48 protein-coding genes (1 of these 48 cut by a window edge) are annotated in these 57,671 nt (G+C 61.5%); 16 read left to right on the top strand and 32 right to left on the bottom strand.

The genetic code is table 11. The features are described 5' to 3' along the window. From EC919_RS12880 to cbiE, 10 genes are all read right to left on the bottom strand, one after another. Positions 1-3,203, bottom strand: partial view of a dermonecrotic toxin domain-containing protein gene (locus EC919_RS12880; RefSeq protein ID WP_347876981.1) — the 5' portion only. The gene continues 268 nt to the left of window position 1, outside the view; the window shows 3,203 of its 3,471 coding nt (coding positions 1-3,203); its start codon is at positions 3,201-3,203; its stop codon lies beyond the left edge, outside the window. A 264-nt stretch (positions 3,204-3,467) separates the two neighbouring features. Then, positions 3,468-4,841 carry a PepSY-associated TM helix domain-containing protein gene (locus EC919_RS12875; RefSeq protein WP_133774449.1) on the bottom strand — a complete coding sequence of 458 codons (1,374 nt, stop codon included), beginning with the start codon at positions 4,839-4,841 and terminating at the stop codon, positions 3,468-3,470. A gap of 86 nt (positions 4,842-4,927) precedes the next feature. Continuing rightward, positions 4,928-5,410, bottom strand: a complete 483-nt coding sequence (locus tag EC919_RS12870; protein ID WP_243842254.1) for a DUF2946 domain-containing protein — start codon at positions 5,408-5,410, stop codon at positions 4,928-4,930. Positions 5,411-5,435: 25 nt separating this feature from the next. Then, complete coding sequence (locus EC919_RS12865) at positions 5,436-5,912, bottom strand: copper chaperone PCu(A)C (RefSeq protein WP_133774445.1); 477 nt, start codon at positions 5,910-5,912, stop codon at positions 5,436-5,438. 49 nt (positions 5,913-5,961) lie between these two features. After that, positions 5,962-6,387, bottom strand: coding sequence for a DUF2946 domain-containing protein (locus EC919_RS12860; protein ID WP_133774444.1), 426 nt, complete (start codon positions 6,385-6,387; stop codon positions 5,962-5,964). Positions 6,388-6,475: 88 nt separating this feature from the next. Further along, positions 6,476-6,772 carry an addiction module antidote protein gene (locus EC919_RS12855; RefSeq protein WP_133774442.1) on the bottom strand — a complete coding sequence of 99 codons (297 nt, stop codon included), beginning with the start codon at positions 6,770-6,772 and terminating at the stop codon, positions 6,476-6,478. 2 nt (positions 6,773-6,774) lie between these two features. Continuing rightward, entirely contained in the window at positions 6,775-7,077 is a 303-nt protein-coding gene (locus tag EC919_RS12850) for a type II toxin-antitoxin system RelE/ParE family toxin (RefSeq protein WP_133774440.1), read from the bottom strand. Positions 7,078-7,185: 108 nt separating this feature from the next. Further along, a complete protein-coding gene (locus EC919_RS12845; RefSeq protein WP_133774840.1) occupies positions 7,186-7,908 on the bottom strand; it encodes a cobalt-precorrin-6A reductase in 723 nt (240 codons plus the stop codon). An 11-nt stretch (positions 7,909-7,919) separates the two neighbouring features. Then, positions 7,920-9,017 carry a cobalt-precorrin-5B (C(1))-methyltransferase gene (locus EC919_RS12840; RefSeq protein WP_133774438.1) on the bottom strand — a complete coding sequence of 366 codons (1,098 nt, stop codon included), beginning with the start codon at positions 9,015-9,017 and terminating at the stop codon, positions 7,920-7,922. Further along, positions 9,017-10,219 carry a precorrin-6y C5,15-methyltransferase (decarboxylating) subunit CbiE gene (gene cbiE / locus EC919_RS12835; protein ID WP_133774436.1) on the bottom strand — a complete coding sequence of 401 codons (1,203 nt, stop codon included), beginning with the start codon at positions 10,217-10,219 and terminating at the stop codon, positions 9,017-9,019. Before cbiE ends, EC919_RS12840 begins: the two co-directional genes overlap by 1 nt. 207 nt (positions 10,220-10,426) lie before the next feature. Here cbiE and cobG point away from each other — a divergent pair, with 207 nt between their 5' ends. From cobG to EC919_RS12800, 7 genes are all read left to right on the top strand, one after another. Continuing rightward, positions 10,427-11,779 (top strand): precorrin-3B synthase, encoded by a 1,353-nt coding sequence (gene cobG / locus EC919_RS12830; protein WP_133774434.1) that lies wholly within the window; start codon positions 10,427-10,429, stop codon positions 11,777-11,779. Then, a complete protein-coding gene (locus EC919_RS12825; protein ID WP_108119017.1) occupies positions 11,772-12,398 on the top strand; it encodes a precorrin-8X methylmutase in 627 nt (208 codons plus the stop codon). Before cobG ends, EC919_RS12825 begins: the two co-directional genes overlap by 8 nt. Then, a complete protein-coding gene (locus EC919_RS12820; protein WP_166650542.1) occupies positions 12,398-13,129 on the top strand; it encodes a precorrin-2 C(20)-methyltransferase in 732 nt (243 codons plus the stop codon). The genes EC919_RS12825 and EC919_RS12820 overlap by 1 nt, the downstream gene beginning before the upstream one ends. Next, a complete protein-coding gene (gene cobJ, locus EC919_RS12815) occupies positions 13,129-14,853 on the top strand; it encodes a precorrin-3B C(17)-methyltransferase (RefSeq protein ID WP_133774430.1) in 1,725 nt (574 codons plus the stop codon). Before EC919_RS12820 ends, cobJ begins: the two co-directional genes overlap by 1 nt. 405 nt (positions 14,854-15,258) lie before the next feature. Continuing rightward, a complete protein-coding gene (locus EC919_RS12810; protein WP_133774428.1) occupies positions 15,259-16,068 on the top strand; it encodes a hypothetical protein in 810 nt (269 codons plus the stop codon). Positions 16,069-16,128: 60 nt separating this feature from the next. Beyond that, a complete protein-coding gene (locus EC919_RS12805; protein ID WP_133774426.1) occupies positions 16,129-16,809 on the top strand; it encodes a hypothetical protein in 681 nt (226 codons plus the stop codon). Continuing rightward, the gene (locus tag EC919_RS12800) at positions 16,799-17,449 is read left to right on the top strand and encodes a hypothetical protein (RefSeq protein ID WP_133774424.1); all 651 of its coding nucleotides are present in this window, start codon (positions 16,799-16,801) and stop codon (positions 17,447-17,449) included. Before EC919_RS12805 ends, EC919_RS12800 begins: the two co-directional genes overlap by 11 nt. Positions 17,450-17,467: 18 nt before the next feature. On the opposite strand, the gene EC919_RS12795 is transcribed toward EC919_RS12800, so the two are convergent. The 13 genes from EC919_RS12795 to EC919_RS12735 form a co-directional block, all read right to left on the bottom strand. After that, positions 17,468-18,064: a MarC family protein gene (locus EC919_RS12795; RefSeq protein WP_133774422.1), complete on the bottom strand. Its 597-nt coding sequence runs from the start codon at positions 18,062-18,064 to the stop codon at positions 17,468-17,470. Positions 18,065-18,131: 67 nt separating this feature from the next. Beyond that, positions 18,132-20,927 (bottom strand): hybrid sensor histidine kinase/response regulator, encoded by a 2,796-nt coding sequence (locus EC919_RS12790; protein ID WP_133774420.1) that lies wholly within the window; start codon positions 20,925-20,927, stop codon positions 18,132-18,134. A gap of 93 nt (positions 20,928-21,020) precedes the next feature. Then, a complete protein-coding gene (gene purD / locus EC919_RS12785) occupies positions 21,021-22,316 on the bottom strand; it encodes a phosphoribosylamine--glycine ligase (protein ID WP_133774418.1) in 1,296 nt (431 codons plus the stop codon). A 183-nt stretch (positions 22,317-22,499) separates the two neighbouring features. After that, positions 22,500-24,107: a bifunctional phosphoribosylaminoimidazolecarboxamide formyltransferase/IMP cyclohydrolase gene (purH, locus tag EC919_RS12780; protein ID WP_133774416.1), complete on the bottom strand. Its 1,608-nt coding sequence runs from the start codon at positions 24,105-24,107 to the stop codon at positions 22,500-22,502. Positions 24,108-24,185: 78 nt separating this feature from the next. Next, positions 24,186-24,506, bottom strand: coding sequence for a DNA-binding transcriptional regulator Fis (fis, locus tag EC919_RS12775; protein WP_015093301.1), 321 nt, complete (start codon positions 24,504-24,506; stop codon positions 24,186-24,188). Next, on the bottom strand, positions 24,503-25,516 hold the full coding sequence (gene dusB, locus EC919_RS12770; RefSeq protein ID WP_122533752.1) for a tRNA dihydrouridine synthase DusB: 1,014 nt from the start codon (positions 25,514-25,516) through the stop codon (positions 24,503-24,505). The genes fis and dusB overlap by 4 nt, the downstream gene beginning before the upstream one ends. Before the next feature lie 276 nt (positions 25,517-25,792). Then, positions 25,793-27,175, bottom strand: coding sequence for a DUF3426 domain-containing protein (locus EC919_RS12765; RefSeq protein ID WP_133774413.1), 1,383 nt, complete (start codon positions 27,173-27,175; stop codon positions 25,793-25,795). 55 nt (positions 27,176-27,230) lie between these two features. Further along, the gene (gene prmA, locus EC919_RS12760) at positions 27,231-28,109 is read right to left on the bottom strand and encodes a 50S ribosomal protein L11 methyltransferase (RefSeq protein ID WP_133774411.1); all 879 of its coding nucleotides are present in this window, start codon (positions 28,107-28,109) and stop codon (positions 27,231-27,233) included. A gap of 302 nt (positions 28,110-28,411) precedes the next feature. Further along, complete coding sequence (gene accC / locus EC919_RS12755) at positions 28,412-29,761, bottom strand: acetyl-CoA carboxylase biotin carboxylase subunit (protein ID WP_133774409.1); 1,350 nt, start codon at positions 29,759-29,761, stop codon at positions 28,412-28,414. A gap of 17 nt (positions 29,762-29,778) precedes the next feature. Beyond that, positions 29,779-30,234: an acetyl-CoA carboxylase biotin carboxyl carrier protein gene (gene accB / locus EC919_RS12750; protein ID WP_133774407.1), complete on the bottom strand. Its 456-nt coding sequence runs from the start codon at positions 30,232-30,234 to the stop codon at positions 29,779-29,781. Between the two features lie 80 nt (positions 30,235-30,314). Then, positions 30,315-30,767 (bottom strand): type II 3-dehydroquinate dehydratase, encoded by a 453-nt coding sequence (gene aroQ, locus EC919_RS12745; RefSeq protein WP_133774405.1) that lies wholly within the window; start codon positions 30,765-30,767, stop codon positions 30,315-30,317. 152 nt (positions 30,768-30,919) lie between these two features. Further along, a complete protein-coding gene (locus EC919_RS12740; RefSeq protein ID WP_133774403.1) occupies positions 30,920-32,716 on the bottom strand; it encodes a protein-disulfide reductase DsbD in 1,797 nt (598 codons plus the stop codon). 115 nt (positions 32,717-32,831) lie between these two features. Then, on the bottom strand, positions 32,832-34,496 hold the full coding sequence (locus EC919_RS12735) for a response regulator (RefSeq protein WP_133774402.1): 1,665 nt from the start codon (positions 34,494-34,496) through the stop codon (positions 32,832-32,834). Positions 34,497-34,878: 382 nt separating this feature from the next. Between EC919_RS12735 and EC919_RS12730 the strand changes: the two genes are divergently transcribed. The 5 genes from EC919_RS12730 to EC919_RS12710 all read left to right on the top strand — a co-directional run bounded on the left by EC919_RS12730 (position 34,879) and on the right by EC919_RS12710 (position 40,135). Beyond that, entirely contained in the window at positions 34,879-35,970 is a 1,092-nt protein-coding gene (locus EC919_RS12730; protein WP_133774400.1) for a DUF2333 family protein, read from the top strand. Positions 35,971-35,973: 3 nt separating this feature from the next. Next, on the top strand, positions 35,974-36,519 hold the full coding sequence (locus EC919_RS12725) for an NUDIX hydrolase (protein ID WP_133774398.1): 546 nt from the start codon (positions 35,974-35,976) through the stop codon (positions 36,517-36,519). A 163-nt stretch (positions 36,520-36,682) separates the two neighbouring features. Further along, entirely contained in the window at positions 36,683-37,054 is a 372-nt protein-coding gene (locus tag EC919_RS12720; protein ID WP_133774396.1) for a translation initiation factor Sui1, read from the top strand. 183 nt (positions 37,055-37,237) lie between these two features. Next, entirely contained in the window at positions 37,238-39,151 is a 1,914-nt protein-coding gene (speA, locus tag EC919_RS12715; protein ID WP_133774395.1) for an arginine decarboxylase, read from the top strand. Positions 39,152-39,241: 90 nt separating this feature from the next. Then, positions 39,242-40,135, top strand: coding sequence for an alpha/beta hydrolase (locus tag EC919_RS12710; protein ID WP_133774393.1), 894 nt, complete (start codon positions 39,242-39,244; stop codon positions 40,133-40,135). Here the strand turns inward: EC919_RS12710 and EC919_RS12705 are convergent. Next, on the bottom strand, positions 40,125-41,465 hold the full coding sequence (locus EC919_RS12705; protein WP_133774391.1) for an MATE family efflux transporter: 1,341 nt from the start codon (positions 41,463-41,465) through the stop codon (positions 40,125-40,127). The genes EC919_RS12710 and EC919_RS12705 overlap by 11 nt on opposite strands. Before the next feature lie 637 nt (positions 41,466-42,102). Here EC919_RS12705 and EC919_RS12700 point away from each other — a divergent pair. Then, the gene (locus EC919_RS12700) at positions 42,103-47,028 is read left to right on the top strand and encodes an alpha-2-macroglobulin family protein (RefSeq protein ID WP_133774389.1); all 4,926 of its coding nucleotides are present in this window, start codon (positions 42,103-42,105) and stop codon (positions 47,026-47,028) included. Between the two features lie 161 nt (positions 47,029-47,189). Here the strand turns inward: EC919_RS12700 and EC919_RS12695 are convergent, their stop codons facing one another. Continuing rightward, positions 47,190-47,483, bottom strand: coding sequence for a hypothetical protein (locus EC919_RS12695; RefSeq protein WP_122535324.1), 294 nt, complete (start codon positions 47,481-47,483; stop codon positions 47,190-47,192). 152 nt (positions 47,484-47,635) lie between these two features. Here EC919_RS12695 and pbpC point away from each other — a divergent pair, with 152 nt between their 5' ends. Then, positions 47,636-49,972, top strand: coding sequence for a peptidoglycan glycosyltransferase PbpC (pbpC, locus tag EC919_RS12690; RefSeq protein ID WP_133774387.1), 2,337 nt, complete (start codon positions 47,636-47,638; stop codon positions 49,970-49,972). Positions 49,973-50,272: 300 nt separating this feature from the next. Here the strand turns inward: pbpC and EC919_RS12685 are convergent, their stop codons facing one another. From EC919_RS12685 to EC919_RS12660, 6 genes are all read right to left on the bottom strand, one after another. Next, complete coding sequence (locus EC919_RS12685) at positions 50,273-50,839, bottom strand: DUF4136 domain-containing protein (protein WP_133774385.1); 567 nt, start codon at positions 50,837-50,839, stop codon at positions 50,273-50,275. 43 nt (positions 50,840-50,882) lie between these two features. After that, the gene (locus tag EC919_RS12680) at positions 50,883-51,512 is read right to left on the bottom strand and encodes a DUF4136 domain-containing protein (RefSeq protein ID WP_133774383.1); all 630 of its coding nucleotides are present in this window, start codon (positions 51,510-51,512) and stop codon (positions 50,883-50,885) included. Between the two features lie 46 nt (positions 51,513-51,558). After that, positions 51,559-52,308: a methyltransferase domain-containing protein gene (locus EC919_RS12675; protein WP_133774381.1), complete on the bottom strand. Its 750-nt coding sequence runs from the start codon at positions 52,306-52,308 to the stop codon at positions 51,559-51,561. Next, complete coding sequence (locus EC919_RS12670; RefSeq protein ID WP_108118998.1) at positions 52,305-52,610, bottom strand: MazG-like family protein; 306 nt, start codon at positions 52,608-52,610, stop codon at positions 52,305-52,307. Before EC919_RS12670 ends, EC919_RS12675 begins: the two co-directional genes overlap by 4 nt. Before the next feature lie 228 nt (positions 52,611-52,838). Beyond that, a complete protein-coding gene (locus EC919_RS12665) occupies positions 52,839-53,696 on the bottom strand; it encodes a MaoC family dehydratase (RefSeq protein ID WP_133774379.1) in 858 nt (285 codons plus the stop codon). Positions 53,697-53,787: 91 nt separating this feature from the next. Continuing rightward, positions 53,788-55,155: a 3-oxoacyl-ACP reductase gene (locus EC919_RS12660; protein ID WP_133774377.1), complete on the bottom strand. Its 1,368-nt coding sequence runs from the start codon at positions 55,153-55,155 to the stop codon at positions 53,788-53,790. Between the two features lie 117 nt (positions 55,156-55,272). On the opposite strand from EC919_RS12660, the gene EC919_RS12655 reads away from it, so the two are divergent. Together EC919_RS12655 and EC919_RS12650 are read left to right on the top strand one after the other, a co-directional pair. After that, on the top strand, positions 55,273-56,550 hold the full coding sequence (locus tag EC919_RS12655) for an acetyl-CoA C-acetyltransferase (RefSeq protein WP_133774375.1): 1,278 nt from the start codon (positions 55,273-55,275) through the stop codon (positions 56,548-56,550). Between the two features lie 41 nt (positions 56,551-56,591). Beyond that, positions 56,592-56,822 carry a hypothetical protein gene (locus tag EC919_RS12650; RefSeq protein ID WP_133774373.1) on the top strand — a complete coding sequence of 77 codons (231 nt, stop codon included), beginning with the start codon at positions 56,592-56,594 and terminating at the stop codon, positions 56,820-56,822. A 30-nt stretch (positions 56,823-56,852) separates the two neighbouring features. Here EC919_RS12650 and EC919_RS12645 read toward each other — a convergent pair whose 3' ends face one another. Further along, complete coding sequence (locus EC919_RS12645) at positions 56,853-57,581, bottom strand: hypothetical protein (protein ID WP_133774371.1); 729 nt, start codon at positions 57,579-57,581, stop codon at positions 56,853-56,855. Between the last annotated feature and the right edge of the window lie 90 nt (positions 57,582-57,671).

The raw sequence follows: 57,671 nt of genomic DNA, 5'->3' as shown, positions 1-57,671 counted from the left end.
ACGGCATTACCGCGGCTGATTGACGCCGACTGCACCCCCGCGTCGACGAACACCGCACCGAGCTCGCGTCGCAAATGCTGAAGGCTTTCGTCGGTCACGTGAGCGGCGCGGAATGCATCGCCCTTCCATGACCGCAGGCGGTAAAACTGATTGAGAAATGCTTGCGTCCTGGTTGTTCGCGCTCCGCTTCTCAGGAGTCGATTGATGTCCGCTGAACCGCCTTCGATGTAATCGAGCAACTCGGGGTACCGTTCCGCTTTCGCGCCTTCGGCCAAGGAAAGGAATCGGGGTTCATCAAGGGACGGCTCAGCGATGGCAGCGCCCTCAGAAGGCGTAGGCCACTTCTTGAGTAACACATTCAGTTCATTCCGGGCTTGTCGATCGGCTTGCGGGCTCAGACGCACCATCGGTTGCGACACCTTGCGCCAGCTCCCGGTACCTGACCGCACGACGTATTCGTCCTCATGGATAAGCAGCGCCGGATCGTGGGCAGAGGGGCGATACAGGCGACACCGCCCGAACAGGTTGAAGCGTCGACCGACGTAGCCTTTTTCAGAACCTATGCTGATCTCGGTGAATTTGCCCGGTTCCAGCCGCGTGATCATGCCCGACTCGGCAAAGTGGGGCGCCCCGGAGGGTGACAGCAGATAGCCGATCTGTACCTCTCCATGGCGTCCGGTACGACGGACCAGATGCGGACGTTTCAGCACCGCCAGTTGAGGCCCCTTCAATGCCGCAGCGCCTGCGCGACCAAAACCTGCAGTAAACAAATAACCCATCGCGCCCATGAGCTCTTGTGCGGCACCCTCCCAATCGTTCTCATCCACCTTCTGAAAGCCGCTCCAGGCGTGACCCAGGCCCATTCCGAGCGCCAGGGGGATCATCACGGGGGCGGGCAACAGCAACAGCGCAAGGCTCATGGCCATGTCAAAGGTTTGGGTGCGGGCATCGCCGCTAACGGGTTGGATCAACAGCGATTTCGCCTCCTCTTTCAGCTGGCGGATCCGGACCGCGTAATGCTCGTCGAACGGGTCGCCGTTGTGCTCCACGAACACCACTGGATTCATCACGCTGGACGGAAGGGGAACCGGCGTCGGCAGCGACGTCAGCGCATCCGGGAAGCGCCAGTGCTTTAACCACTCCTCGTAATCGAGCATCACCCGGGCCAGTCGCCTGTCGGCCAGTGGCAGCAACCGCGCTATGTAGGATTTGTACACATCGCGCTCCAGAAACGCCCGGGTGAGGTGAAACATACCGTCGAAAGCGCGGAACACAACGTTATCCGGAGCGTTGAGTGTGCAAAGGACCAGAGGCCCCTTTTCGAATTTTCCAACCGGGCCGATCAGCATGATGTCCGGAATCCTGACCCCACCGATGTGCAGGAATCGCACCTCGATCATGGCCGCGTCCACCTCACGACGCTGCTGCGGATCGGGACCGTCCAGTACCGCCTTGATCCAGCGAAGCCGGCTTTCAGGAAACCCGCTCAACTGGCTCTCCATGTAAGCCATCCTCAGTCGCGCCAACAGCAACTCGCGGTGCTGGCGTTTTAACTGGTCAGCGTAATCCGAGTGATCAAGGTGTTCGGCAAGGTAGTCGTCCAGTTGCTTCGGAATATCGATTCGCGCCAACAGCGCCTTCACGAAGTCGCTCGAGAGCCCTGGTATTACCGTGCCGCGCTCGTCTGCAGCAGACAACGCGCTCGCTTCCTGGGTTTGCGTCCGCAGTGCAGCTTCGTGTGCCAGTTCGTGCAACGGATGGGTTTGCGAGCGAATTTCCGTGTCTGTCAGGCTCAGTGGGTAATAGAGCGGCGGGAGGAGGCGGTGGAATGTCGCCGTGACGTGAATCTTTCGAGGCGACAGCTGAATGTTCTTCTCTGCCAGCGCGGCGGTGACCGTCTTATCGACATAGGCCGTGAGGACGTGGGTGCCGTCAGCTTGCGGGGTGTTGAAGTGCTCCACGCTGATGCGCCGGATGGTGCGGATAGCCTGCGCGTAGGCCGTCGCATTGCGGGTCCATTCGACCTGCTGTTCCTCGCTCATTTTCTTCCACCAGTCGGGCATCTGTTCGCGGACCACATCACAATCCAGCTGGCGCTCGATGCGGTGGTGGTCGAACAGTTGATCCGAAGCCATCAAATCGAGAATGAGACGTTGCAAAGACGGCTGATCCAGGTTCAAGGCCTGAGCGATGTTTACCGCGTGGTCAAAGTCGGCCTTTTGTTTGATGATCTGCGACGTCAGCAGCAGGCTCATGAAGTGGTTGCCCAGTTTCCGCAAACCCCAGTGTATGGGTGGCTGCGCGCGTTCAGTGCCGGGGAGCGCCAGTGCGACCATGTCATTGAGCTTGAGGTGGCCCAGTAATCGGCGGCGTTGAGTCTCATCGGCCAGGCGGTGGGTGAGGGTGTCGGTGAGCTGACTCAGTGAATCGAATCGTTCCAGGCTGTCGGCAGGGGTATAGAGAATGACCTCTCCGATGGATTCGTCGTCGGTGGCCGGAATCTGGTCACTGGTTTGCTCGGTGATGACAAACGTCCCTGTCAGCAGAAACTGCGCAGTGGGGCTGGTGCCTAGCCACAGGCTGAACACATCGTGTTTCTGCAAGGGATCGGCTGAGGTATCCACGCCGTAATCCAGTGTGTCGTTAAGCATGCTGTACAGATGCGGACGAAACTCGCCTTTCTCGACACGCATCTGGCCCTCCAGCCTGAGCAATTTGACCCGGTCCGCCAGGAAGTCATCGCGTCGGGATTTGCCGGAAGGCTGAATCACTGCCCAGTAATCCGAGAGCATTTGCTTGTAGCGATCGGCCAGCTCTGGCACGACGGATGCGTACAGGGCGACCAGTGCGTCGCGGTCAAGCGCGCCAATCGGGGGCGTGTCAGCCGATGGGAACTCTGTGGTGTAAAGTCCGGCAGACTCGACGTTCTGCCATTCAAAGAGCCCGGTGAAGCAGGCTGTCAGGCTGGCGAGCAACGGGTAACGGCTGACGGTTTCTGGTGCGCCGGGCTCGATGCTTCGCTCGCGGCAAACGATCCATGTACTGGCGTAGTCAAGCGTGAGTCCGGGATGGCTCAGGCGCAGGCACTCAATGAGCGTCTGCTCTACGGCCTGAGTGAAATCGGGCAGTTCGTAGGGCGTAAGTGCGGAGCTGTCGACAGCGGGTGTGAATGTGGGTGAAGCGGGGACGGGTGTGGAATTCATGGCGCCTGTTCATCTACATGAGGAATGACTCGCAGAACCGACGGGTTCGGCGACTCGTTTCATGGAGTCAGGGCTTGGGGCTTACGTCTGTAGGTGGAACCAGGTCTGCATGTGAAGGAAAAACGACCAGAAAGGTAGGATTTTTCGCGAAGGAAGAGGGCCAATCCGTGAGCAGAAAAACAGGTGCGGAGCCTGAAACCCGAAATGAGGAGGAATTCATCACTAAACCACCCAAAAGAGGTTCCAGGCTCCGCGAGACGCAATCTAAGCTGTTGCCGCCGTTTTGGCAAAGCGCGAACGAACTATTCGATCGAGCAGCCACACCACCAGCATCGAAACGCCTACCAGCGGGAACGCAACCCCCAGGACGATCATCACCGCGGTAGCGATTTTCCAGCGCGGCAGGTCATGGCGCAACGGCGGAACACCGAATCCGTTCTGCGGGCGACGCTTCCACCAGATCACGATGCCGCTCACCGAACTCAGCAGCACCATCAGGCAGATGAACAGAATCAACAACTGGTTTATCCAGCCATACATCTTGCCTTCATGCAGCATCACGCCCAGTTCAGTGGCCTTGGACACCGTGCTGTAATCGCTGTAGCGCACATCCGCCAGCACCTTGCCGGTGTACTGATCGACATGCAGCGTGGCGTCGTTACGCGGGTCATCGGCGAACACGGAAACGGTGAACACGCCATCGGCGTTTTTCGGTGGCGTGATGCTGTAGCCCGGCTCGATATTGCGCGCCCTGGCGATGTCGACCACTTGCTGCAGGGAGATGCCCGGCGCTGCGGGAGCGCTGGACATGTGCGCGTGATTCATGTGCTCGGCATGATCCCCGGACGACACCGGCATCGGCGTGTTTTCCATGGCCCACGGCACGGTTTGCACGCTGGCGCTGTTCAGAGTGCCGGCCTGTTTGTCCGACTTGGGTACGTCATTCCACATGGCCGCCGGAAAGGTGTTCCACACATCGGCGTACATTTTTCCCCACATGCCGGTCCAGGTCATGCCGCTCAGTAACATGAACAGCAGCGCCACCGACCCCCAGAACCCGGTCACCGCGTGCAGGTCGCGCCAGAGAATGCGGCCTCGAGCGCTGATGCGCGGCCAGAGTACGCCGGCCGGCGAACGCCCTCGCGGCCACCACAGATACACACCCGAAACCACCAGCACGATGCCCCAGCCGGCGGCCAGTTCCACCAGCCGATCACCCACGGTGCCGATCATCAGCTCGCCGTGTAGCTCGCGGGCGATGGCTTGCAGGTTTTGCTTCGCGTCCTGGGTGCCGAGCACCGTGCCGCTGTACGGATCGACGAACACGTTCACTTCGCGGCCGTCGTTCTTGATTACGAACTGCGCGCTGCCTTCGGCATTCAGCGGCGGCAGGTATTTGCTCACTTGCGCCTGAGGATAAGCGGTCAGCATGCGCTTTTGCAGGTCATCGGCGCTGAGTGCGTGGTGAGCGGGCGTGACTGTCAGCAAGTCGCTGTACATCAGCGCGTCGAGCTGCGGTTTGAACAGGTAAATGATCCCGGTGACCGCCAGCAGGATCATGAAGGGCGCGACGAACAGGCCGGCATAGAAATGCCATCGCCACGCCAGGTTGTAGAAAGACACATTCGGTTTGGACATGGTGCAACGCTCCCGTCAGGGACAACACGGCGTAACCCGCCGGCGGCCGGAGGAGCCGTCAGCGGGTACGAGTCAAATTGTGGTGTTCAGGCGACTGACGAGAGGGGCGGGGCGCGACTTCGGGCGTTGGGAAAAACGTTGCGCTGGGCGTGGCCGAGTTGCGTGGCCTCGTTGTAGAAGTCGGCGGGTCTGGGCGGGACGGGAGCCAGGACGGCGACAGTTTTGGTCAGCGCCGGGCAACTGAACAGCAGCGTGCAATAGCCGCACTTGGCCCAGATGACGTGATCGACGCCGGCGTTTTGCTCGGCCCTGGCATGGCGGCTGTGCTCGCTCGCGCCCATCTCCATGGCCATGTCCATCGACGCCGACATGTCCATTTCGCCGTGCATCGACATCGACATGGCTGTCGGCGCAGGCATTGCCATGCCGCTGTGATGCTCCATCGGCATCGACTGGGAAATCAACGGACCGATGAAAATCATCAGCATCGCGAACAGGCTCAGCCAGGCGCCCTGCGGGTGACGAGGGGCGTGGGCTGATCGGGTGCGATTCGCGGGCGGACGGTTCAAGGGGGGGGCGTCGGAATTCGGCGGGTCAGTGGGCATGGGCCGGAGCGGCCGGGTCGGGTGGCTGTTTCAATACCATGACCTCGACGGTCAGGTCGCCCGCCTTTTCAAAGTGCAGGGTCAGCGGGAAGCTTTGTCCGTCAACCAATCTGCTGCGGTCTTTCAGGTCCAGCAACATCACGTGATAGGCCATGGGCGCGAAGGTCACGTTGCCGCCAGCCGGGATATCCACCGTCTCGACGTGCTGCATTTTCATCAGGCCGTCCTGATTGATGTGTTCATGCAACTGGGCGGCACCGGCGATGGGGCTGTCGACGGACTGCAGTCGGTCGGCGTCAGGGCCTTTGTTGGTGATCACAAAATAGGCAGCGACGGTGGGCGCGTTGGGCGGTAGCGCCATGGACCATGGCTGCGCAACGCTCAGTTGCCCCTTGGCGTAATCCTGAGCTTCAACGAAACCCGCTGGCAGCGCCAAAGCGATCAGCAGGAGGATTTTATTCAGCATCAACGCAGGTCTCCGGTTCATTCAGGTACGCGACGGCACGATGTGTAAATCAGACCCGGGGTGATGCGCGCGGATTGCGTTCAGGCCAGTGCTGACGGGGAGGCGCGTGCAGCACCAATACCGCGACAGGGAAACGCACCGGTTCGACAAGGGCGAACAAGCCTAAACCGATGCTGGTCGGCACTGCGGCCAATGGCATGGCGTTTGTGCAACAGGCGCAGTGCTGCATGAACGCGATGTCGGGGTGGCGGGGCACTTGTCGGTCGATGACTTCAACGGAAGTCATCGCCAGTCGTGACGCGGCGCCTGTGCAGCCGCTTCCCCACACCAGCCGCTCACCTTCGGGGCGCGGCATGGTCGGTGTCATCGGCATTGCCAACACACCGAACAACAACGCGAAACAGGCCACCCAGGCGAATGCCCGTCGCCGCTTCTGCGTGATGATTTGATCTTGTTGTTTTTTCATGTCGGCCATTTAGCCTGATCGGCCGCCAGATGTAAAAAGCCCGCCCGCGACGTTGTGTCGCGCGGCGGGTTTGGTTCAGTCAGGGTTCAGCGGGGGGTCACGCGGTGGAGGCGTGGAGTTTCAGGCCAAGGGCTTTGATGACTTTCATGATGGTGGCGAATTCGGGGTTGCCGTTTGTGCTTAGCGCTTTGTACAGGCTCTCTCTGCCCAGGCCTGTATCACGTGCGATCTGAGACATGCCATAAGCCCGCGCGATGTTGCCCAGAGCTTTGCGTATGAGCACACCATCGCCATTGTCTTCTTCAAGGCACGCGTCCAGATAGCCTGCCATGTCTTCAGGTGTTTCCAGGTATTCCGCTGCGTCGAACGGTTTGAATTCTTCTTCTACGTGCATATTCATTTCCTCGCACCGAGGTTTTTTGCCATGTACCTGGCTTGATTGATATCCCGCGTCTGGGTCGATTTATCTCCGCCAATCAGAAGCAGGTAAATGACTTCTTCGCGTCGGGTCAAATAGATTCGATAGCCGGGACCATAATGTATGCGCATCTCGAATACGCCGCCGCCTATTGGTTGGCAATCCCCGAGATTGCCTCCTTCGGCGGCATCAATCCGCGCAATGATGCGCTGCTGTCCGGTCTTGTCCTTTAAAGACTTCAACCACTTGCTGAATGAGGTGGATCGTTCGAAAAAAATCATACGGGAAAGGTATCCCGGAGGATACATTTCCGATGTCAGTCGAGTCAGACGGTGGAAGTCGGACCGATCCGCAAACCCAGACGATTTTCACGGTATTTTCGGCCTGCGTCAGCCAATGTCCCGCAACGCATCCAGCACCTCACCCACACTCCAGAGCGCCCGATCTACCTCCGGCAGTTCTGGCCGTTTCAACACCAACACCGGCACCCCGCGCTCACGTGCCACTTCCAGCTTTGGCTCGGTCGCTGGGCCGCCGCTGTTCTTGCTGATAAGGACGTCGATGTTGCGACTCTCGAACAGCTCGCGCTCGTCGTCCAGGCGGAAAGGGCCGCGCGCGCCGATCACTTCACAGCGTTCGTTGCCGGGATAGACATCCAGGGCACGCAGCGTCCAGAACTGATGGACGGGAATCTCGTGCAGATGCTGCAAAGGCTCGCGGCCCAAGGTAAATAGCGGTCGCTGAAAGGGGGCGAGGGCGGCGATCAGTTCGGCCCAGTCCGCGACTTCGCGCCAGTCATCGTTCGGGCCCGCCTGCCACGCGGGTCGCCGCAACGCCCAGCAGGGAACACCGGTCATCTTTGACGCAGCCGCTGCGTTCTGGCTCATCTGCGCAGCGTAAGGGTGCGTCGCGTCCAGGATCAGATCGATGCCATTCTGCTGTACGAAGTTTGCCAACCCTTCAGCGCCGCCGAACCCGCCAACCCGCACTTCACAGCGCAAGTCGGTGGGCACGCGACCCACGCCCGCCAGGCTGTAAATGTGCTGAGGCCCCAGCGTGCGGGCGATCGCCAGTGCGTCGGTGACGCCGCCGAGCAGCAGCACGCGTTTCATGGTGTGTGGTTTCAAACGAAGCCTCCCGCATGACCCACAATCCCGCCTTGGCGGTCGATGGCGAAGACCTCGACCTCAACTTGCGCCGGTACCACACTGCGGGCGAAATTCAGCGCGTGCTGACACACCGCATCACCCAGCGAGATGCCGACGGCCGAGGCCATTGCCAGCGCTTGCTGACTGGTGTTGGCCTCGCGAATATTTTGCTGCAGCGTGGCGTCAGCGCCCACTTCGGCCGACCATCGCGCGAGTTGTTCCAGATCGATACTGGAGTGGCGGCTGTGCAGGTCCATGTGGCCGGCCGCCAGCTTGCTGATCTTGCCGAAGCCGCCGCAGACACTGAGCCGCTCCACCGGGGTTTTGCGCAGATGCTTGAGCACGGCGCCGACAAAATCACCCATCTCGATCAGCGCGATGTCGGGGATCTGATACACCCGACGCATCGTGTCTTCGCTGGCGTTGCCGGTGCAGGCGGCGATGTGCTGATAACCGTTGGTGCGCGCGACATCAATGCCTTGGTGGATCGACGCGATGTACGCCGCGCAGGAGAAGGGCCGGACGATGCCGCTGGTGCCCAGAATCGACAGCCCGCCGAGAATCCCCAATCGCGGGTTCATGGTTTTCAGGGCCAGCTCGCTGCCGTTCTCGACGCAGACCGTCACTTCAAATCCGCCGTCATAGTCGACCTCCTGCGCCAGATGCGTGAGGTGCTCGGCCATCATTCTGCGCGGCACCGGATTGATCGCCGGCTCGCCGACACCCAGCACCAGACCCGGGCGGGTGACGGTGCCGACGCCTTCGCCCGCAACAAAACGCACGCCCGGTTCAGGGATCAGCCTGACCTGGGCAGACACCAGCGCGCCGTGGGTCACGTCGGGATCATCGCCGGCATCCTTGAGCGTGCCGGCCTCGGCGCCGTTTGCAATCAAGCGGCAGAATTCCAGGCGCATCTGCACGCACTTGCCTTTGGGCAGCGTGATGTCGATCGCATCGTTGGTTTCGCCGGCCAGCAGCAGGCGCGCGGCGGCAAGGGACGTCGCCGTGGCGCAGCTGCCCGTGGTCAAGCCGCTGCGCAATGGGGCGGGTTGTTCGGCGGTTTCGTCGCGCATCAGGGTTTGATCGCTTCGAGTAGGGTGATCGGCAGCGCCTGACGCCAGGTGTCGAACTCGCCGAGCGGTTTGGCGTGGGCCAGATGAATGCGGGTCAGTTCGCCGCCGTATCGCTCGCGCCAGTTCACCAGCATCGCTTCGCTTTGCAGCGTGACGGCATTGGCGACCAGTCGCCCTCCGGGCCTCAGGTTCTGCCAGCAAGCGTGCAGCACACCCTCGCGCGTCACGCCGCCGCCGATGAAGATGGCGTCCGGTTGCTCAAGGCCTTCAAGGGCATCGGGCGCACGTCCGCGAATCAGCTGAAGGCCGGGAACGCCCAGCGCATCGCGGTTGAATTCGATCAAGTGTTGCCGGCCCTCATCGGCCTCGACGGCGATGGCGCGGCAGGTCGGGTGTGCGCGCATCCACTCAATGCCGACGGAGCCGCAGCCAGCGCCCACATCCCACAGCAACTCGCCGGGAATGGGCGCGAGACGGGCAAGAGTAATCGCGCGCATGTCGCGCTTGGTGAGCTGGCCGTCATGCCGAAACGCCTCGTCCGGCAGACCGCCCAGCGGCGACAGACGCAACGTACCTGGCTGTGCGCGACAGTCGACGGCCACCAGATTCAGTGCAGCGATTTCAGGATCGGACCATTCATTGGCCGTCGCATCCACTCGTCGCTCCGAGGCACCGCCCAGATGTTCCAGCACGGTCATCTGGCTCGGGCCAAAACCGCGCTCACGCAGCTGCGCCGCGATCGCCGCCGGGCTGTTGCCATCGTTACTCAGCACCAGCAAGCGCAGGCCGTTTTGCAGGTGGGCATTCAATGCAGCGAGCGGACGAGCGACGACCGACAGCGTGACCACGTCCTGCAACGCCCAACCCAGCCGCGCGGCAGCCAGCGAATAAGAAGACGGGGCGGGAATCACCCGCATTTCATCGAAGGGGACGTGTTTCGACAGGCTCACGCCAACGCCGAACAACATGGGGTCGCCGCTGGCCAGCACGCAGACCGGGGCGCCGCGCTGCTCCAGCACCGGACTCAGGGAAAACGGGCTCGGCCACTGACGCTGCTCGGCCTGAATACACGGCGGCAGCAAGGCCAGCTGCCGCGCGCCGCCGATCACCTGCCGCGCCTGCAACAGCGCGTGCCGAGCGTTTCGGCCCAGACCTTTATAGCCGTCCTCACCGATTCCCACGACTGTCAGCCACGGTGACATGAATTGCCCTCAACCCGATTGCGTGCAACAGGCCCGCCTGCTCGGCCTGTGAATTGGCCGGCATGATACCGCGCCGGCGGGCCCGGTTCGTATGGCTTTGTGAATCCGACAGAGCGTCTTTTCATGGCGACGGCCAAAGCAGGCATAATACGGCCCCTGTAACTTTTCGTTTCTCTACGCGTCCGCCCGTTCGCACCAGGTGATCCATTGACCGAGCCGTTGTCCGCTCGCCCATCCGCTACGCCCATTCGCCCCTCGGCTTGCCCGGGGTTGCTGCGTATCGTCCCGGCGCTGGACGGCGGCATCTGCCGGATCAAGCTGCCGGGCGGGGTGCTTTCAGCGGATCAGGCGCGGGCCGTGGCAGACGCCGCCGAGCGGTTCGCCGGTGGCGTGATCGAGGCGACCAATCGCGGCAATCTGCAGATTCGCGGGATTGGCGCTGACCATGACGGGCTGATTGCGAGCCTGCTTGGCGCCGGACTGGGGCCGAGCAATCCGGCCAGCGACGACGTGCGCAACCTGATGCTCAGCCCGACCGCAGGCCTCGATCCGCAGCAACTGCTGGACGTGCGTCCGCTGGCCGCGCAGATCCTGCATTCCCTTGAGCACCACCCGCGCTTCCATGAGCTGTCGCCCAAATTTGCCTTGTCGCTGGACGGCGGCGAGGGCCTGGCGATGCTTGAGCATCCCCACGATCTCTGGCTGTCTGCCCTGCAGATTGATGGCCGGACGCTGCTGGGTTTCGGGCTGGCGGGCTGTCCGGCCAGCGATTCGCCAGTGGCTGCGGTGGCACCGGAAGCCGCTCACGAATTGGTTGTTGCAGTGCTGGAAACCTTTCTGGACCTCGCTCGCCCCGATCAGGCGCGCTTGCGCGATCTGCTGAAAGAAATGCCCGTGCCCCAATTCCTCGAACACGTCGCCGCGCGTTTGCCGCAGCCACTCGTGGTTGATCAAAAAGTCACCGAATGGCGGCGTGAGCCGATTCGGTCTTTCGCGCACATCGGCACCTACCGACAGGCAAAAGCCGGCCTCGTGGCTGTGGGCGCAGGCGTGCCGTTGGGGCGTTTGCGGCCGTCCATGTTGCGTGAAGCCGCCCGATTGGCGACTGCGTCTGGCGACGGCGAGCTGTGCATGACGCCGTGGCAAAGCGTGATGCTGCGCAATGTCTCGGCAGACAAGTCGGCGGTCGTGATGGAGGGCTTGGGACAGGCGGGCTTGCTCGTCGATGCCGCTCAGTCGCTGACAAAAATGGTCGCCTGCACCGGCGCCGCTGCCTGCGCTAAAGGCCTGGCTGACACCAAGGCCGACGGGCTGCGTCTGGCCGCATTGCTGCAAGAAAATGCCGTCAGCCGCGCGGTGCACCTGACCGGCTGCACGCGTTCGTGCGCCGCTGCGCACGTGATGCCGGTGACCTTGCTGGCAGCGTCGCCCGGCCGTTACGACCTTTATTTTCGTCATGCAGACATGTCCGGATTCGGCGATCTGCATGCACGTGACCTCACTATTGAAGCAGTCGGCGCGTTGTTGACCGCCGACTCACGGAGCAACACCGATGATTGATTACATCCGCGACGGCCAGGAGATCTACCGCAACTCCTTCGCGATCATTCGTGCCGAAGCCCGGCTCGATTCCATCCCGGCCGACCTGGAAAAACTCGCCGTGCGGGTGATTCATGCCTGCGGCATGGTCGATGCGGTCGAAGGCCTGCGCTTTTCGCCCGGCGCGGGCACGGCAGGTCGCCGCGCGCTGGCCGCCGGTGCACCGATCCTGTGTGACGCCCACATGGTTGCCGAAGGGGTCACGCGCACGCGCCTGCCGGCTAACAATCAGGTGATCTGCACCCTGAAGAACGAACGTGTGCCCGAGATGGCGCGGGAGCTGGGCAACACCCGCTCGGCGGCGGCGCTGGAGCTGTGGCGGCCGCACCTGGAAGGGGCGGTCGTGGTCATCGGCAACGCGCCTACCGCGCTGTTCTATCTGCTGGAAATGCTCGACGCCGGCGCGCCGAAACCCGCGCTGATCCTGGGGTTTCCGGTGGGCTTCGTTGGCGCCGCTGAATCCAAGGACATGCTCGCTGCCGACAGTCGCGGCGTGCCTTACGTGATCATGCAGGGCCGTCGCGGCGGCAGCGCCATGGCGGCAGCGGCGGTCAACTCACTCGCCACGGAGATCGAATGATGGCACCACGCGGTCGTCTGATTGGCCTGGGCGTGGGGCCGGGTGATCCGGAACTCATTACCGTCAAGGCACTGCGCCTGCTGCGCGAGTCGCCGGTGGTCGCGTACTTCGTCGCCAGGGGCAAGAAGGGCAACGCGTTCGGCATCATTGAAGGCCATTTGCAGCAGGCTCAGACGCTGATGCCGCTGGTGTACCCGGTGACCACCGAGGCGCTGCCCGCTCACATGTCTTATGAGCAAGTGATCAGCGAGTTCTACGACAGATGCAGCGCCGATCTGGCTGAGCATCTGGACGCCGGACGCGATGTGGCGGTGATCTGCGAAGGCGACCCGATGTTCTATGGGTCTTACATGTACCTCCACGATCGTCTGGCCGATCACTACGAAGCCGAAGTGATTCCCGGCGTCTGTTCGATGCTCGGCGGCGCGTCGGTATTGGGTGCGCCGCTGGTATACCGCAATCAGAGCCTCTCTGTGCTGTCTGGCGTGTTGTCCGCCGAGGAACTCAAACGCAAGCTTGAAGACGCCGATGCTGCGGTGATCATGAAGCTGGGGCGTAACCTGCCCAAAGTGCGTCAGGTGCTGGTGGAAACCGGTCTGGCAGAGCGTGCGCTGTATGTCGAGCGCGCGACCATGGCCAATCAGAAGATCGTGCCGCTGGCCGAGGTCGACCCGATGTCGTCGCCGTATTTCTCGCTGATCATTGTCCCCGGCGAACGGTGGCAAGGCTGATGGGCACAACCAACACCAAGGCCCCGGCGATTGTCATTCTGGGCAAAGGCGCGCTGGCGACGGCACGACGTATTCAACAGCTGTACCCGCAAGCGCTGATTCATGGGCTCGCGGGACGGGTAGAGGGCGCCGATCGCAGCTACTCAGAGTTTGGCGCGACCTTGCGCCAGCTTTATCAACAAGACACGCCGATCATTGCGCTATGCGCAGCGGGTATCGTCATCCGCACACTGGCGGCGGTGCTGCTGGAGAAGGGCGTCGAGCCGCCGGTGCTTGCCGTCGCCGAAGATGGCAGCGCAGTGGTGCCGCTGCTGGGGGGACTGGGCGGCGTCAATGTCATGGCCCGGGAAGTCGCGGCTGCGCTGAACGCCGCAGCGGCCATCACCACCAGCGGCGAGCTGCGCTTCGGCACCTGCCTGCTCAATCCGCCCGCCGGCTATGCGTTGGGCGATCTGGAGCTGGGCAAGCGCTTTGTCAGTGATTTGCTGTCGGGTGAAAGCGTGCGCGTTGAGGGCGTAGCGCCGTGGCTCGCTCAGGCACAGTTGCCTGAAGATGATCAGGCGCAGCTGGCGATCCATGTCGGTTATGCCGAGCGCGAGCCCAGCGACCATGAGCTGCTGATCTACCCGCGCAATGTACTGGTAGCGCTAAGCGGAGATCTGGCCACTACCGGCGAGGCAGTGGCCGATGCCGTTGAAACCGCGCTGCATGATTCGCGCATCGCCGTGCAGGCGCTGGGCTGTTTACTGGCCAGCAAAGCCGAGATGGCCAATCCGGCGCTGCACGCGGCTGCCGAAGCGCTGAGCGTACCGTTGCGCTTTACCGCTCCTGGTACGCTCGCCGAAATGACCCGGCAGGTGTTGCCGCAACTGTTGCCACCCTTGACCCCGGCGGCTGGCATCGCCATTGCCATCGCGCCGCAGCCTTTGGATGTTTCACAGATCGGCTGTGCACGAGGCCGGCTGGCGGTCATCGGTTTGGGACCAGGCGCCAGGGATTACATGATCCCTGCCGTCAAAGCCGAGCTTGAGCGTGCCAACGATGTGCTGGGTTACGAAACCTACGTACGCATGGCCGGCCCGTTTCGTCCCGATCAGATTTTGCACAGCACTGACAATCGTGAAGAAATGCAGCGTGCGCGGCATGCGTTCGAACTGGCTGCACAAGGTCGCTCGGTGGTGGTTGTCTCGTCTGGCGATCCCGGCGTATTCGCCATGGCGGCTGCGGTGCTGGAGGCGCTGCACGAGTCTGACAACGCGCAATGGCATGCCGTCGATCTGGAGATTTTGCCAGGGGTTTCAGCGTCGCTGGCCACGGCCGCACAGGCCGGGGCGCCGCTGGGCCACGACTTCTGCGTGATGTCGCTGTCGGACAACCTCAAACCCTGGGACATCATCGAGAAGCGTCTGGACCTCGCCTGTCAGGCAGATCTGGCATTGGCGTTCTACAACCCGATCTCCCGTTCGCGCCCTTGGCAACTGGGTCGCGCGCTGGAGATCGTGCGCCAGCACCGTACACCGGAAACGGTGGTGACCCTGGGGCGCGACATCGGTCGTCCGGGTCAATCCTTGCGCGTCATTACCCTGGGCGAGCTGACACCGGAGCAGGTGGATATGCGCACCATGGTGCTGATTGGCTCATCGCTCACGCGCAGCTTTGCGCGGGCCGGTGGCGGAGTGTGGGCCTACACGCCACGCTGGTACGGAACAAAACCCCAGTCGTAATTCTTGCAACGTCGGTTTTTTGCGCTGCCTTCCTATGGGGCGTGAAAGGCCGATACGGTTCTGTTCTTCCCTCAATCGCTGTAGGACACGTCCGCGAACTCGAAGGTTTTCAGACGCTTCTCTGCGTGATTGCGCACGCGGTCTTACTTGCTGCTGAAGTGCGGAAGATTCTTGAGTCGTAGGAAAACTTCGTTGTCATAGTAAGCGTCTTCGTTTAACCGTTATTTGACGGCGTATGTGTTGAGCGTACGCGAGATTTACCCAGTTACATTTCCCTGCTCTGTAAAATTTTATACAGCGGTTAAAGAATGACTCGCCTGATTTGTGGGGGTGGACGGCATTAAGGACGTTGGTTATGTTTTAAGGGTCCGGATGGACAGCTAACTAATTAAAAGGACTTAGCACATGAATGAATATACAAATTTCGTCATTCCCCGTGACGAGCGCATGGCGCTCGTCGGTGAAATGGGCGACAAAATCAATACTCTGGACACGGTCTCCAGTGGGGTTGGAAGCACTCCTTTGGGGCGCTCCTTTGTACTCGACCCCAAGGACAAGGAAGCTTCGGTCGTTGGCAGGCAGGTCGTGGCGTTTCTTGCGGGTATGGCGCGTGAAAACAAGGCAGCAGTGAAACGTTCCTTGCTGTTTGCCGAGGCAGCGGCCGATGCGTCGGTCAATGCAAAAGCAAATCCTGAGAAGTGGTTCAGCGAATTCAACAAGTGGATGGGCGTGTGTGGCTGGGCACGCTCCGGCGACGGCTTTACCCGATACAGGGCCCAAGAACAGCGTTTCACCATGGATGAACTGGGTGTCAAGTTTCTGAGCACCGCAATTGCTGCTCTGGCTGGGCCAGGTCCGGCCGCTGCCCTGCTAAGCGGCGTTGCAAGCGACGCCGTCACCGCGCTTAAGTCGCAGCAGGGGCCGTTGCGGATATTCGAACGCAACGCCAACGCGCACAACGGATCTGATTTCGGCATCGCTTCGGCGCTGGAGTCCGACGGGGATGTATACATGGCGTTGGGCAGCGTAGCGTTCAATTCCTCCTTTAATAGGACTAATTTTCTGTTCTGGGAATGGCAGGCGCAGGACGTCAATATCTATAAGGCAAGTAACTTTTGGGTGCTGGACCTTGAAGCGTATGACGACATCAAAGACGTCATCAGGCAAAAGCTGGGTGATCGGGCGCGCACGCATATTGCCGAACTGAAGTTTTAATCATCTTGGGAGTTACATTCAGGCTGTAACTCCCGCTCAATACTTTTCAGGTGAATCAATATGAGCAATGGATTGCAAAGGGTTTATCGAAGCGCCGGAAATATAATCGCTTTTGCGCCCAGTCTTGACCCTTTATATATAGATGATGTGCTGGTGTCGGAATTGTGTGCGCAACTTGTCACGCAGCGGGCGATTAACGAAAGTCCCTCGGAATATGACTGGGCCGAACTTTATCTGCAAGCGCTTAAACGATATACCTGGGGTATTTTTTACCGTCGCCAATACAGTATTGGCGGCGGCGCGCTTGAGGGTGTCACGCCTCGGGATGAGGTGTTAAGGCTGTTTGCCCACATGCGGGACATGAACACCGGTTTTCTTACGCAAGCAGTGTCGCAGGCTATGTCAGCGCTGCAACGCTCGGCGCCAGGCTTGTCGGTGCCGACGGCAAGTCATCACGATCCTGCTGGTGAGCATCCCCACGTATTCCATTTCAGCGCTGTGGACGCAGAAGCAATCCTGCACAGTGTGCGGTTATCGTTTCTCAGTCGTGAAGCGCAAACGCCAGCGTCGATCTTGCAACCATTCGACGTCAATCAGGTGTTGGGGAACGTCCAGATTCTAGCCTTCAGCGCAGAACTCTCTGATATCGGGTACGACGACTATCGGGATGGTTTGAAGGAAAAGGTGGCTGAAAAAGCACGAGAGCTTACCGTCCGGTTGCAGGTGAACGATGAACAATGAGATCGCAAACAACGTTGTCGCTGGCAGTAACCTGGTCTCATTCCTTTCGGGCTTCTCGCGTCAGGAGAAAAGCGACGTCCTGAAGGTCCTGCGCTTCGCCGATTATTTCGCCAGCGCCACGTGGCGTCGTCAGGATGCCTGGCTGAGCTGGATGATTTATTACCGTGCCCAGTTGCAAAAATATGGCTGCAAGCCCGGCGCTCAGGTTTTCATGGACCCCATCGTGGTCAGCGAGCCGGCCGAACTGGATCTGATTGTCTATAAGATCAAAGGGCTGTCCGGCGTTGACCGCCTGGTGGAGGGGGTCTCGCAGAGTTTCAGATCGATGCGCATCAATGAATATGCCAGGGGATTTTTTCAGTATGGGCGAGGTGGTGGCACGCTAAGCACCTTTCAGTCTGTACCCTGTGAACGCAACAGCGCAGGGCAGATGCAGATCCTCATGATCGGGGTGCATGCCAACGCCTATGGCTCCAGCGATATTTTCGGACTCACTGAAAACACTAAGCGTGACATGGTGGTAAGGCTGACGGGCGGCGTCTATACATTCGACAGCAAAGCTTTCGCCCCGCACCGCGACTATCTGCGCAGTCGACTCGCGGGTGATGCTCGACTGACCATTCAAAACCTGCGTTTCTGACAGCTCTACCCACGCGCATTATTGAATCAAATAGCCTCTGATCCCGGTAAAAATGATTTGCGCAGCCAGGGCGCAAACGAACAATCCCATCAGCCGGCTGACAATCTGCAGGCCTTGATCGCCGAGAATCCGCTCGATGCTGTTGGAAAGATAGAGAATCACACCCACCGTCAGGCTGGCCAGCGCGATGCTGACGATGGCGGTGAGTTTGTCGTCCCAGTGCGGCTGGCTGATGCCCATGACCAGCAGCGCGCCAATGGTGCCGGGGCCGACGGTAATGGGGATGGTCAGCGGCACGATCGCAACGTCCTGCTGAACGTTGTCGGTCTGCACGCCGGATTTGCCTTGGGCCATGGCCAGGGCAGAGATGAACAGCACGCTGCCGGCGCCAATTCTGAAAGCGTCGGCAGTGATGCCGAAGACCCCGAAAATCACCCGCCCGAACAGGTACAGCAGGACGCTCGAAACCAGCGTCGCCAAGGCGATCTTCCACGCCAGGTGCCGACGTTCCTTGCGCGAATAACCGCGGCTCAGGGAAATGAAACAGGACAGGACGAAGAACGGGCTATAGAGCACCAGCATCTTCAGGTAAACGCTGAACAGCACGTGAAGCATGGTTTGAGCTCATGGCAGCGGACTGGGACGGCGCCAAGTCTATCAGTCCGTCACGGCCATCTGGCGGTCAGTTTTGCTCGTAACGGTCTTCGCCACGGGTGGCGCGGTTTGCGTCGTCCCGGGCGCGTTGCTCCACCCAGTACTCGACCAGCTCGCGTAACTGCGACAGCTCCACCGGCTTGGACATGTGGCCGTCCATGCCGGACTGGCGCGCGCGATCCTTGTGCTCCGCCAGAATGTGCGCGGTCAACGCCACCACAGGGGTACGAATGCGCTGGTTGCCGGTTTCCCAGGCGCGGAACTGCTGCGTCGCCGAGAACCCGTCGAGGATCGGCATTTCGCAGTCCATCAGGACCAGGTCATAGCGCCGGGTCTTCATCGCCAGCAGTGCTTCCTCACCATTGCTGGCGGTGTCCGGCTGCAGGTTGAGCTTGCCGAGCATGCCGCGAATGACTTTGGTGGAAATGCTGTTGTCTTCGGCGACCAGAATGCGGAAGTCACTGGGCACGTCGATGTCGTCGATCAGCCCGGGCAGTGCGGAGAAGGGCGTATGGCCTTTGTTGCGCTGATTGAGCTCGTCCGCCAGCGTGGTCTTCAGCGTGTACCCGGCGACCGGTTTGGCGAGGATGCGTTTGACCCCGGCATTGCGCGCGATGACCTTGCTCGGCGCGTTGCTGATGCCCGTGAGCATGATCAACAGAATGTCATGGTTCAGGCTGGGGTCTTCCTTGATCTTGGCCGCCAGTTGCATGCCGGTCATGCCGGGCATGTTCTGGTCGAGCAAGACGATATCGAAGTAGTCGCGCAGGTGAGCTTTTGTGCGCAGCAGCGCCAGCGCCTCTTTGCCCGATGGCACGGCGCTGACATTGAGCCCCCAGGCACTGCACTGCTGTACCAGCACCTTGCGGCAGGTGTCGTTGTCGTCGACCACCAGAACCCGCGCGCCTTTGAGCGGGCTGTCCAGATCGGCGGGCGGCTGCTCAAGTCGTTCTGCATCAAGGGGGAGACTCAGCCACAGGGTGCTGCCCTGATTGGTGCCGCTCTGAATGCCAAACTCGCCGTTCATCAGCAGGATCAACTGCCGGGCGATGACCAGCCCCAGGTGACCGCCGACTTTGCTGGCAGCCAGGAAATTCTTGCTGTGCAGTTCAGCGTGCAGCAGCGCGTCGCGCTCCTTGGGCGTCAGCGGCGTGCCGCTGTCCTGTACGGCGATGCGCAGTCTTGGTTTGCCGCCGCGGGAGTCGAGGGCGACGACCAACAGGATCTCGCCCTCGTCGGTCTTCTTTAAGGCGTTCTCCAGCAAGCTGAGCAGCGTCTGCCGCAGGCGCGTCGGGTCACCGCTGATCACTCGCGGCACCTGGGGCTGAATGAAGCTGATCAGCTCGACACTCTGCTGCTCGGCCTTGGCGCGGAAGATGCTCAGGCAGTCCTCGATCATCGCGTTGAGATCGAATTGCACATCGTCCAGCTCGATCTGCCCGGACTCCAGCTTGGTGATGTCGAGGATTTCGTTGATCAGGGTCAGCAGTTCGTTGCCGGCGCTGTGAATGGTCTGCACGTAATCGCGCTGCTTGACCGACAGCGGCGTGCCCAGCAGCAGCTCGGTCATCCCCAGAACGCCGTTCATGGGGGTGCGGATCTCGTGGCTGATCTTCGCCAGAAACTCGGCCTTGGCATTGATCTCTGCCGTGCTCGCCGCCAGTTCGCGGCTGATGCTGAAGTTGTCTTCGGTGATGCTGCGATGACGCTCGCTCAGGGCAATGCTCATCAGCAGGCCGCACAGGCAAAACACCGCCAGCACCCCGATGATCAGCGTCTGCGCGGGAATGCTCGTCAGCCAGAGCATGGCCGGCAGCACCACCAGGTTGCCCAGGTTGAAAACGATCATGGCGATCACGAACGGCCGGGCAGGGGAGTAGCCCTTCTGCAGGTGGTAGATCGACACCAGGGTGATGCTGACTGTGGTCAGTGCCACCAGCAGGAACGTCATGATGTTCAGCGGCAGCGTTTCAACGAACAGCGCCAGGAGCGCGCCAAAGCCGACCACCAGCAGCACGCCCATCAGCAGCCGGTTGAGCATCTCGACACCGCGCTGGATGAAGAAACAGTATGTGTACATCAGCCCTGTCGCGGCGGCGAGGAGCAGAGCGAGGTGAGCACTTGGCGTCTGCTCCAGGTGCCAGCGCGGCAGCCACGGTGCCTGAAGGTTGAGCAGCAACAGCGCGCTCAACCCCAGAAACGCCTCGCACGCCGCCAGCCACAAGCTGCTGACAGAGCGGGACTGGGCGAAGCGCGTGAGGTTCTGCACGATCAGCATGGCCAGCGAACCGAAGAACAGGCCGAGCAGCAGCGGTCGGCGCTCGTCGGCGGCACTGGCGACGGCGGACTGCAGCGTGATGTTCGGGCGTAGTTCCTGCTCGGACTTGAGACGCAGATACAGGTCGAGGGGCTTGTCGCTGTGGGGCACCGGCAGCAGGAAGTCCAGTGACGGCAGAGGTTGGGCTTCGCGCGGTACCCGGTTACCGGAGCGCGAATGATCGATCAGGCTGTCGCCGTCGAGCACGTACATGTCGACCGTCGCCAGGTCGGGGGCGAAGATCCGCACCAGCTGTTCATGGGTGGTCGGGGGCAGGCGGTAGTGCAGCCACAGTGCGGCGTCGCGGTTGGTCGCGCGCACCTTGTCGAGTTCGACCGGGCTGAATTGGGATTCGTAGTGGGGGGAGCGAATGTCGCTGAGGTTCAGGTTCGCCTGATCGTCGACAAGGGTTGACCAGCCTGCACTGACCTCGGCGTTGGCCGGGGATATACAGAGCAGGGTCAGCAATGTGACGGTCAAACGAATGGCAATCCTGAGCCAGCGCACGGCGAAATCCCTTCGTGAATGAACCCTGTTTAACTCTGGGGCACCGGATGACCGATCAGCGACTCAACGAGGAATCGCCGATCGGGCCGAGGCTCACGCCAGATCTTCGCCGCGTTCCCGGGCAATGGCGCGATAGCCAATGTCCTTGCGGTAAAAACAACCTTTCCAGTCAATCTTTGCAGCCAGTTCGTACGCTTGCTTCTGCGCATCGCCAACGGTGTCGCCCAGCGCTGTCGCGCACAGCACGCGACCGCCGGAAGTGACGATACGGCCATCCTGCAATGAGGTGCCAGCGTGGAACACTTTACCCGGCAACGCGGCCGCAGTGTCCAGCCCGTGAATCTCGTCGCCCTTGGCGTAGTCGGCCGGGTAGCCACCGGCTGCCAGCACAATGCCCAGGCTCGGACGCGGGTCCCACTGAGCATCCGCCGTATCCAGCGTTTGCGCCAGAGCGGCTTCGACCAGCGACACCAGGCTCGACTGCAAACGCAGCATGACCGGCTGGGTTTCCGGATCACCGAAGCGGCAGTTGAACTCGATGACTTTCGGGTTGCCGGCCTTGTCGATCATCAGACCAGCATAGAGGAAACCGGTGTAAATGTTGCCCTCGGCGGCCATGCCCCTGACGGTCGGCCATATGACCTGATCCATCACGCGCTGGTGAACCTCGGCGGTAACCACCGGGGCCGGGGAATATGCACCCATGCCGCCGGTGTTCGGGCCGCTGTCGCCGTCGCCAACGCGTTTGTGGTCCTGACTTGTGGCCATGGGCAGCACGTTCTTGCCGTCGACCATGACAATGAAGCTGGCTTCCTCACCGTCGAGGAATTCCTCGATCACCACGCGTGAACCTGCGTCGCCGAAGGCATTGCCGGCCAGCATGTCACGCACGGCGTCTTCCGCTTCGGCGAGGGTCATCGCGACGATCACGCCCTTGCCCGCTGCCAGGCCGTCGGCCTTGATGACGATCGGCGCGCCCTTTTCTTGCAGGTACGCCAGTGCCGGCTCGATTTCGGTGAAGTTCTGGTAATCGGCAGAGGGAATAGCGTGGCGCGCCAGGAAATCCTTGGTGAATGCCTTGGAGCCTTCCAGCTGTGCGGCGCCCTTGGTCGGGCCGAAGCACTTCAGACCGCGAGCGCGGAACAGGTCGACGACACCGGCCACCAGCGGCACTTCCGGACCGACGATGGTCAGCGCGACGTTCTTCTCGGCGAAGTCGGCCAGTTGCTCCAGCGCCAGCACGTCGATGGCGACGTTTTCACACTTGGCTTCAGTGGCAGTGCCGGCGTTGCCGGGGGCGACGAAGACCTTCTCGACACGAGCGTCCTGCGCGACCTTCCAGGCCAGAGCGTGTTCACGGCCACCGCTGCCAATGATCAAAACATTCATTTCTAAAACCTCAATAACGACAACGCGTAAAAATCCGAAGGCAAAAAGCGTGGGACGCCGAACGCAGACTGTGGGACCGGCTTTAGCCGGGAAGAGGACAGTACATCCGACACATCTGTCGGGTCAGTCATGCCGCCTTCCCGGCTAAAGCCGGTCCTACAAAAGCCAACAGCGTAAACCGTATTAGTGACGGAAATGGCGCATGCCGGTGAATACCATCGCGATACCCGCTTCGTCCGCTGCCGCAATCACCTCGGCGTCACGCATCGAGCCGCCTGGCTGGATCACTGCCGTGATGCCGACCTTGGCCGCGTTGTCGATGCCGTCGCGGAACGGGAAGAATGCATCTGACGCCATGACAGCACCCTGCACCTGCAAACCGGCATGTTCGGCCTTGATCGCAGCAATGCGCGCCGAGTTCACGCGGCTCATCTGGCCTGCGCCGACGCCGATGGTCTGGCGGTTCTTGGCGTAGACGATGGCATTGGACTTCACGTACTTGGCGACTTTCCAGGCGAAGATCAGGTCGTGGACTTCCTGCTCCGTCGGCGCGCGCCGGGTAACCACCTTCAGGTCGTCGGCGCCGATCATGCCGATGTCGCGGCTCTGCACCAGCAGGCCACCGTTGACCCGCTTGTAATCCCAGGCCGGCGCGCGTTCTGCGTCCCACTGGCCGCTGGTCAACAGGCGCACATTGGCTTTACTGGCGATGATGGCCTGAGCTTCGGCGCTGACGCTCGGGGCGATGATCACTTCGACGAACTGACGCTCGACGATGGCCTTGGCCGTCTCGGCATCCAGTTCACGGTTGAAGGCGATGATGCCGCCGAACGCCGATTCGCTGTCGGTGGCATAGGCCAGTTTGTAGGCCTGACGAATGCCGCCTTCCGTATCCAGGCTTACTGCAACGCCGCACGGGTTGGCGTGCTTGACGATGACGCAGGCGGGTTTGACGAAGCTCTTCACGCACTCAAGCGCCGCGTCGGTATCGGCCACGTTGTTGTAGGAAAGCTCTTTGCCTTGCAGTTGGGTCGCGGTGGCGATGCCCACTTCGGCAGGCTTGGCCTCGACGTAGAACGCCGCGCTCTGGTGCGGGTTCTCGCCGTAGCGCATTTCCTGCGCCTTGATGAACTGAGTGTTGAAGGTACGCGGGAATTCGCTGCGGCCTTCGGTGCTCAGGGTTTCAGCGGACTGGTCAACGCTGCCCAGGTAGTTGGCGATCATGCCGTCGTAGGCAGCGGTGTGCTCGAAGGCCTTGAGCATCAGGTCGAAGCGCTGCGCGTAGGTCAGGCCGCCGGCCTTGAGGCTTTCCAGCACGTGGGTGTAATCGCTGGCGTTGACGACAATGGCGACGTCTTTGTGGTTTTTGGCAGCGGAGCGAACCATGGTCGGGCCGCCGATATCGATGTTCTCGATGGCGGTCGGCAGATCGCAGCCCGGCTTGGAAACCGTCGCTTCGAACGGGTAGAGATTCACGGCGACCAGATCGATCGGCTTGATGCCGTGTTCGTTCATGATGGCGTCGTCGATACCGCGACGGCCCAGAATGCCGCCGTGGATTTTCGGGTGCAGGGTTTTGACGCGGCCATCCATCATTTCCGCGAAGCCGGTGTAGTCGGCGACTTCTACCGCGGCAACGCCGTTGTCCTTGAGCAGCTTGAACGTACCGCCAGTGGAGAGGATCTCGACACCGAGGGCTTGGAGTTCACGCGCGAATTCAAGAATACCGGTCTTGTCGGATACGCTGATCAAGGCGCGGCGGATCGGCAGGCGGGTCGTCTGGTCGGTCATCTCAACTTCCATCAAAAGCAAAAGAATTTTGCAAAAAAAACGACCGCATTGAAGTGAGGTCGCTTGTTTTTCGGATGCTTACAGCAGGTCGTACTGCTTGAGTTTCTTGCGCAGGGTACCGCGATTCAGCCCCAGCATTTCGGAGGCCTTGGTCTGGTTGCCCTTGACGTAGTTCATCACGCACTCGAGCAACGGCGCCTCGACTTCCGAGAGCACCAGGTTGTAGACATCAGTGACGGCCGCACCTTCCAGATGAGCGAAGTAGTTGTGCAACGCCTTCTCGACGCTTCCGCGCAGGGTCTGACCCTCTTCGCTCGGCGTATTGAGGTGTTGTTTCAAATTGACGTTGTCGCTCACGGGTGTTGTTCCACTCACTAAAGTCTCAGTCATCATCGTCATGCGGCCACCTCTTCTTCGTTCCCTGCTGGGCGGGATTTATCGCGCTGGGAAAAGAACTCCCGAACGTTGGCGCACTGTGCTTCTGTATCGTCCAAACGGTTGAAAAGGGCGCGAAACTCCCTGGCGCCCGGCAACGTTGCGAGGTACCAGCCGACGTGTTTGCGGGCGATTCGCACGCCCATCACGTCGCCATAGAACGTGTGAAGCGCAGCCAGATGCTCTAGCAGAATGCGTTCCACTTCACCGACAGGCAGACCCGGAAGTTTTTCCCCGGTCTGCAGGTAGTGTTCTATCTCGCGAAAAATCCATGGGCGCCCTTGGGCAGCCCGGCCTATCAACAGCCCGTCGGCGCCGGTCGCGTCGAGGACGTAGCGGGCCTTTTCCGGTGAATCGATGTCGCCGTTGGCAAATACCGGGATAGACACCGCCTGCTTGATGGCGGCGATGGTGTCGTACTCGGCTTCACCGGTGTAGAGATCGGCACGGGTTCGCCCGTGCACCGCCAGCGCCTGAATGCCGGCTTGTTCGGCAATTCTGGCGACGGTCAGACCATTCTTGTTCGCCCGGTCCCAGCCGGTGCGAATCTTCAGCGTGACCGGTACCTCGACTGCCGCGACCACTGCGTGCAGGATTTCGGTCACTAGCTGTTCATCTTTCAACAGCGCCGACCCGGCGGCCTTGTTGCAGACCTTTTTCGCCGGGCAACCCATGTTGATGTCGATGATCTGCGCGCCGAGTTCGACGTTGGCGCGTGCTGCGTCCGCAAGCATCTGCGGGTCCCCGCCAGCGATCTGTACCGAGCGTGGCTCGGGATCGCCTTCGTGAATCATGCGCAACCGCGACTTGCGGCTGTTCCAGAGGCTCATGTCGCTGGTGACCATTTCCGAGACCACCAGGCCTGCGCCGAGCTGGCGACAGAGTTGTCGGAAGGGCTGGTCGGTGACACCCGCCATCGGGGCGAGAATCAAGCCGTTTTGCAATGTGTAAGGGCCGATGCGTACCGCCGACATAGGGTGACCTGTTGTGGGGCCGAATCACGAGGTCTGGTCCGAAAAGTGCTTCAGCGCCAATTCAGACGGGACCCAGAGTATGAAAAAGGGTGGGCATGATACCCGCTCTCGATGACTGGATAAAGGCTGAATTGGATAAAATCTGAACAGTTCCGTTCTTAACGCGAACGGTTAGGTTTAGGCCGCTATCGTCATAAAAGTGTCGTCGGATTTCGGGCATCCCGTCTCGCGCAGGTGCTGCATTTCGGTGCAGACAAACCCGCAGAGCACAGGGATTTACTCCGGCGAACGGAAGCTCAGGCTGTAGTTCGCCGCTTTGGGTCCCGGGTCGAGGATGTCCAGCGCGATATGGATCGGCGTCTGTGGCGGCATTTCGTCCTTGCCGGCCAGCTCGCCGCTCAGGTACTCGCCCGGTTTGAATCGGCGGCTGGCGATCAACTGACCCGTCGCATCGGCAAAGCGTAGTTCGAGCAGCGGGAACGGCTGGGAAAAGGACGCACGGTTATAGATGATCGCGTCGACGACCAGTGCGCCTTGAAATTCGGGGTGGCTGCGCACGACAAGGTTGCTGCTCTTGAGCAGTTTGATATCGACCTTGGAGGGTACCTTGCAGCCGAGTGTCGGGCACAGATCCTGGAAGAGGGGGCGGTACTGATCCTGTCGCGCCAGCTCCTCGAAATGGTAGGCAATGTACTGGCCGGCCAGCGCGCCCAGCGCAATCAGGATCAACAGCATCCACAGCAGGCGACGCCCCCAGCGCGGTTTGGGTTTCTGCCAGGACAACTGCAGCGGGTCATCCGTCAGGTCGAGCAGCGCTCTGTCCCGCAGGCCCGGTTCGTTGCGCCCGCCACGCTTGCCGTCGGCAGCGGCGTGCGGGGCCTCATCGTCTTCATCATCATCGTGACGGGCGCTGAGGCAATCCTGATTGTCGTGTGTGTCCAGGGCAGAAAAGCGTTCCGACGACGGCTGATCGTCAGCATCGGCTTGAGGCTTCAGCGTATGGGTGTGAGCGGGTTCGTCATCCAGATCGTCCGGGGTCAGCGAGAATGACGGCTCGGTGCGATGACGTTCCTGCTGGTTGATCGGCTCGTCCAGCGGGCCTTCGTCTATCGTGTGGTCGGTGTGCTCTTCGTGTTCCTCGACGACTTCGGCGCGCAGTTCGGGCAGCCGGTCGACATCGTCGTGACTCATGCCGTGGGCCCACGACTCCTGCGCGACGTCGGGCTCGTCGCGTCGGGCGCTAAAGGACTCGACTTCGTCGTGGTCGCGCGCCTTGCTGACCCGCCCGAAGGACTCGGGGAGCTGAATCTCGCGCTGTTCGAGGCGGGCGAGTTCCACGTCGAGATCGTCCAGGTCCAGGCTGTCCAGATCAACTTCACGCTCTTCACGCTTGACCGGCAGCGGCGCAGGCTGGGTCACGACGAGTGACTGCGGGGCGAGGATCTCCGGCTTTTTCTCAACGCTTTCGGCGTTTGGCGCGGAGGGCGACGGCGTTTCCGGGGTTGTCCCGCCGCGTTGTTCCAACAGCTGTTTCGCGGCGTTGAACACCTGCAGGCATGAGCCACAGCGCACCATACCCCGGGCCACGCTCAACTGAGCGTGACTGACGCGGAAACTGGTCTGGCAATGCGGGCACTGAGTGACGAAGCTGTCGGTCATGCGGGTATCCGGGGTTAAAGAGCGCCTGATGGTTGGATCTTAGGGCAACTGGCTGTCAGCGGCGACGACCGGTGATCCGCACCCAGCCTTCGCGGTTGGCGATCGGGTCCAGATCGAAGGTGTCAGCGTAGGCGGCAGCGACTTCATCGCCTTGCTCGGCAAGGATGCCGGACAGCGCCAGACGGCCACCGGGTTTGACCAGACTCGCCAGCTGCGGCGCGAGAGCAACCAATGGGCCCGCCAGGATGTTGGCCACCAGCACGTCGGCCGGCACCTGGGGCAGGTCTTCGGGCAAGTACAACGGGAATTTCTCGGCCGGGACGTTGTTGCGGCCGGCGTTGTCGCGCGAGGCTTCAAGGGCCTGGACGTCGATGTCGGTGCCGACGGCCTGTTCAGCGCCCAGCAGCAGCGCGGCGATGGCGAGAATGCCGGAGCCGCAGCCGAAATCGAGCACGTTGCAGTCGGCGAGGTCCTGGCCGTCGAGCCACTCAAGGCATAACGCGGTGGTCGGATGGGTACCCGTGCCGAATGCCAGGCCCGGGTCGAGCAACAGATTGACCGCATCGGGCTGCGGCGCGGCGTGCCAGCTTGGCACGATCCACAACCGCTGGCCGAAGCGCATCGGATTGAAGTTGTCCATCCAGCTGCGTTCCCAGTCCTGATCTTCGATCACTTCGTGGGTGTGTTCCGGCAGCTCGGCGTCGGTGAGCAATCTCAGGTGAGCGAGCACGTGATCGGCATCGGTGTCGGCTTCGAACAGCGCCAGCAAGTGCGTGTGCGACCACAGCGGCGTGGTGTTCAGCTCTGGCTCGAAGATCGGCTGGTCTTCAGCGTCCATGAACGTCACCGATACGGCGCCGACTTCGAGCAGGGCGTCTTCGTAGATTTCGGCTTGTTCTGGGCTAATGGCGAGACGGACTTGCAGCCAAGGCATGGCGGGTGACCTTCGAGTTGAAAAATTGAAAGGCGGCCGACGGCCACGAAAGACCGGGAAGTTTACGGTGTTCGTGAAGAAACAACAAAGCGGGTGTGGCAGTGAGGCTGGGAAAGTGGGACCGGCTTTAGCCGGGAATGCGTTAAGCGTCACACCGCGAAGGTGATGTCGGTCACCCAGGCCTCTTCCCGGCTAAAGCCGGTCCCACAGGATGGGCGCGTCCCAAAATCCAGAGGCCCGACCGAAAAACAACAAAGCCGCTCGAGAGCGGCTTTGTTGGTCTGCAGCACGTTACTGGTGGATCAATGCTTTTCAGCGGCCAGCTTGTGTTCCAGGTAGTGGATGTTGACGCCGCCTTCGCAGAAGCCTTCATCGCGGGTCAGGTCACGGTGCAGCGGGATGTTGGTCTTGATCCCGTCGACCACGATTTCATCCAGGGCGTTACGCATGCGCGCCATGGCTTCATCGCGGGTTGCGCCCCAGGTGATCAGCTTGGCGATCAACGAGTCGTAGTTGGACGGAACCTTGTAGCCGCTGTACAGGTGCGAATCCACACGCACGCCATTACCGCCCGGCGCGTGGAAATGCTTGACCAGGCCCGGGCTCGGGACGAAGGTCTTCGGATCTTCAGCGTTGATCCGGCACTCCAGCGAATGCCCGTGAATGACGACGTCATCCTGGGTAAACGACAGCTTGTTGCCAGCGGCGATGCTGAGCATCTCCTTGACGATGTCGATACCGGTGACCATCTCCGAAACCGGGTGCTCCACCTGAACACGGGTGTTCATTTCGATGAAGTAGAAACGGCCGTTCTCGTACAGGAACTCGAACGTGCCGGCGCCACGGTAGCCGATGTCGATACACGCTTTCACACAGGCCGCGAACACGTCCTTGCGGGCTTGTTCGTCGATGAAGGGTGCCGGCGCTTCTTCCAGAACCTTCTGGTGGCGGCGCTGCAACGAGCAGTCGCGATCGCCCAGGTGAATCGCCTGGCCCTGACCGTCGGAAATCACCTGCACTTCCACGTGACGCGGATTGGTCAGGTATTTCTCCAGGTAGACCATCGGGTTGCTGAACCAGGCAGCCGCTTCAGCGCGGGTCTGCTTGGCCGCTTCGATCAGGTCTTCTTCCTTGTGCACCACGCGCATGCCGCGACCACCACCGCCGCCAGCGGCCTTGATGATCACCGGATAGCCGACTTCACGGCCGATGCGCAGCGCGGTTTCTTCGTCTTCCGGCAACGGGCCGTCGGAACCGGGAACGGTTGGCACCTTGGCAAGCTTCATGGCGTCTTTGGCGGACACCTTGTCGCCCATCAGGCGAATGGTTTCGGCTTTCGGGCCAATGAACGCGAAGCCGGATTTCTCGACCTGCTCGGCAAAGTCTGCGTTTTCCGCGAGGAAACCGTAGCCCGGGTGAATCGCCGTGGCGCCGGTCAGCTCTGCAGCCGAAATAATGGCCGGAATGTTCAGGTACGACAGATTGGCTGGCGCCGGGCCGATACAGACGGTTTCGTCTGCCAGGCCAAGGTGCATCAGCTCACGGTCTGCCGTGGAATGGACCGCGACGGTCTTGATGCCCAGTTCTTTACAGGCACGCAAGATGCGCAAGGCGATTTCGCCGCGGTTGGCGATCAGGACTTTTTCCAACATCGCAGGCTCTCCCCGGTTCAAACGATGGTGAACAGCGGCTGGTCATACTCAACCGGCTGACCGTTTTCTACCAGGATGGATTCGATCGTGCCGCTGACTTCAGCTTCGATGTGGTTCATCATTTTCATCGCTTCAACGATGCAGATGGTGTCGCCTTTCTTGACGGTCTTGCCGACTTCAACGAACGCTGGCGAGCCAGGCGCTGGAGTGCGGTAGAAGGTACCGACCATCGGCGATTTGATGACGCTGCCGTTGTACTTCGGAGCAGAGGGCGCTTCGGCGGCAGCCGCCACTGGCGCAGCAGCCGGGGCAGGTGCCGGAGCGGCAACCGGGGCAGGCGCGTAGTACTGTTGTGCTGGAGTCTTGCTGTGACGGCTGATCCGTACGGACTCTTCGCCTTCACGGATTTCCAGTTCGTCGATGCCGGACTCTTCCAGCAATTCGATCAGTTTCTTGACTTTACGGATATCCATTAATCATCAACTCCCAAGGGACGGTCAGGGGGATTTGGTAGCCGGTTCCGGCGGTTTGGCTCAGTACGGGACTGTGCCGTTCACGCTTTCGAACTCTTGGCCAATTGTTCCAGGGCGGCCTCCAGGGCCAGTCGGTAACCGCTGGCGCCAAGGCCGCAGATCACGCCTACAGCAACATCTGAAAAGTAGGAGTGATGGCGGAAAGGTTCGCGCTTGTGCACGTTTGACAGGTGCACTTCGATGAATGGGATGCTCACTCCCAGCAGCGCGTCACGTATCGCAACGCTTGTGTGCGTAAAAGCAGCCGGATTGATCAGGATGAAATCCACGCCTTCATCGCGTGCAGCGTGGATGCGATCGATCAACTCGTATTCAGCGTTGCTCTGCAGGTGCATCAGGTGGTGACCGGCTTCGCGCGCGCGCTGTTCCAGATCCTGGTTGATATCGGCCAACGTGATCGAGCCATAGATCCCCGGTTCCCGGGTTCCCAGCAGGTTCAGGTTAGGTCCGTGAAGAACCAGAAAAGTCGCCATCGAGTGTTCCTTGTTGTGCGCGTTTTCGACGCTCACGTACAGAGTGAGCCGCTGATGGGCAGCGACTATGCCGGAAAGGACGATGGACTGTCCAGTTACCCACAATATTCAGCACGATGCCCGATGTTTGCGCGAAGTTTGTGACCATGACGCTAAATTTGGTCATTTGCTCTAGAAAGTCGCTCTGCGAACGCTTCGACGTCGATTTCGCCGACGACACGCACATTTGCCAGCTCGTTGCCGTTTTTTCCGAAAAACAACAGCGCGGGAGGGCCGAACAGTTTGTAGCGATCCAGCAAGGCGCGTTGCTCGGCGCTGCTGTCAGTCATGTCGAAACGGATCAGCCTGAAAGCGCCCAACTGACTGACGATTTTCGGATCCGGCAAAACCTCATGCTCGATGACCTTGCAGCTGATGCACCAGTCGGCGTACCAGTCGACCAGCACCGGTTGGCCCGCGCTTTTGGATTCCGCAAGAATCCGGTCGAGCTCACTCGCCTGGGTCACCGTCTGCCAGCGGCTTTCTGGCGTCGGTTGAGCACGGCCCGAAATGACCTGGGATTGCCCGATTGGACGCAATGGATCGGACTGACCGCTTAACGCGCCGTACCAGCAGGCAAGGGCGTAGACCAGCAAGAACAGGCCCAGCAGGTGGGCGAGGCGACCCCGCGTCGTCTTTTCGCTGAACTCCAGCGCGCCCATGAACAGCGCAATGCCGGCACATAGCAGCCCGATCAGCAGCAACGTGGCTTGCCCCGGAATTACCCGGCTGAGCAAACCGATGGCCAGGGCCAGCAACAGCACGCCGATCGCATTCTTGACCGCGACCAGCCACGGCCCGCTTTTCGGCAGCCACGCCGCGCCGCCCGTTGCCACCAGCACCAGCGGCGCGCCCATGCCCAGGCCCAGAGCGAACAGCTTCAAGGCCCCGCCCAGCGCATCGCCGCTCGCACTTATATAAAGCAATGCGCCGGCCAGTGGTGCCGAGACACAAGGCGAGACCAGCAGGCTTGAGACCACGCCCAGAACGGCCGCGCCCCACAAAGACCCGCCTTGGGTATTGCCGGCGATGCGGTCCAGTCTGTCATTGAGCGCGCGGGGCAGGCGCAGCTCGAACGCGCCGAACATGGCGACGGCAAACAGCGCAAAGAACCCGGCGAACGGCACGAGTACCCACGCCGATTGCAGTCGCGCCTGCAAATTCAGGCTGGCGCCGAACATGCCCATCACTGCGCCAAGGATGGCAAAGCAGATCGCCATCGGCAGAACGTAGGCCAAGGACAACGAGAACCCGCGCAGCCCGCCGATCTGCCCGCGCAGGACGACGCCGGAGAGGATCGGCAGCATCGGCAGCACGCATGGTGTGAAGGTCAGGCCGACGCCGGCGAGGAAAAACAGCGCCAGTTGTTTCCAGCTGAAGGACGGCATCTGTTGCTCGTTGCCAGATGGCGCAGAAGCAGATGCGCTGACTGCTGAGGTCGCGCTGCCGCCGATGCTTAAGCGCTCGGTTTCCGGTGGGTAGCAGAGCCCTTTGTCAGCGCAGCCTTGATAGGTAACGACAAGGGTGAAGGGCCGGGTGTCTCCGGCTTCGCGCGGCAGACTGACGTCGAGAATGCCGTGATAGACCTCAACGTCGCCAAAGTACTCGTCGTGTTTCTTTTCGCCGTCTGGCAGTTGCGCGGCGCCGAGGCCGATGTCGGCGGGCTCGGTGCGGAACTGAAAGCGATGGCGATACAGGTAGTAGCCTTCAGTGGCGACAAACTGCAGCTTGATGGCTTCAGGGGTGGTGTCGCTCAGGTTCAGCTGGAACGCCTGCCGAACAGGCAGGAAGTCTTTGCTGTTGTCGACTGCTGCGCCGCCCAGTGTGGGGCTCGATCTGTTCTCCAGAAAGCTTGCACCGAGAGCGGGCAGGGCACAGATCAGCAGTAACAGACAAAGCAGGCGGCGCATGGCGGTCTCGCATCACAGAAGTCCGCGCATGATAGCGGAGTGGCTGCGGGCGTGCAGGGAGGGCAGTAGTTCTTCGGTCTGAAGTTGGTCTGAAAATGATGCAGGACGCAGCCAGCTAAACGATGTCCGGCTGGGTGTGTTTGCTCAGGGGCGACACTGCTGAATGTACTTCTAGCCCATGCACTTGGTTGCGGCCTGCTTTTTTTGCGCGGTACAGCGCTTCGTCTGCTTGCGAGGTCATCATCAGTGCGTCGTCGTGCTCGGCAATTTCCACTACCCCGGCGCTGAACGTGCAGAACAGATCCACCGGCTGCGCGGGGTAGTGGATTTCGGCGAAGCGCTGGCGGATTTCGTCGAGCACCCCATGGGCGGCCGCGAGGTCAGTGTCCGGCATGACCACGGCAAACTCTTCACCGCCATAGCGACCGATGTAGTCGGTCTTGCGCAGGCGTTGCTTGAGGAACAGCGCCAGGCTCTTGATCACACGGTCGCCCATGGGGTGGCCGTGGCTGTCGTTGACCTTCTTGAAGTGGTCGATATCCAGCATGGCGAAGCTGAGCGGCTTGTTCTCGCGCCGCGAGCGGAAGCTGCAATCTTCCAGCAGTTGCAGGATGTGCGTGTGGTTGTACAGGCCGGTCAGGCTGTCGCGCACCATTCGGGCCTTGAGGTTGCGTGCCCGTGCCGCGCGATTGCGCACAGTGGTGATCAAATGACGAGGCTTGATCGGTTTGGTGAGAAAGTCGTCACCGCCTTCGCTCATCGCATCCAGCTGTTTATCCAGATCGTCCTCAGCCGAAAGGTAAATGATCGGCACGCTGACGTAGCGGTCATTGTGGCGGATCACCTTGGCCAGTTCGGTACCGGTGCAGCCGGGCATGTACATGTCGAGGATGATCAGGTCAGGCTGAAATTCGGCCAGCTCAGGCATGGTCTTGATCGGGTCGAGCAAGGTCCGGGTGACGATGCCGGCGCCGTTGAGCAAGCGCTCGGTGTGCGTCGCCTGGGCACGGGAATCGTCGATGATCAACACTTTGTAGGGTTCGTACTGCGCGACCCGGGTCAGAATTTCGATTTTTTCCAGCAGGCTTGAGGCCTCCAGCGTACCGGTCAGAAATTCTTCGCCACCGGCGCGCACGGCGGCGAGGCGCGTGGGCGTGTCCGTCTCGTGATGGCTGAAAAACAGCAGCGGCAGTTTTTGTTCGAGTCCTTCCTGCATCTGGGTGGCGAGCTTCAGGCCCTCGCCCGCGCCACCAAAGTCGACGTCCATGACGACGGCGGCGGGCAAGCGCTCGGCCATGGTCATGTGGAACGTATCGACGCTGCCGAGGGACTGCGCGCTCAGGCCGAAGAATTCAAGTTGCTTGGCCAGACGCTCGCCGCGTTCGTGATCCTCCAGCACGATGTAAATCGGCTTGCGCAGGGGGGGCAGGGCGGTTTGCTCAAGTCGGTCGCCATGCCTGAGGCCGGTTCGGGAAAGGCGTTGCATCAGCCGATTGAGATCAGTAATGAGGGCGCTGCTCAAGCGGCCACGGTTGGCCCGGACGTCAAGCAACGCCGCGTTAATCGCGGTGGCCAGTTGCACGTGCTCGGTCTGTTCGAAACGTTCAGCGAAGCGCAGCAGCCGCTGGTTGGCCTCGGTGATTTCAGTCAGGTCCGTTGCCGACCATTCACTTTGCTGCAGGCGCTGCCACACCTCAAGAATCTGACGAGCCTGATGAATAACGCGTTGGGCAAAATGGTGTTTGAGCCGGTCGCGGCTCGGATCGTCTGCTTCGGTCATGTCCTGACTTCTTTATAAGGGAATCCCGATACAAATGCTGGCGCTATGCTAGCACTAGTTCTCCCGAGTCAGGACGCCGCAAGTCATTTTCTCGTTGTTTTTTGACGGTTTCATTCGTCAAATTTCTATCTTTAAACGCGTTTGAGTGTTCGAACCCGTGGTTCTATTCAAGGCAGAGCGATCAACCGGTGCGACTACGTGCCGCACGCCCTGGCAGGACCGGCTTCAGCCGGGAGGGCCTCGGAAAAGACAATGCGGCGTTCAGGATCTGCTCGACTCAGCTGCTAAACAATTGCACCTGCCACCACATTCCCTGCCAAACGCACCTTGCTGTAAGGTTGCGGTCAGAAGCACTGAATTCCGTGATTGAAAGGACAAGGCCATGCTGGATTGGAAGAAGCGCGCGGGCAGCGCGGGAACTGAACGCGCTGACGCAAAGCCGATGGGCAAGGCGCCTCGCGGTTATTGGGGCGGCCTGTTGTTCAGTCGCGCCGTCGGGGCCGTGGTGGGTATTTATCTGGTGGTCACCGTGGTGCTCGGCATCTGGTGGAGCAGCGAACCGCCCCTGTTTCCGGTCCAGCAGCAAGCCCAGGCTGCCGCGCAAAGCGAAGGCAAGCAGATGGTGCTGGGCTACACCACCGTCGAAACCCTCAAGACCGTCGCTTCCACTCTGCTGGATAAGCCAGGTGGTTACATCTCCAACGATCGTTCACCGCCCGGCCTGTGGATGGACAACATGCCGAGCTGGGAATACGGCGTGCTGGTCCAGGTGCGCGACTTGAGCCGTGCGCTGCGTAAAGACTTCGCCCGCTCGCAATCCCAGTCCGCCGAAGATGGCGACCTGGCGCGTGCCGAGCCGCTGTTCAACTTCGACAACAAAAGCTGGGTGCTGCCTTCGAGCGAGTCCCAGTACCGCGACGGCATTGCTGCGCTGAGCCGCTACCAGGCGCGCCTGTCTGACCCGAATCAAAAGGGCGCGCTGTTCTACACCCGCGCCGACAACCTGAACAACTGGCTGGGCGACGTCGGTACGCGCCTGGGTTCTCTGTCCCAGCGACTGTCCGCCAGTGTGGGTCGGGTCAAACTGAACAGCACCCTGAAAACCGAGGCGCAGTCCACGGTCACCGTCAAGCCGGGCGAAGTGCCGCAGGTTGACGAAGAAATCGTTGAAACCCCATGGATGCAGATCGACAACGTCTTCTACGAAGCACGCGGTCAGGCCTGGGCTCTGTCGCACTTGCTGCGTGCGATCGAAGTCGATTTCGCCGATGTTCTGGCGAAGAAGAATGCAACCGTCAGCGTGCGTCAGATCATTCGTGAACTGGAAGCCTCGCAAGAGCCGATCTGGAGCCCGATGATCCTCAACGGCAGCCCGTTCGGCATCTTCGCCAACCACTCGCTGGTCATGGCCAACTACTTGTCCCGTGCCAACGCGGCGGTGATTGACCTGCGTCAGCTGCTGTCCCAAGGCTGATCGATGAGCGTTTCCGATCAAGAGGCCGCCCACCGTGCGGCCTCCGACGCCGAGCTGATTGCCTGGGTTGATCGTCACGATCAATCCCTCGGCGCGCTGCCTCGGGCAGAGCTGCGCGAGCGCGGTCTCATCGGACGCGGCACCTACATTTTGCTGTTCAATTCGGCCGGCGAGCTGTGTGTGCATCGACGCACCCTGAGCAAGGCGATTTATCCCGGCTATTGGGATGTAGCGGCCGGCGGTATGGTGCAGGCCGATGAAAGCTACGAGCTCTCGGCGGCGCGCGAACTGGCGGAAGAGCTAGGCGTCTCCGGCGTGCCGCTTACGGCTCACGAGCGGTTCTTCTTCGATCAGCCTGACAACCGACTGTGGTGCGCAGTGTTCTCGGCGGTCTGGGACGGCCCGCTGAAGCTGCAGCCGGAAGAAGTGCTGGAAGCACGCTTTCTCAGCATCGACCAGGTGCTGCGCGAAACCGCTGAAAAGCCTTACTGCCCGGACTCACTGGCCGCCTTTAAGCGCTACTTGGAAGGCGTCGCAAATGTTCCGTAAATTGGCGCATATTTGCACTTAGCATCGGCGCCTTTTGCCGTTACACTGCGCGACTTTTCACGCCGGACCGCCCTTGCGATCCGGTAGCGCCGCCCCTGCCTGAGTGGGGCTTCGCGGTCGGCTCCCGCCGGCCAGACTTCGCTCCTCAACAAGAGGATTGCCGGTGGCCAAAAAAGCCGCATCCTTCGCCGCCCTGGGTGGCCTGGTATTTTCAACCGACGCCGGTCGGCATTGTCCTGACTGCCGTCAGCCCGTCGACGCCTGCACCTGCAAAAGCACACTCATCCCGGAAGGTGATGGCATCTCCCGCGTGCGCCGTGAAAGCAAAGGCCGCGGCGGCAAGACCGTCACGACTGTCACCGGCGTTCCGCTGGCCGAGGACGCGCTCAAGGACCTGGCAAAGACCCTCAAGCAACGTTGCGGAACCGGCGGCGCGCTGAAGGATGGCGTGATCGAAATCCAGGGTGACCACGTCGAAACGCTGTTGGCCGAGCTGATCAAGCAGGGTTTCAAGGCGAAAAAGTCGGGCGGTTGAGCCGTCGGTTTCAAGCCCGTTTATTTTCGTCGTCGGTCTGGCCGCCGTCACCCATGCAAACTCTGCTGCGCAACGCGGGTCTATTACCCCACAGCGAGCAGGCGCCAAACCGTCATTTCCACGCTCTACACTGCGCCCAGCCGGTCAGGCCGGGGCTTTATGACTTTTCTATAGGGGACTTTGATGTCCGTACGACGCACACGCAAAGACGATGGCAGCCAATGGACCGTGGCAGACAGCCGCAGTGTCTACGGGATTCGTCATTGGGGGGCCGGTTATTTCGCAATCAATGAAGCCGGCCGCGTTGAAGTTCGCCCCAACGGGCCGACCAGCTCGCCCATCGATCTTTACGAGCAGGTCGATCAGTTGCGCAAGAGCGGCTTGTCCCTGCCATTGCTGGTGCGTTTCCCTGACATTCTGCAGGACCGCGTGCGTCAACTGACCGGTGCGTTCGACGAGAACATCGCCCGCCTGGAATACCAGAGCAAATACACTGCGCTGTACCCGATCAAGGTCAACCAGCAGGAAGCGGTGGTGGAAAACATCATCGCCACGCAAGACGTTTCCATTGGTCTCGAGGCCGGCTCCAAGCCTGAGCTGATGGCCGTGCTGGCCCTGGCGCCGAAGGGCGGCACCATCGTCTGCAACGGCTACAAAGACCGCGAGTTCATTCGCCTGGCCTTGATGGGGCAGAAGCTGGGCCACAACGTCTTTATCGTCATCGAGAAAGAATCCGAAGTCGAACTGGTCATCGAAGAAGCCGCCGAGCTGAAAGTCGCGCCGCAAGTGGGTCTGCGTGTGCGTCTGTCGTCCCTGGCTTCCAGCAAGTGGGCCGACACCGGTGGCGAGAAGTCCAAGTTCGGGCTGTCCGCCGCGCAGTTGCTGTCGGTCGTCGAGCGCTTCACCAAGGCAGGCCTTGATCAGGGCATTCGTCTGCTGCACTTCCACATGGGCTCGCAGATCGCCAACCTGGCCGACTACCAACACGGTTTCAAGGAAGCGATTCGTTACTACGGTGAGCTGCGCAACCTCGGCCTGCCGGTGGACCACATCGATGTGGGCGGCGGTCTGGGCGTGGACTACGACGGCACGCATTCGCGCAACGCCAGTTCGATCAACTACGACATGGACGATTACGCCGGTGTTGTGGTCGGGATGCTCAAGGAGTTCTGCGACGCGCAGGGTCTGCCGCATCCGCATATCTTCTCGGAAAGCGGCCGCTCGCTGACCGCGCACCACGCCATGCTGGTGATCCAGGTGACGGACGTCGAACGTCACAACGACGAAGTGCCGGAAATCACCGACAAGGAAAACCTGCCGGAAACCCTGCAGTGGCTGATCGACCTGCTCGGCCCGACCGATATCGAGATGGTCACCGAGACCTACTGGCGCGCCACGCACTACATGAGCGACATTGCTTCCCAGTATTCCGACGGCAAGATCACCCTGGCGCAGAAAGCCCTGGGTGAGCAGTGCTACTTCGCCGTCTGCCGTCGTTTGCACAACTCGCTCAAGGCCCGTCAGCGTTCCCATCGTCAGGTGCTCGACGAACTCAACGACAAGCTGGCCGACAAGTACATCTGCAACTTCTCGGTGTTCCAGAGCCTGCCGGACACCTGGGCGATCGATCAGGTGTTGCCGATCATTCCACTGCATCGCCTGGATGAAGAGCCGCTGCGTCGTGCCGTGCTGCAAGACCTGACCTGCGACTCCGACGGCAAGATCAATCAGTACGTCGACGAGCAGAGCATCGAGACCAGCCTGCCGGTTCACTCGTTGAATGAGGGTGAGGATTACTTGCTGGGCGTGTTCCTGGTCGGCGCGTATCAGGAAATTCTGGGCGATATGCACAACCTGTTTGGTGACACCGATTCGGTGAACATCTACCAGAATCAGGATGGCAGTGCGTATTCGGCCGGGATCGAAACCCACGACACCATCGAAGACATGCTGCGTTACGTGCACTTGTCGCCGGAAGAACTGATGACCCATTACCGGGACAAGGTGGCCAGCGCCAAGATCACCCCGCGTGAGCGCACTCAGTTCCTGGATGCGTTGCGTCTGGGCCTGACGCGGTCTTCCTACCTGTCGTCGTGATGATGTAGTGACTCTCGAAAACGGGCCCTTGTGGCCCGTTTTCGTTGGCTGCACAGTAAGGCGTCCTTCACTGTTTCGGGAGCATGAACGATGATCAAGCTGGCGCTCAAAGCTGTGCTCACCGCCTGGCTGATGACCTTGTTAATGGCCTGCTCGCCGTTGAAGGTGCTTGACGCCTTTACACCGGGCAGCACGTTCAGCAGAACGTCCGACCTGGCATACGGCCCGGACCCGCGCAACAAACTCGATATCTACACGCCCAAAGATGCAGCGCCGGACGCGCCGGTCGTGGTGTTCTTCTATGGTGGCAGCTGGACCAGCGGATCGCGGGGTGACTACGCTTTCGTCGGTGAGGCGCTCGCGTCTCGGGGCATTGTTGCCGTGCTCGCCGATTACCGGTTGTACCCGCAAGTGCATTACCAGGAACTGCTGCGGGATAGCGCCCAGGCGGTGGGCTGGACCCGCGCGCACATTCGTCAGTTCGGCGGTGATCCGGCGAAGTTGTATGTGATGGGCCACAGTGCCGGGGCCTACAACGCGGCGATGCTGGCCCTGGATCCGCAATGGCTGGCGGCGGCGGGCACGACGCCTTCCATCATCAAGGGCTGGATCGGTCTGGCCGGGCCCTATGATTTTCTGCCCATTGAAGACGCGGAGGTGAAGCCGGTGTTTTACTTCCCGAATTCGCCACCCGACTCGCAGCCGATCAACCATGTCAGCGCAGCGTCTCCGCCGGCGCTGCTGCTCGCTTCCACCGACGATACGGAGGTCAACCCGCAACGCAACACGGGGGGCATGGCCAGTCAGTTGCGCGCTCAGGGCGTGTCAGTGCGCGAGGTGTATTTCTCTCGCACCAGCCACCGTACGCTGGTAGGTGCATTGGCCAGGCCGTTACGCAGCCTGGCGCCGGTGCTGGAGGAGGTCGCAGCGTTTATCCACGCTCAGGATCAGGCGCAGGTGTCGAGCGCCTCGGTCAGCCGTTGAACCAGCCGCCGCTGCGATTCAAGCGTCTGGCCAGATACCCCAGCGTCAGCGCCCTCAATGCCATGAACAGCAAGAACACCAGCCACAGCCCGTGGTTGCCGAACCCGCTTGCCAGCCAGGCGAACGGTGCGGTGATCAAGGCCGTGACGATCATCGCGTTGCGCATCTCGCGGGCGCGGGTGGCGCCGATGAACAGGCCGTCGAGCAAATAGCTCCAGACCGCGACAAAGGGCAGCACGGCGAGATAGGGCAGATAGACGAAAGCAATGTCGCGCACTGCTGGGATGTCTGTCTGCATCTCGATGAACAGGTGCCCGCCCAGCAGAAACAGCCCTACGAACGCGACGCTACAGATCAGTGACCAGCCTCCGGAGACATTTAACGAGCGTCGCAACGCCTCGCGATCCCGTGCGCCGATGGCGTGTCCGCAGAGGGCTTCAACGGCGTGAGCCAGTCCGTCCAGCGCGTGGGCCATCAGCAACAGCCCGTTGAGCAGCAGCGCATTGGCGGCCACGGTCGCATCGCCCAGTCGAGCGCCTTGCACGGTGATCAGGAAGAACACCGATTGGAGGATCAGGCTGCGAATGAAGATATCGCGATTGACCGTGAGCAGCGGGCGCCAGCTCTGCCAGCGCTTGAGCGCGGACACTGCCAGCTGTCCCGGATACGCGCGCAGACCTTTGTGGGTGAGGGCGAGGCCGAGGAGGGCGCCGGTCCATTCGGCGATGACCGACGCACGCGCGCTGCCGACCACGCCCCAGTCCAGCCCCATAACGAACCACAGATTCAGCGCGATGTTGACCAGGTTAGTGGTCAGCAAAATGGCCAGCGGCGCCCGGGCGTTTTGCAGACCGAGGAACCAGCCCACCAGCGCATAGCTCGCCAACGCCGCGGGCAAACCGAACAAGCGGGTGTGGAAGAAGTCGCGGGTCAGCTCGTTGAGATCGTCCGAGGGCTGCATCATTTCCAGCGCCAGGTGTTGGAACGGCAAGCCGATCAGTCCCAGCAGCACAGAGAACCCCATCGCCAGCAGCAAGCCCTGCAACAGCACCTGACGAAGCGCCGCGCCGTCATTGCGCCCGGCGGCCTGGGCGGCAAACCCCGTCGTGCCCATGCGCAGGAAACCCATGGCCCAGGCGAGAAAGCTGTACAGCGTGCCGCCGACCGCGACAGCGCCCAGTTGGTGAGCGTGGGGCAGATGGCCGATCACCGTGCTGTCGACCAGCGAAACCAGCGGCACGGAGATATTCGACAGGATCATCGGTGCGGCCAGCGCCCACACCTGCCGATGGGTCGCGCGCTGACGCCAGTCGTTGAAGAAGTTGGACATGAAGGCTCCCGGGCAAGCGCGCGAGTGTAGCGATGACGACGCGTGGATGCAGGACTTCTGTCGTCCGTTGTGCTGTTACTGCGCGACCACTGGACGAAGCATCGCCTACGGACTTCGTGCCCGACCAGTATCCATCGCCCGCCGCAAAACCACTGTAGGAGCGACCGGGGTGGCGCTCCACCTTGCCCACGAAGGCGCCAGAACATCCGACGCATCTTCATCTGCAGTGAAGACGCCTTCGCGGGCAAGCGCGCTCCTACAGTTGATCGAGGCAGACCGAAGATGCGCGTTGGATGCAGTATCTGAGGGTGAGCTTGCGCACGAAGAGGCGACCGGGATCCATCGCCCACCGCAAAACCACTGTAGGAGCGCGCTTGCCCGCGAAAGCGCCAGTACATCCGCCGCATCTCTATCTGTTGTGAAAATGCCTTCGCGGGCAAGGTGGAGCGTCACCCCGGTCGCTCCTACAGTTGATCGTGGCAGACAGACGAAGCGCGTTGGCTGCAGCCACCGTTGCGTTTGCCCCCTTGAGAACAAACGCACAAACCCACGGTCTATCTGCGCGCCGCGCTTTACGATTGCAAAAGCGGTGCTATAACTTCTGCTCCCTCATCGCTGTCGTCCAAATGAGTGCCTCATGCTAAACAAAGGATTGTTCCTGGCCTGCGCGCTGGTGCTACTCAGTGCCTGCGATTCCTCTTCGTCCGACAAGCCCGCGCCTGTCCCCGCCCCACCTGCTGCGGCAGTTGCGCAGCCGGGCCCCGCCGATGCCAAGCCCAAGCCTGCGGTGGACATTCCCGCGCTGAGCAAGCGCTACGCCGGCCGCGAGTTGACGGTGGTGGACGTTTCCGAAGTTCAGCTCGATGGCGCCAGCACGCTGTCGTTGAGCTTTTCGGTGCCGCTGAATCCCGATCAGAAATTCGCTGAAAAAGTGCACCTGGTCGACAGCAAGGACGGCAAGGTCGATGGCGCCTGGGAGCTGTCGGACAACCTCATGGAGCTGCGCCTGCGTCACCTTGAGCCCAAGCGCAAGCTGGTGCTGACCATCGATCCAGGCCTGGTGGCGGTGAACAACAACACCCTGGCGGCCGAGTACTCCGCGCGTCTTGAAACCTCTGATCTGCAAGCGACTGTGGGCTTTGCCAGTCGCGGCAGTCTGCTGCCGACGCGGCTCGCTGAGGGCTTGCCGGTGATCGCGCTGAACGTCGACAAAGTGGACGTCGAATTCTTCCGCATCAAGCCCGAGTCACTGCCTGCGTTTCTTGGCTCGTGGGAAGGCTCGTCCAGCCTTGAGAGTTACCAGTCCAAAGAACTGCTGCCCCTGGCTGATCTGGTCTACAGCGGCCGTTTCGACCTGAACCCTGCGCGCAACACTCGCGAGACCGTGCTGCTGCCGATCTCCGGCCTCAAACCGCTGCAACAGCCGGGCGTTTATCTCGCCGTGATGCGCGCCTCCGGGACCTACAACTACACCCAGCCCGCCACGCTGTTCACCCTCAGCGACATTGGTTTGTCTGCGCACCGTTACGCCAATCGGCTGGACGTCTTCACCCAGGCACTGGAAGGCGGCAAAGCCCTGAGCGGCGTCGACGTCGAGCTGTATGACGAGAAGGGTCGCGTGATCGGTAAGGGCAAGACCGACAACGCCGGCCACGCCGAGCTGCCATTGCCGGCCAAGGCCCAAGTGTTGCTGGCCCATCAAGGCGAGCAGACCAGCATGCTGCGTCTGAACAGCGCCGCTTTGGATCTGGCCGAGTTCGACATCACAGGCCCCAAGGCGCACCCGCTGCAATTCTTCATCTTCGGCCCGCGCGATCTCTACCGCCCGGGTGAAGTGGTGCTACTCAATGGCTTGCTGCGTGACAGCGACGGCAAGAGCGTGAAGCCACAGCCGATCACCGTGGAAGTGCGTCGCCCGGATGAGCAGGTCAGTCGCAAGTTCGTGTGGGACGCTGATGCCACCGGGCTGTACCAATATCAATTGCAGCTGTCGGATGAGGCGCCGACGGGTCGCTGGCAATTGGTGTTTGATCTGGGTGACGGCAAGCCGCAATTGTATGAATTCCAGGTCGAAGACTTCCTGCCAGAGCGCATGGCGCTGGAGCTCAAGGGCAGCGACACCCCGCTGGCACCTGATGCGCCGTTCGACGTAGCGATTACCGGTCGATACCTCTACGGCGCGCCGGCGTCGGGCAATCGCCTGAACGGTCAGCTCTATGTGCGTCCGCTGCGTGAAGCCGTGCCCGGGCTGCCGGGTTATCAGTTTGGTTCGGTGACCGAGGAAGACCTCAAGCAAGACCTGGAAATCGAAGACAGCACGCTGGATGCCAACGGCAAGCTCGACCTGAGCATCGACAGCCAATGGGCCAAGGCCCGTTCGCCGCTGGAGCTGGTGTTGCAGGCCAGTTTGCAGGAGTCCGGCGGACGGCCGATCACGCGGCGTCTGACCCAGCCGGTCTGGCCCGCTGACGCAATGCCGGGCCTGCGCGGTTTGTACGACGGCGAAGCCACTGACGGCGACGGCCCTGTCGAATTCGAAGTACTGATGGCTGACGCCCAGGGCCACAAACTGGCCGCCGACAACCTCAAGGTGCGGCTGGTCCGCGAGCGCCGCGATTACTACTGGAACTACTCCGACAGCGATGGCTGGAGCTATCACTTCAACGAGAAGTTTCTCAACCTGTCCGAAGACACCCTCAGCGTGAAGAAGGACTCGACGGCGAAAATCAGCTTCCCGGTCGAGTGGGGCCCGTATCGCGTCGAAGTCGAGGATCCGGCCACCGGTCTGATCAGCAGCGTGCGTTTCTGGGCCGGTTATCGCTGGCAGGACAATGCCGAAGGCGGCGCCGTGCGTCCCGATCAGGTCAAGCTGGCGCTGGACAAACCGGCCTATGCCGATGGCGACACCGCAAAAGTGACGGTCACGCCACCCTCGGCGGGCAAGGGCTATCTGTTGGTAGAGTCCAGCGAAGGGCCGCTGTGGTGGCAAGAGATCGATGTGCCCGCAGAAGGCAAAACCTACGACATCCCGATGGACAAGAAATGGGCGCGGCATGACCTCTATGTCAGCGCGCTGGTGATTCGTCCAGGTGAGCGCAAAGCCAACGTCACGCCGAAACGTGCCGTGGGCGTGTTGCACCTGCCGCTGGACCGCTCGCAGCGCAAGCTGGCGCTGACCGTCACAGCACCCGAAAAGATGCGGCCCAAGCAGCCGCTCAAGCTGAAGGTCAACGCGAAGAACGCCGACGGTACGATCCCGAAAAGTGTGCATGTGCTGGTCGCTGCGGTGGACGTGGGCATTCTCAACATCACCGAATACGCCACGCCGGATCCGTTCGCGGCGATGTTCGGGCGCAAGGAATACGGCGCCGACCAACTGGACATCTACGGGCAGTTGATCGAGGCCGGGCGTAATCGTCTCGCCAGCCTGGCCTTCGGCGGCGACGCGGCCCTGGCCAAAGGCGGCAAGCGACCGGAAACCAGCGTCACCATCGTCGCCCTGCAAAGCGCACCGGTGACCCTGAACGAGCAGGGCGACGCGGAAGTCAGCGTCGACATCCCGGATTTCAACGGTGAGCTGCGGATCATGGCGCAAGCCTGGACTGACGAGCGCTACGGCATGGCCGAAGCCAAAACCGTGGTGGCGGCGCCGTTGATCGCTGAGTTATCGGCACCGCGTTTCCTGGCAGGCGGCGACCAGACCAAGGTGGCGCTGGACCTGTCGAACCTGTCTGGCAAAGCGCAAAAGCTCAACGTGCAAGTCGTGGCTGAAGGGCAGTTGAGTCTGACTGAAGGCGACGGCGCCAAAGCCGTCAGCCTGAATCAGGGGCAACGCACCACGCTGCAGATTCCGGTCAAGGCGCTGGGCGGTTTCGGTCAGGGCGTTATTCGGGTGACGGTCAACGGTCTGGACCTGCCGGGCGAGAACCTGCCGGCTTTCAGTCGCGAGTGGACCATCGGCGTGCGCCCTGCGTACCCGGCGATGCTCAAGCAATACCGCGCGGTGCTCAAGGATCAGGCATGGAGCCTGCCGGACGGCGCCCTTGAGGCCTTCGAGCCAGCGGGGCGCGAGGCGTTGCTGTCGGTGTCGAGCCGTCCGCCGCTGAACCTTGGCGAACAGATCCGCGCGTTGAAAGCCTATCCCTACGGTTGCCTGGAGCAGACCACCAGCGGTTTGTACCCGTCGCTCTACGCCGACGCCGCAACGCTCAAGCGTCTGGGCCTGCAAGGCGAATCCGATGCCGACCGCAAGCGCAAGATCGAACTGGGCATCGAGCGACTGATCGGTATGCAGCGCTACAACGGCAGCTTCGGCCTGTGGGCGGCGGACGGCGAGGAGGAATACTGGCTGACTGCCTACGTCACTGACTTCCTGCTGCGTGCTCGCGATCAAGGCTTCGCGGTACCGCCGGATGCGCTGAAAAAGGCCAACGAGCGATTGTTGCGTTACTTGCAGGAGCGCAATCAGATCGAGGTCAATTACAGCGAAAACGCCGACCACACCCGCTTCGCCGTGCAGGCCTACGCCGGTCTGGTGTTGTCACGCAGTCAGCAGGCACCGTTGGGTGCGCTGCGCAGTCTGTTTGACCGCCGCAGCGATGCGCGGTCAGGTCTGCCGCTGGTGCAGCTGTCCATCGCCCTTGAGAAAATGGGCGACAAACCCCGCGCCGATCAGGCCTTGCTCGCAGGGCTGGCAGCCGGTCGCAAGGCCAACGACTGGCTCGCCGATTACGGCAGCCCGTTGCGTGATCAGGCGTTGATTCTGTCGCTGCTGGAGGAGAACAAACTGGCGCCGGAAAAGGTCGAGGAGCGGCTGTTTGCGCTGTCCGACCAGGTCGTGGCGAACCGCTATCTGTCGACCCAGGAACGCAATTCGCTGTTCCTCGCCGGTCGCGATCTGCTCGGCAAACCTGAAGCGAAATGGGCGGCGACGCTGACCAGCGGCAGCAACAATCGCGAGCTGAGCAACGATCAGCCGGGCGTCAAACTCGACAGTTCAGTGCTGGCCGCGCCGTTGACCGTGCAGAACACCGGTGGCGACACGCTGTATCAGCAGATGACGATTTCCGGGTATCCGTCGCAGCCGCCTGCGGCCGGTGGCGAGAACCTGTCCATAAGCCGTGATTATCTGGGCATGGACGGCGCGGCACTGAACCTCAATGGCTTGAAGAGCGGCGAACTGGTCCTGGTGCATCTTGAGATCAAGGCCAAGGAGCGTGTGCCGGATGCGTTGGTGGTGGACCTGCTGCCGGCCGGTCTGGAGATCGAAAACCAGAATCTGGCGCAGAGCTCGGCCAGTCTGGAGGACGCCAGCGAGTCCGTGAAGCAGTGGCGTGAATCGATGGAGAACGCCGGCGTGAAGCATCAGGAATTCCGCGGCGATCGCTATGTGGCTGCGGTGGATCTGGAGGGCTTCAACACGGTGCACCTGCTGTATCTGGCGCGGGCTGTGACGCCGGGCGTGTACCGCGTGCCGCCGCCCCAAGTGGAGTCGATGTATCGGCCGAACTGGCAGGCCTTGGGCGAAGCGCCGGCGCAGTTGGTGGTGAAAGGCAAGAAGTAGGGGACAGGTGATTCGCTCTTGGGCCTGATTGCTCCCACGCTCTGCGTGGTAGCACCTCGGTCGACGCTCTGCGTCAGATGACGCGGAGCGTCTTGGGCTGCATTCCCACGCGGAGCGTGGGAACGATCAACACAGTGGATGGCGTCTGCCTTGCACGGCAATCAATGAATAATCCAGCTCAACAGCCACAACCCCAGGAACAGCCAGATGATCCCCATGATGATCGAGGCGCGCATGAAAGCGCGGATCGCTGAATACAGCAGCATCAGCCCGACGACCAGGGCCACGATGCTGACGATTGAAGTGTCCATGCCCAGCGTACGCGACAGGCCGTCAACGAAATTACCGCCCGCGTGAGTGAACATGTTGAACAACCAGCTTAAGCCGTCGACGACGAAGCGGATCACGGCGCCAATCACTTGGCCGAGCCATTCGAAAACGCTTTCTACCTGCATATCTGCTTCCTGATGAGGGGCGTGGACCAAAAACGGCGTTGCTCGCTTTGGCTGTCGATTGTCCGGGCGAGTTCCCTGTCGGGTAAAGGCTTTCTGTGAAGATCACACGATTATCGCTGCCCATGAGGGTGTGGGACCGAGCCTGTTCGCGAATGGGGCGACGCGGTGCCCGCGCTGTCGCCTCGCTCATCGGCAGCCTGCTTATCGTGTGCCTGCTGCTCTGGCTCGCCGACCGGATCTGGCCGCTGCCCTTGCCCAAGGACGATCTGGCGCGCGTCGTGCTCGCTGAAGACGGCACGCCGTTGTGGCGATTCGCCGATGCCAATGGCGTCTGGCGCTACCCGGTGACAGTCGAACAGGTGTCGCCCTATTACCTCGAAGCCCTGTTGACCTACGAAGATCGCTGGTTCTATCAGCATCCCGGCGTGAACCCCATGGCGCTGGCGCGCGCGGCCTGGCAAAACCTTGCTGGCGGCCATGTCGTTTCCGGCGGCAGCACGCTGTCGATGCAGGTGGCCCGCTTGCTCGATCCACACTCGCGCACGCTCGCGGGCAAGCTTCGACAGCTGTGGCGGACCGCGCAGCTCGAATGGCACCTGTCCAAGCAGGACATTCTGGTGCTGTACCTGAACCGCGCGCCGTTTGGCGGCACATTACAGGGCGTCGCCGCCGCCAGTTGGGCTTACCTGGGCAAGTCCCCGCAGCAACTGACCCGTGCCGACGCGGCGCTGTTGGCCGTGCTGCCCCAGGCGCCGAGTCGTCTGCGTCCGGATCGCCATGCGCAGCGTGCTCAGGCCGCGCGGGACAAGGTGTTACGGCGTCTGGCCGAGTTTGGCGCCTGGCCGCAGGGTGCGGTTGACGAAGCGCTGGAAGAGCCGCTGCTGCTTGCGCCCCGTCAGGAGCCCAGCCTGGCGCCCTTGCTGGCCCGGCGCCTGAATCGGCCGAACAGCCCGCCGCTGATCCGCACCACGCTGGACGCCGGGCTGCAGCGTCGTCTCGAAGACCTGCTGCTGGGCTGGCGCGCGCGTCTGCCCGAGCGCACGTCCGCCGCGATTCTGGTGGTGGAAGCGCAGAACATGGCCGTGCGCGCCTACGTCGGCTCGGTGGACATCGGCGACGCCAAACGTTTTGGTCACGTCGACATGGTCAGCGCGCTGCGTTCGCCGGGCTCGACCCTCAAACCCTTTCTCTACGGCAAGGCCATCGACGCCGGATTGATCCATTCCGAGTCGTTGCTGCAGGACGTGCCTCGGCGCTATGGCGACTATCGTCCCGGCAATTTCTCGTCGGGTTTCAACGGTGCCGTGGCGGCGAGCTCGGCGCTGTCGATGTCGCTGAATCTGCCAGCGGTACAACTGCTGGAAGCCTACGGACCCAAGCGTTTCGCGGCGGAATTGCGAAATGGCGGCGTGCCGCTGACCTTGCCGCCCCTGGCCGAGCCCAATCTGGCCTTGATCCTGGGTGGTGCCGGCAGTCGGCTGGAAGACCTGGTTGGCGGCTACAGCGCCTTCGCGCGGGGCGGGCGCAGTGCGGATATTCGCTTGCAGCCCGATGATCGCCTGCGTGACCGGCCGATGATGTCACCGGGGGCGGCGTGGATCATCCGGCGCATTCTCAGCGGCCAGTCGCGGCCTGATCTCGATCCTCACGCTGAACTCGTGCAGCGGCCGCAACTGGCCTGGAAAACCGGCACCAGTTATGGCTTTCGTGATGCCTGGTCGATTGGCGTGGGGCCGAGGTTTCTGATTGGCGTGTGGATCGGCCGGCCGGATGGCACGCCGGTGCCCGGGCAGTTCGGGCTGGCCTCGGCAGCGCCGTTGATGCTGCAGGTTCACGACCTGCTGGTGAACCGCGATGCCCAGCGCAACATCCTGCCGCCCGTGTTGCCGGTGCCGCTCAACGTCGGCGTTGCGGCGATTTGCTGGCCGCTGGGCCAGCCGATGAGCAAAAGCGACCCGAACTGCCGGCGCCAACGTTTCGCCTGGACCCTCGACGGCACGACCCCGCCGACCTTGCAGGCCACCGATCAGCCGCTGGGGTTGGGGCTTGTGGAAAAAGTCTGGCTGAACGAAAAAGGCCTGCGCGTCGCGGCAAGTTGTCCACAGGCTCAGCCAAAAGACATCGCCCTCTGGCCGGCGCCGCTTGAGCCTTGGCTGCCGAAAAGCGAGCGGCGCGAGGCGCGTTTGCCGGACATCGACCCGTCATGCCCGCCCCAGGAGTTGAGCCTGGCGCCGCCATTGTCCGTGGTGGGCGTGCGTGAAGGCGATCAGTTGCGCTTGCCGGCCGGCAGTCAGCAACTGTTGCGGCTCACGCTGTCGGCATTGGGCGGAAGTGGCCGGCGCTGGTGGTTCATCGACGGCACACCGGTGGGCGACACCGCCAGTCAGGACAGCTACACCCACACCTTCACACGGCTAGGGCGCTATCAACTGAGCGTGCTGGATGAAAGCGGGCAGACCGCCCGGGTGGAATTCAGTGTGGTGGATTGAAACGCAGGGGCCGTGCGTGAAACCAATGGTCAGAGGTGCCGCCGATCCACCGTAGGAGCCGGCTTGCTGGCGAACCTGATGTGGCATTCACCGTTGTGGTGTCTGGACAAATGCGTTCGCCAGCAAGCCGGCTCCTACGGATTCGCGTCGATCACACATTGTGTGGACGAGATCAGGCCGTTGTAGGAACGCGCTTGCCCGCGATGACGTCCGCACAGTCAACATCGTGCGCGACTGACCCGCCGTATTCGCCAGCAAGCCGGCTCTTACGGATTCGGGGCGGCGGCCTGTCTGATCACCTCAATGGGGCGGATATTGCTGCAGGATTTTCTGCACGGTCTGGCGCAGCGCCTGCTCGCGGGCGGCCGGATCGGCGTTACCGTCGCTGACCATCTGCTCGGTGCTGCCACGCCAGACCAGTTTGCCGTCCTTGCCGTCGAGCATGTCGATCTGCAGCGTCGAGACTTTGTAATCGACGTTGCGCGTTTCGGTGCCGATCGGGCCGCCCCAATAGCCGCCCCACGGATTACCCCAGTAACCGCCACCGCCGTAGTTGGTGGTGACCGTCTGCTGGCGGTTTTCTACGATGAGCCATGCCTGCAGTTGCACGTCTGCTTTCACGCCGGGGGCCGCCATGCGCAGGCCGCGTTGCTCCAGTTGCTCCCCGACCGCCTGACGAATGCGCTGCTCGGTCAGGTCACTTTTGATGCGCGGATCGTTGGGCTGATATTGCAAACCAGGCTCCTTCCACGCCCATGACCGGTAGGCGCCGAAATCGCGCTGAGCGTCGAAGTCGCGGTTGACCCGATCGGTCTGGCAGGCGCCGAGCAGCAGGGCGACACAGAGGACAGCAATGCGGCGGTACATGGGATTTCTCCAGCGTGTAGACAAAACGCCAAGGGGCGCGAAATCAGGACGGCGGGTAAGCCGTCAGGGCTTGTTGTACGGCCTGGCGCAGGGCTTTGGCCCGTGTCGATTGATCGCCGCCGCTGGCGGTTTCGGCGCTGGCGCTCCAGACCGGCTGGCCGCTGCGGGCATCGAACAGACTGATGCGCACCACGACCACCTGTTCTTGATAGGTGCGCACGATCGGCACGCTGGCGTAGCCGCCGTAACCATTGCGATAGCCGTTACCACCGTAATAGCCCCCACCTGAACCGCCGTAGTACGGGTCGTAATAGTCATCGCGCACCTGACGAATCCGGGTCTCGGCATGGGCATCGGCGGCCACGCGCAGGTCCGCCGCCTGCGGGTTCTGCGAAGGCCGCAGACCGCGTTGATCCAGCCCGTTGCTGACGGCTTCGGCCAGTTGAGCCGAGTCGGCCCATAGGGTGCCCGGCGGCAGCTGGCCGTTGAGCCAGGCCCAGTTGCGATAGCGGCCGTAATCGCGCGGCGCCGCAGGGTAAGCGCTCATGTCGATGGCATTGGCGGCATGAGGCGGCGCCGGTGGAATGGCCGCGGACACGGCGCGATAAGGGTTGGGGCTCTGGCAGGCGGCGAGGCCCAGGCAGAGGGAAAGCAAAGCGAGACGGCGTTTCATGAGGGTCTCCGCAGCGTGCGTTAAGCAGCGAGTAAACCAGCGTCTGTTATAGGGGGCGGCACATCCAGTGCAAGTAGCGTCCCAGTCCGGCGAAGGCGGGGTGGCGACGATGGGCGAGCTCCATTTCCAGCAGGTCCGCAAGGTCGGCTCTGGCCTGAAACTCGACCGGCATGTAATCGTGAAAAACCCGAACGCCACTCTGGGTTTCGACTCGCCACAGGGTGCCAAGTTGCGCCGCCAATTCGCGCGGATCAAGAGGCTCCTGCGGGGTCAGGCTCTGTTTTTCGCCGGCGAGGGTGTTCTTGCGCATTTTGCGGAAGTGGCCCTTGAGCAAGTTGCGGTAGATTAGTGCGTCGCGGTTGTAGAACGCCAATGACAGCCAGCCGTCGGGGGCGGTCAACTGATGCAGGACCGGCAGAATCGTGAACGGCTCGTCCAGCCATTCCAGCACGGCATGGCAGATCACCAGATCGTAACGTTCGGTCAGAATGTCGGGCAGTGCTTGCCACGGCGCCTGAATGAAATTCGCGGTCTGCCCCGCGTCGGTAAAGCGCTGACGGGCGCCTTCGAGCATGGGGGCGGCGGGTTCGGCCAGCGTCACATCGTGCCCGCGCTCGGCCAGCCACAACGACATATGCCCAAGCCCGGCGCCGATGTCCAGGACGCGCAACGGACGGTCGGGCAGGCTTTCGATGAGGTCAGCTTGTAGCACCGCCAACCGGATCGCCCCCTTGGCGCCGCCGTAGATTTTTTCAGCGAAGCGCGTCGCCAACTGATCGAAATGGCGATCGCTCATTGGCTGAACCGCCGTTCGCCGTCCGCCAGTTTCGCGCGCACCACTTCATCCATGTCCAGGCCCAACTCGCTGCACAACAACAGCAGATAAAGCACGATGTCCCCGACTTCCTGTCCGGCGTGGGCCAGTTCATCAGCCGGCAGCTGACGCGACTGATCCTCGGTCTTCCACTGGAAGATCTCCACCAGCTCGGCCATTTCCACACTGGCGGCCATGGCCAGGTTTTTCGGGCTGTGAAATTGCCGCCAGTCGTTGTTATCGCGAATGCGATGCAGGCGTTGAGTGAGTTCGTCGAGGTTCATGGGGGTCTCCTGAAGGTGCGTAGCTTCAGGGGGATAGGCGATTGACGCAAGAGGGTGCGATGCGCAGTCGCCGAACTCGGTGGTACGCAGTGTAGGAGCGTGGCTTGTCCCGCGATCGGCTGCGCAGCGGTCGCAAAACAGGCGAATGGATTCTGCCTGACACCACGCGACCGGCAGATTTGCTGCCGCTTCGCGCCAGATCGCGGGACAAGCCACGCTCCCACAGAGTTACTCCGTGGCAGGCCGCCAGCTCCCCAGCATATGCACGATCCCTTCCGCGCCTTCCAGCTTGAACTGCCCATGCGACCCTGCCGCGCTGGCCGACAACGTCACCCCGCTGGGCAGCCGCACCGGCTTGTGAAACTCCACCGAAATCTCCACATTCGACGCTGGCAGATGATCTTCTAGCGCTGCCAAGGCGCGGCTTTTTATCCACAGCCCGTGGGCGATCGCCTTGGGGAAACCGAACAGTTTGGCGCTGCTGTCACTCAGGTGAATCGGGTTGTAATCACCACTGACTTTCGCGTATTGGCGACCTATGTCCGACGGCGCCGACCAGGTTGCCAGCTCCGTCATCGGCAGCGGCGCCGGTTCGTAATCGCCTTCGCTCTCGCCGTCCACGTGGACGTCTCGGCACAGCATCGTGCTCTCTTCTTCCCACAGTAGGCCCAGGGCATCTTCGACCTGCGTGATCACGCTGAACGTCGCGCCCTTTGCATGGGCTTTGAGATGGCCAACATGCACGCTGACCTGCACCTTGATCACGCTGCCAAGGGGCCGACGAATGCTGATCCGGTTATGCAGGTGCACCAGCCCGAGGAGCGGGAAGGTTAAGTCCTTGTCGGTGAGCAGCTTCATCTGCAGCGGGAAGGCCAGCACATGGGGATAGGTCGGCGGCAGCAGACTGCCCGGCACGAAGCCGCACACATGGGCGAACGCTTTGACCTTGTCCGGATCCACTGACATCCAGCACCGCAGCCCTTGATCCGGCAACTGCGTGCCGCTGACCTTGCGCCGCAGCGCCGCCTGCATGAACAGGCCGGGCAGGGCCGGGGGCGTGTCCAGATACCGCCAGTGCGCACTCATCGAGCTTCTCCTGTGGTCATGCTGCCGATCAGCTCGCCCCGGATCGACAAGGCGGGCTATTCAAACCATCCATCCGTGACTCAACTCAGTCTCAGGCGCCGAGCACGCTCTGGCCGCACACCCGCAGCACCTGGCCGCTGATTGCGCCGGAGCCCGGTTGACCCAGCCAGGCCACCGATTCCGCCACGTCTTGCGGCTGGCCGCCCTGGCCCAATGAACTCATGCGTCGGCCGGCTTCGCGCAGGGCGAAGGGCATGTGCGCCGTCATGCTGGTTTCGATGAAGCCCGGTGCCACGGCATTAATATTGATGCCCCGCGCTTTGAGGGTCGGCGCCATCGCCCGTGCATAGCCGATCAGCCCGGCCTTGCTCGTGGTGTAGTTGGTTTGCCCGCGATTGCCCGCCAGCCCGCTGATCGACGCCAACAGAATCACGCTGCCGTTATCGCGCAGCGCGCCGCTGTCGATCAGCGCCTGGGTCAGCACCTGCGGCGCATTGAGGTTGACGTCGAGCACCGAGTCCCAGAAGTCCGCCGGCATATTGGCAAGCGTCTTGTCCCGGGTGATGCCGGCGTTGTGCACGACGATATCCAGGCCGCCGGGGAGGTGTTCGATCAACTGAGCGGCGGCGTCCGGTGCGCAGATGTCCAGGATCAGCGCCTGCCCACCAAGACGCGCCGCCAGCGCATCGAGATCGGATTTGGCCTGCGGCACATCCAGCAACACCACCTCTGCACCGTCGCGGGCGAGGGTTTCCGCGATGGCCGCGCCGATGCCCCGGGCGGCGCCGGTCACTAGCGCTTTACGTCCGGCCAGCGGACGGGTCCAGTCCTGAACCTGTTGCCCGCAGGCACTCAGACGAACGACCTGACCAGAGATGAATGCGCTCTTTGGCGACAGGAAGAAACGCAGTGCGCCTTCGAGCTGGTCTTCGGCGCCATCTTCGATCTGCAACAGCTGAACCGTGCCGCCGTTGCGCATTTCCTTGGCCAGGGAGCGGCTGAAACCTTCGATGGCCTGCTGCGTGCTGGCGGCCAATGGATCGGATTGAGCATCCGGCGCGCGGGCAAGAATGACGACGTGGGCGCTGTTGTCCAGATGACGGAGGATCGGCTGAAAAAACTCGCGCAACTGACTCAACTGGGAGGTGTGCAGCAGCGTGCTGGCGTCGAACACCACGGCTTTGATCTTCGCGCTCTGCTCAGCATTCCAGGGGTGGGCGCCGGTACTCTCGCCAGTCACTGCACCGCCAGCACTGAACAGCACGTCGGTCAGACGCGGCGCAAAGCTGCCCACGCGTTGGGCCAATGGCCCCGTGCTCAGCAACAGCGCTCCCTCCACCGGACGCAGACGCCCCGCCTGCCAGCGTTCCAGGCGCGCGGGCGCTGGCAAACCGACGGCGCCGACCAGCTTGCGGCCGAGGTCGGAGTTGACGAAGTCAATGTAGCGATCGGATGCCATGGAACACTCTCCTTGAGTCGGGGTTCAAATCAGTGGACCGCACGGGTGGGTAATAGGTCCTACGCTGTCAGGCAGCGATTCTCAATCGATAGACGCATTCAGGGCAGGGAGATTTCGATGATTCAGACTCGACGCGTGGCCATTGTCGGCGGCAATCGCATTCCGTTCGCGCGCTCCAATGGCGCGTATGCCACCGCCAGCAATCAGGACATGCTGACCGCTGCACTGGAGGGTCTGATCGAGCGCTTCAACCTGCATGGCCTGCGCATGGGAGAAGTTGCTGCAGGCGCCGTCCTCAAGCACTCCCGTGATTTCAACCTCACCCGTGAATGCGTGCTCGCCTCGCGGCTGTCGCCGCAGACGCCGGCCTATGACATTCAACAAGCCTGCGGCACCGGGCTTGAAGCGGCGCTGCTGGTGGCGAACAAGATCGCCCTCGGCCAGATCGAGTGCGGCATTGCCGGCGGCGTCGACACCACCTCCGACGCGCCCATCGGCGTCAACGAAGACCTGCGGCAGATCCTGTTGCAGGTCAATCGCAGCAAGACCACGGCCGACAAACTCAAGGCGCTGACGCAATTGCGCCTGCACAACCTCAAGCCGGAGCTGCCGCGCAATGGCGAACCGCGCACCGGATTGTCGATGGGCCAGCACTGCGAATTGATGGCGCAGACCTGGGGCATCCCCCGCGAGGCGCAGGACCAACTGACGCTGGAGAGCCATCAGAAAATGGCCGCTGCGTACGCGGAGGGCTGGCAGGACGATCTGCTCACGCCCTTTCTCGGGCTGACCCGCGACAACAACCTGCGCGCCGACGCTAGCCTGGAAAAGCTGGCCTCGCTCAAGCCCGCGTACGAGCGCAGCGCCAAAGGCACGCTGACAGCGGGCAACTCGACGCCACTGACTGACGGGGCGTCGCTGGTCTTACTCGCCAGTGAAGCCTGGGCGCGCGAGCGCGGTTTGCCGGTGCTCGCTTACTGGCGGGACGGCGAAGCGGCGGCAGTGGATTTCGTGCGCGGCCACGAAGGCCTGCTGATGGCGCCGGTTTATGCCGTACCGCGCCTGCTGGCGCGCAACGGTCTCACGCTGCAAGACTTCGACTACTACGAAATCCACGAAGCGTTCGCGGCGCAGGTGCTGTGCACGTTGAAGGCGTGGGAAGATCCTGAATATTGCAAAACGAGGTTGGGGTTGGACGCATCGTTGGGCTCCATTGACCGCAGTAAGCTCAATGTCAAAGGCAGCTCCCTGGCGGCGGGTCATCCCTTCGCCGCAACCGGCGGACGTATCGTCGCCAATCTCGCTAAATTGTTGAGCGTGTCGGGGCAGGGACGAGGGCTGATTTCGATATGCGCAGCGGGCGGGCAGGGGGTTACGGCGATACTTGAGCGTTGAGCACGTGAACAGCTCGCTGCAGATACTGTGAGGGGATCTTGATGTACGTATTTCTAAACAGCCACTGGATAAAACCAGTATTAAAGGAAGGCGTTTTGATCTGCCTTAATCCTTCTGAACCGGGAGTAGGGGGGCTGATGCCCCCCTTTTTTTACCGGCTTGGCGAGCTGGTGCAGCTGTCCGCCGCAAAACTTCCGCCCCGCTACTTCTTCAAACTTACCGATGTAACTGAGCTTGTTCGCGAAGCGGTGCAGTGGTACGTCGTCGTCTAAAAAATAATTTTCTGAAAAATTGTTGGGAGTTTACTCGAATGTGAAGTTGTCAATATATTCGTTTTTACCTAGTTCGCGAATTTTTGACAACTCCAGAAAGTAAATTGGAATGTCGCTATTAATAATCATTATTTCTTCGTCTAGCAAGCGCTCGCCTATAAGGGTGTGCCGCTCATCAAAGTATCTGATTTTAGCTCCATTGTCATGAGGCCATCGTGTGAATGTGACTCTCTTGGGGCTGTTTGGCGGCTTTATCTCAACAGTGCCGTACTCGAAAAACAAGTACTGATAAGTTGTAGGGCCATCATGGTCACCCAGGTCTCCAATTGTTGCGGCCCCGGATTTTAATCCAACGGATGTCCCCGTGTGGGGGTTTATAACGGGTTCGTTGGGTACAAAGTCTCTGCGTGGGAAGGTTTCAAAATCCTCATAGATTGGCACGATCGGTAGTGCATGCACAGTGTATTTGTCTGAGCGTACTACACCAGACGTAGCAGTAAAGCTATGCTCGCCGAGCGCAAGTGAAACCGTGCAACTGAATGAGCCGTCGGCCTGTATCGTCGCTGTGCCCACCACCTGATCTTCGGCATCAACAATCTTAACTTCGGCGGCTTGGGATGCTTGAAAAGTCATATTCAAATCCTTTTGTTGAGAGGTTGCAGTTGTCTTGTAGGTATAGGCCGCCGGGCGGATCGTGACAATTGCTGCTGATATTATTTGGCGATAACCGGTTGGTCCGCTATCGCGTTTGAGCTGCACCCATCTGCAATTCGTGATGGCTTGACTAAATGGTCGGCCAACCGGGCCTAACCCGCTATTGGTCGACAATCCCTATGTCCATAATGAAGT

The organism is Pseudomonas graminis (assembly GCF_004364335.1).
Classification (GTDB): Bacteria; Pseudomonadota; Gammaproteobacteria; order Pseudomonadales; family Pseudomonadaceae; genus Aquipseudomonas; species Aquipseudomonas graminis_D.
The sequence above is the reverse complement of the archived record's forward strand: the minus strand, read 5'-3'. Positions and strand labels throughout refer to the sequence as shown.

Bases quoted from the DNA above. Each gene is read 5' to 3' on its own strand.
- cbiE (WP_133774436.1), bottom strand. From the start codon at position 10,219: ATGTCACCGTGGCTGACAGTCGTGGGAATCGGTGAGGACGGCTATAAA.
- EC919_RS12695 (WP_122535324.1), bottom strand. From the start codon at position 47,483: ATGCAGGTAGAAAGCGTTTTCGAATGGCTCGGCCAAGTGATTGGCGCC.
- EC919_RS12700 (WP_133774389.1), top strand. From the start codon at position 42,103: ATGCTAAACAAAGGATTGTTCCTGGCCTGCGCGCTGGTGCTACTCAGT.
- speA (WP_133774395.1), top strand. From the start codon at position 37,238: ATGTCCGTACGACGCACACGCAAAGACGATGGCAGCCAATGGACCGTG.
- EC919_RS12675 (WP_133774381.1), bottom strand. From the start codon at position 52,308: ATGAGCGATCGCCATTTCGATCAGTTGGCGACGCGCTTCGCTGAAAAA.
- EC919_RS12800 (WP_133774424.1), top strand. From the start codon at position 16,799: ATGAACAATGAGATCGCAAACAACGTTGTCGCTGGCAGTAACCTGGTC.
- EC919_RS12875 (WP_133774449.1), bottom strand. From the start codon at position 4,841: ATGTCCAAACCGAATGTGTCTTTCTACAACCTGGCGTGGCGATGGCAT.
- EC919_RS12660 (WP_133774377.1), bottom strand. From the start codon at position 55,155: ATGGCATCCGATCGCTACATTGACTTCGTCAACTCCGACCTCGGCCGC.
- purD (WP_133774418.1), bottom strand. From the start codon at position 22,316: ATGAATGTTTTGATCATTGGCAGCGGTGGCCGTGAACACGCTCTGGCC.
- dusB (WP_122533752.1), bottom strand. From the start codon at position 25,516: ATGTCGGCGGTACGCATCGGCCCTTACACATTGCAAAACGGCTTGATT.
- EC919_RS12730 (WP_133774400.1), top strand. From the start codon at position 34,879: ATGCTGGATTGGAAGAAGCGCGCGGGCAGCGCGGGAACTGAACGCGCT.
- EC919_RS12860 (WP_133774444.1), bottom strand. From the start codon at position 6,387: ATGGCCGACATGAAAAAACAACAAGATCAAATCATCACGCAGAAGCGG.
- EC919_RS12650 (WP_133774373.1), top strand. From the start codon at position 56,592: ATGTACGTATTTCTAAACAGCCACTGGATAAAACCAGTATTAAAGGAA.
- EC919_RS12850 (WP_133774440.1), bottom strand. From the start codon at position 7,077: ATGATTTTTTTCGAACGATCCACCTCATTCAGCAAGTGGTTGAAGTCT.
- fis (WP_015093301.1), bottom strand. From the start codon at position 24,506: ATGACGATGATGACTGAGACTTTAGTGAGTGGAACAACACCCGTGAGC.
- accB (WP_133774407.1), bottom strand. From the start codon at position 30,234: ATGGATATCCGTAAAGTCAAGAAACTGATCGAATTGCTGGAAGAGTCC.
- EC919_RS12725 (WP_133774398.1), top strand. From the start codon at position 35,974: ATGAGCGTTTCCGATCAAGAGGCCGCCCACCGTGCGGCCTCCGACGCC.
- EC919_RS12685 (WP_133774385.1), bottom strand. From the start codon at position 50,839: ATGTACCGCCGCATTGCTGTCCTCTGTGTCGCCCTGCTGCTCGGCGCC.
- EC919_RS12840 (WP_133774438.1), bottom strand. From the start codon at position 9,017: ATGCGCGACGAAACCGCCGAACAACCCGCCCCATTGCGCAGCGGCTTG.
- EC919_RS12795 (WP_133774422.1), bottom strand. From the start codon at position 18,064: ATGCTTCACGTGCTGTTCAGCGTTTACCTGAAGATGCTGGTGCTCTAT.
- EC919_RS12670 (WP_108118998.1), bottom strand. From the start codon at position 52,610: ATGAACCTCGACGAACTCACTCAACGCCTGCATCGCATTCGCGATAAC.
- EC919_RS12865 (WP_133774445.1), bottom strand. From the start codon at position 5,912: ATGCTGAATAAAATCCTCCTGCTGATCGCTTTGGCGCTGCCAGCGGGT.
- EC919_RS12705 (WP_133774391.1), bottom strand. From the start codon at position 41,465: ATGTCCAACTTCTTCAACGACTGGCGTCAGCGCGCGACCCATCGGCAG.
- EC919_RS12765 (WP_133774413.1), bottom strand. From the start codon at position 27,175: ATGACCGACAGCTTCGTCACTCAGTGCCCGCATTGCCAGACCAGTTTC.
- EC919_RS12665 (WP_133774379.1), bottom strand. From the start codon at position 53,696: ATGAGTGCGCACTGGCGGTATCTGGACACGCCCCCGGCCCTGCCCGGC.
- accC (WP_133774409.1), bottom strand. From the start codon at position 29,761: ATGTTGGAAAAAGTCCTGATCGCCAACCGCGGCGAAATCGCCTTGCGC.
- pbpC (WP_133774387.1), top strand. From the start codon at position 47,636: ATGGGGCGACGCGGTGCCCGCGCTGTCGCCTCGCTCATCGGCAGCCTG.
- aroQ (WP_133774405.1), bottom strand. From the start codon at position 30,767: ATGGCGACTTTTCTGGTTCTTCACGGACCTAACCTGAACCTGCTGGGA.
- EC919_RS12810 (WP_133774428.1), top strand. From the start codon at position 15,259: ATGAATGAATATACAAATTTCGTCATTCCCCGTGACGAGCGCATGGCG.
- prmA (WP_133774411.1), bottom strand. From the start codon at position 28,109: ATGCCTTGGCTGCAAGTCCGTCTCGCCATTAGCCCAGAACAAGCCGAA.
- EC919_RS12845 (WP_133774840.1), bottom strand. From the start codon at position 7,908: ATGAAACGCGTGCTGCTGCTCGGCGGCGTCACCGACGCACTGGCGATC.
- EC919_RS12710 (WP_133774393.1), top strand. From the start codon at position 39,242: ATGATCAAGCTGGCGCTCAAAGCTGTGCTCACCGCCTGGCTGATGACC.
- cobJ (WP_133774430.1), top strand. From the start codon at position 13,129: ATGGGCACAACCAACACCAAGGCCCCGGCGATTGTCATTCTGGGCAAA.
- EC919_RS12680 (WP_133774383.1), bottom strand. From the start codon at position 51,512: ATGAAACGCCGTCTCGCTTTGCTTTCCCTCTGCCTGGGCCTCGCCGCC.
- EC919_RS12855 (WP_133774442.1), bottom strand. From the start codon at position 6,772: ATGCACGTAGAAGAAGAATTCAAACCGTTCGACGCAGCGGAATACCTG.
- purH (WP_133774416.1), bottom strand. From the start codon at position 24,107: ATGACCGACCAGACGACCCGCCTGCCGATCCGCCGCGCCTTGATCAGC.
- EC919_RS12740 (WP_133774403.1), bottom strand. From the start codon at position 32,716: ATGCGCCGCCTGCTTTGTCTGTTACTGCTGATCTGTGCCCTGCCCGCT.
- EC919_RS12825 (WP_108119017.1), top strand. From the start codon at position 11,772: ATGATTGATTACATCCGCGACGGCCAGGAGATCTACCGCAACTCCTTC.
- EC919_RS12805 (WP_133774426.1), top strand. From the start codon at position 16,129: ATGAGCAATGGATTGCAAAGGGTTTATCGAAGCGCCGGAAATATAATC.
- EC919_RS12735 (WP_133774402.1), bottom strand. From the start codon at position 34,496: ATGACCGAAGCAGACGATCCGAGCCGCGACCGGCTCAAACACCATTTT.
- EC919_RS12820 (WP_166650542.1), top strand. From the start codon at position 12,398: ATGGCACCACGCGGTCGTCTGATTGGCCTGGGCGTGGGGCCGGGTGAT.
- EC919_RS12655 (WP_133774375.1), top strand. From the start codon at position 55,273: ATGATTCAGACTCGACGCGTGGCCATTGTCGGCGGCAATCGCATTCCG.